Consider the following 55,165-nt stretch of genomic DNA (forward strand, 5'->3'; position numbering starts at 1 on the left):
CCAAGCAAAGCTCGGGCGAACGCGCCGCGAGGACGCGAAGCCGTGTCTGCGGCTACACACTCCCTGTCATCGCCCGGCTTGACCGGGCGATCCAGTATTCCGAGACAGTTATGATTGAACCGAGAAGCCGCGGCGTACTGGATTCCCCGCTCTCGCGGGGAATGACAGTGGTGCTGGGAGGACGAAGCCGTCACCTCATACTCCGTCATTGCGAGCGCAGCGAAGCAATCCAGTCTGCCGCCGCGGAGAGATTCTGGATTGCTTCCGCCTTCGCTAAAGCTTCGGCGGACAAGTCGCTTCGCTCGCAATGACGATGGGGAGAGAGTGGGGGCGGCACGCCGTTCTAGCCGCCGAGTATCCGCCTGCAAGCGTCGACGAACACCTGGGCTCCGGTGATGATGTCGACCTCGGCGGTGTTCTCGGTCCAGTGATGGCTGATGCCGCCGATCGACGGCACGAACAGCATGCCCGCGGGCATGACGGCCGCAAGCATCTGCGCATCGTGGCCGGCGCCGCTGGGCATACGGACGGACCGTCCGCCGGCGACGGCCTTGGCCGCGGCTTCGATCGCGTCCTGAAAGCCCGAATTCATCATCGCGGGCGCGCCAGTGCGAATCTTCTCCACCGTGACAGTGCAGGGACCCTTCGCGCTGGCCTCGTCCGCCATGCTCCGCAGCAGTTGCTCCAGCCGCGCGATGACGGAAGGATCGTCGTCGCGGATCTGGAACAGCATTTCGGCACCACCTGGAATGATGCTCGGCGCGCCCGGATCGAGCGTGATGCGGCCGGTGGTCCAGACCGTGCGCGGCCCGCAGCTATCGGGGAAACGTTCGTCGATCGCGACGCAGAACTTTGCCAGCGCCAGCCCGGCATCCTTCCGTGCAGCCATGCGGGTGGTGCCGGCGTGATTCTGCTCACCGGTGAAATTGATCTGGTATTGCCAGATGCCGACGATGGAGGTGACGACGCCGATCGCAAGGCGGCCGCTCTCGAGCGTGTCGCCCTGCTCGATATGGGCTTCCAGATATCCGACGTGCCGGCCCGGCTCGGCGGTAGTGCGCGGTCGTCCTGCGAGCCCCATGTCGGCGAGTGCGTCCCGCATGGTGCGGCCGCTGGTACGGTCGCGTGCGACATCAATGTCGGCCTCGGTCACTTGCCCGACATAGGAGCGCGAACCGAGGAAATGTCCAAAATGTCCCTCCTCGTCGCACCAGGCGGCAAGTTCGACCGCACCTTCGAGCGAGGGATCGGCATTGAGCACGCGGGCCGCTTCGAGCGCGTAGACGACACCGAGCGGCCCGTCGAGCCAGCCGGCGTAGTTCTGGCTTTCGAGATGCGATCCCGCCAGCAGCTTGGGTCCCGACTTTGCGCTGGTGCCGAAGACATTGCCGATGCCGTCGATCGCGGCGGTGAGGCCCGCGTCGGGTAGCTTCTGCACCAGCCAGTCCAGCGAAAGCTTGTGCGGCTCGGAGAAAGTCGGCTTGTGCACGCCGGTCTTGTAGGCGCCGATGGCACGGAGCGCATTGAGATCGGCGAGAACCCGCTCGCCGTTTGCGCGTGAAAAGGTCTCAGGCATGCTCGGCAACCTTCAACGCCTCGGTGCGGATCTCCTCGACCAGCCGTTCCTTCAACTGGACGAATTCGGGCGTGGTCTTGATCTTGTAGGAGCGCGGATGCGGCAGGTCCACGTTGATCTCGGCCTTGATGCGGCCGGGACGCGCGCTCATGACGATGACGCGGCTGCCGAGGAAGATCGCTTCCTCGATGTCGTGGGTCACGAACAGCACGGTCTTCTGGTCGCGCTCCCAGATGCCGAGCAGCATTTCCTGCATCAGGGCGCGTGTCTGGTTGTCGAGCGCGCCGAAGGGCTCGTCGAGCAGCAGGATCTTGGGATCATTGGCGAGCGCGCGCGCGATCGCGGTGCGCTGCTGCATGCCGCCGGAGAGCTGCTTTGGCCAATGGTTCTCGAAGCCGGACAGGCCGACCTGACGGATGAAGGCGTCGGCGATCTTGTTTCGCTCCGCCTCGGGCACGCCACGCTCGCGCAGGCCGAAGGCGATGTTCTCGCGCACCGTCAGCCAGGGAAACAACGTGTAGGACTGGAACACCATGCCGCGATCGGCGCCTGGGCCGGTGACCTCGCGTCCGTCGAGGACCACGCGTCCGCCGGTCGGGCGATCGAGGCCGGCGACGATGCGAAGCAGCGTGGACTTGCCGCAGCCGGAAGGGCCAAGGATAGTAACGAAGTCGTTGTTGCCGATCACAAGATCGGTCGGCTCCAGCGCCCTCGTCGGGGCGTTGCCGTGGCGCGCGGGAAAGGTTCGCGAGACCTGTTCGATCTTGAGGATCGTCATGCGAGCCTCCAGGGAAACAGCCACGCGTTGAATGCCTTGAACAGGAAGTCCGACATCAGGCCGATCAGCCCGATCACGATGATGCCGAAGATGATCTGGCCGGTGTTGAGCAGCGCCTGGCTGTCGGTGATCATGTGGCCGATGCCGGAGGAGGAGCCGATCAGTTCGGCGACGATGACATAGGTCCAGGCCCAGCCCAGCACCAGCCGCAGGATCTCGGCGATCTCCGGCGCGGAGGAGGGCAACAGCACGCGGCGGATGATGCCGCGGTCGCTGGCCCCCAGCGTATAGGCCGCCTCGACCAGGTCGCGCCGCGTGGTGCCGACGGTGACCGCGATCATCAGGATGATCTGGAACACCGAGCCGATGAAGATGACGAGCAGCTTCTGCAACTCGCCGATGCCGGCCCACAGGATCAGGAGGGGAATGAAAGCGGAGGCCGGCAGATAGCGCGCAAAGGAGACGAACGGTTCAAGGAATGCCTCGACCGGCTTGTAGGCCCCCATCAGCACGCCGAACGGCACGGCGATGATGGCGGCCAGTACGAAGCCGCCGACGACGCGCCAGATCGTCATGCCGATGTCGAACAGGAAGCCCTGTTTGACGATCAGATCGACGCCTTCCTGCACCATGGTCAGCGGGTTGGCGAGGAACACTTTCGACACGTGGCCGCCGAAGGTTGCCCAGGACCAGAGGGCAACGAACACCACGAAGAACGCAAGGCCGTAAGCCACGCGCTGCCTTGACGTCACGGGATCGAGGGGACGCATCAAACTGTGTATCCGGGTGGTGAACAAGTCAACCGGCCCCGCCGCGAGACGGGGCCGGCGGCTCCTGGGAGATTTACTTGATGTAGCTCGCGTCGAAGAGATCCTCGACCTTCGGCGCGGCCTTGATGATGCCGATCTCCAGCAGGAGGTCGGCAGCCTCCTTGTTGAAGGTCAGGAAGTCGCCGGCGAAGAATTTCTGGTTCGCGGCCTTGTCCTGCCAGCGCAGATACTTCGCCGAGTTGCCGAATGCCTCGCCGCTCTGCTTCACGTCGGCGCCCATGATCTCGTAGGCCTTGGCCTGGTCCTTGGCGATCATATCGAGGGCCTCGAAATAGCTGTCGGCGAGCGCCTTGGCGGCCTTCGGGTTCTCGGTGAGGAATTTCGGCGTGCAGCCGAACGTGTCCATGACCATCGGATAGTCGAGCGTGGTCGCGATGATCTTGCCCTTGTCGGGGGCGGCACGAACCGTCGACAGATACGGCTCGTAGGTCATGGCGGCATCGTTCTGGCCGGAGACGAAGGCCTGCGCGGCCGCGGCCGGCTCGAGGTTCACGACGGTGACGTCCTTCACCGACAGGCCGTTCTTCTTGAGCATCCAGGCCAGCGCGAAATAGGGCGAGGTGCCGGGCGCGGAAGCCGCAACCGTCTTGCCCTTCAGATCCTTGATCGCGGCGAGCTCGTTCCGCACGGCCATGCCGTCGGCGCCGTAGCTCTTGTCGAGCTGGAAGATCTGCTTGGTCGCGACGCCGTTGGCGTTCCAGGAGATCCAGGTCTCCACGGTCGTTGCCGCGCACTGGACGTCGCCGGACGCGATCGCGAGATGGCGATCCTTCTGCGGAATCTTCTTGATGGTGACGTCGAGGCCGTTCTTCTTGAAGATGCCGGCCTCCTTCGCCAGCGTCAGCGGCGCGAAGCCGGTCCATCCGGAGATGCCGACGCCGACCTTGACGTCGTCGGCGAGCACGGGGGTGGAGACCGTAAGCGCAATGACTGCCGCAAATACTTTCGAACTACGCATGATTGTCGTCCTCTTGCCGATCGATGGATTGACGTCCTGTTGATCATTGTCAGTCCCAATGGACCGTTGCCCGAAACGTTGCACGATTTGTGCCGACATCGTCCTCTCAGCCTCCCTTGAATCGGGCGACAAGGCGGTGAGAGTCACCGGGATAGAGCAGCCGCACGGCGGTGATCGTGCGCGCGCTGCGCCAGGTATAGCGGTCGATCACGAGGCAGGGTGCGCCGACGGCGATGTCGAGCGCTTCGGCCGTGCGATCGTCCGCAACGATAGCGCTGATCGTATGCTCTGCCTCTGTCCATGGAACATGGTGAAGCAGCCATGAGCCGGGTGGCTCACGCGAAAAATCCGCGGTCGCCGCATCCGGCACCGACGCGAGATCGATCAGTCTGTCCTCGACGGCGAAAGGCACGTTGTCGGCGCTGTGGCGGCAGGTGATCGCGACCACCTTGCCCGCCTTCTTGACGCCGAGGCGGTCGCGGTCGGCAGCGGTTGCGGCGCGGAGCTTGCGACCGATCAGCTCGTAGCCGTAAGCGCGCCCAAGCCCGGTGATCTCTGCGCGCATGTCGGCGATCTTGAGCACGGCCGACTGGTGTTGCGGCCGGCGGACGAAGGAGCCGGCACGTCGCCGCCGCTCGATCAGGTCGGCTTGGGCGAGCTCCGACAGCGCCTTGTTCACGGTCATGCGCGAGCAGCCGTAGCGCGCGACCAGTTCGTGCTCGAACGGGATGCGATGGCCCGGCGGCCATTCCCCGGTCAGGATGCGCTTCTCGATGTCGGCGCGGATCCGTTTGTAGAGCGTCGGCTTGTCGGCGGCATCTGTGGCGAGGCTCATGCGACGAGCCTCCGGACCGACGCGTTGAAGCGTTCGCGTGCGGTCTGGCGCAGCCGGTGCCGTCCGCCCTCGACGACCTTGTCGCCGCCGGCCCAGACGCAATCGACCGCACCGCTGCCTGCGGCAAAGATCCAGCCGTCGATGACGGCGTCGCGTGCGCGCCCCGCCAGCGAGGAATGCGTGGTGTCGAGCGTGACGATGTCGGCGCGCGCACCTGGCGTGAGACCGACTGACATCTGTGCTAGTGCCCGCGCGCCGCCTGAAAGCGCATGATCGAACAGGGCGCGTCCCGTCGAGCGGCCTGCGCCGGCGGAGAGCACGTTGCGCTCGCGGTGCTTGAGCCGTTGGCCGTATTCGAGCTGGCGCAGCTCGTCGGCGACGCCGACCAGCACATTGGAATCCGTGCCAATGCCAAAGGCACCGCCGGCACCGACGAATTCGCGAGCCGAGAAAATGCCGTCGCCAAGGCTTGCCTCGGTGATAGGGCAGAGTCCCGCGACCGCGCCAGTCTTGGCGAATGCAGTGACTTCTTCATCCGTCGTGTGGGTCGCGTGGATGAGGCACCAGCGTCGGTCGACTGGCGCGTGCTCAAGCAGCCATTGCACTGGACGCTGTCCAGACCAGGCCAGGCAATCCTCGACCTCCTTCACCTGCTCGGCGGCATGAATGTGCACCGGGCCGCCGTCCGCGAGCGGAATGATCGCTGCAAGCTCGGCCGGCGTCACAGCGCGCAAACTGTGCGGCGCGATACCGATATTTGCGCCCGGCAATTGTTCAATCGCCTTGCGCGAGGCGCTCACCAGCGCGGCGAACTGATCAACCGTACAGATGAAGCGGCGCTGGTCGGCATGCGGTGCTGCGCCACCAAATGAGCCGTGCGCATAAAAACTCGGCAGCAATGTCAGTGCAATACCCGAGGCTTCGGCGGCCTGCGCGATGCGTGCGGCCATTTCGCCGATGTCGGCGTAGGGCGAGCCATCGCGGTCATGATGCAGATAATGGAATTCGCCGACGCGGGTAAAACCCTGCTCCAGCATCTCGACATAAAGCAGTGTCGCGACCGCTGCGACGTCGTCAGGCGTCATCGCCAGCGCGAAGCGGTACATCGCCTCGCGCCAGGTCCAGAAGGTGTCGGTGCTGTCGCCGCGCAGTTCTGCGAGACCCGCCATGCCGCGCTGGAAGGCGTGGCTGTGCAGGCTCGCAAGTCCCGGAAGCGCGATGTCGTGGTGTTCGTCCCCGGAGGCCGGGGCCACGCCCGGCGTCACCTCGGCGATCGCGCCGGCGGTGATCACCACCTGCACGTCATTGGCCCAGCCCGAGGGCAGGAGCGCGGAGGCGAAATGCAGTCGTGTCATGTTTCCATGCCGGCTGGACAGAACCGCGACACGATTATATGTCTAGACATATAAGTCAAGCATCCCAGGGCGCAGGGGCATCCGCGAAGGGACAGTTGCATGGCAGAGCGCTTCGACCGGATCTGGTATAACGCCCGGCTCGCCACGATGCGGGCCGACCGCCCCGATCTTGGTGAGATCGAGCATGGCGTGATCGCCGCGCGCGCCGGCCGTATCGTCTATGCAGGTGCGCAGACTGATTTTCCGGCGGATGCCGATGCAGCCGAACGGATCGATTGCGGAGGGCGCTGGATCACGCCCGGTCTCGTCGATTGTCACACCCATCTGGTCTATGGCGGCAACCGCGCCCATGAATTCGAGCTGCGCCTGAAGGGCGCGAGCTACGAGGAGATCGCGCGCGCCGGCGGCGGTATCGTCTCGACAGTGGCCGCGACGCGCAAGGCAAGCGAGGCCGAGCTCGTAGCACACGCGCTGCCGCGGCTCGATGCGCTGATTGCCGAGGGTGCCACCACGGTCGAGATCAAGTCCGGCTACGGCTTGGATACCGAGACCGAGATGCGGCAGCTGGCCGCCGCGCGAAGCCTCGGCTGTCAGCGGTCGGTCGCGATCCGCACATCCTTCCTCGGCGCGCATGCGCTGCCGATCGAGGCGGAGGGCGACAAGGATCGTTACATCGATCTCGTCTGCAGGGAGATGTTGCCTGCGATTGCAAAGGCCGGCCTGGCCGATGCCGTCGATGCCTTCATGGAGGGGATTGCATTTTCCGGCGAGCAGACGGCGCAGGTGTTCGAGACAGCGGGGCGGCTTGGACTGCCGGTCAAGCTGCATGCCGACCAGCTCTCGAACCTCGGCGGCGCTGCGCTTGCCGCGAAATTCTCGGCGCTATCGGCTGATCACCTCGAGCACACCGACGAAGCCGGTGCAGCGGCGATGGCAAAAGCTAAAACGGTGGCCGTGCTGCTGCCCGGCGCCTTCTACTTCATCCGCGAGACGCAAAAACCGCCGGTCGAGGCGTTCCGCAAGCACGGCGTTGCCATGGCGCTTGCGACCGACTGCAATCCGGGCAGCTCGCCGCTGACTTCGCTCCTGCTTGCCATGAACATGGGCGCGACGCTGTTCCGGATGAATGTGGCCGAATGCCTTGCCGGCGTCACCCGGGAAGGCGCCCGAGCGCTCGGCGTGCTCCATGATACCGGCACGTTAGAGGCAGGCAAATGGTGTGATCTTGCGATCTGGGACATCGAGTGCCTCGCCGAGCTGGTCTACCGTATCGGCTTCAATCCGCTGCACCGCCGGGTGTGGAGGGGACAATGACGGAGAAGCGCGCGCCGATCGTCGTCAAGCCGGGAACCGTCGGCCTCGATGACCTCGCGCGCGTGCTCGAAGGCGCGTCTGTTGTTCTAGATCCCTCGTTCTGGCCGCGCGTCGACGCGGCCGCGGAGATCGTTGCAAGGGCCGCGCGCGCCGACGCTCCCGTGTACGGGATCAACACCGGCTTCGGCAAACTTGCCTCGAAGCGCATTCCGCCGGACCAGACCGCGCTGCTCCAGCGCAACCTCATCGTCTCGCATTGCTGCGGCGTGGGTGCGGCGACGCCCGAGCCCATCGTCCGCCTGATGATGGCACTGAAGATCATCTCGCTCGGGCGCGGCGCCTCCGGCGTGCGCCGCGAGGTGATCGAGCAGCTGCAGGCCATGCTGGCGCGGCGCGTCTCACCGCTGGTGCCGCAGCAGGGTTCGGTCGGCGCTTCCGGTGACCTCGCGCCGCTCGCGCATATGACCGCCGTGATGATCGGCGAAGGGCAGGCGATCGTCGATGGCAAGATCGTATCGGGCCGCGAGGCGCTCGCCGCGGCCGGCCTGCCGCCACTGACGCTCGGTCCCAAGGAAGGGCTCGCGCTGATCAACGGCACGCAATTCTCCACTGCCTACGCCGTCTCCGGCGTGCTGCGCGCATTTCGCCTGGCCCGCGCCGCGCTCGTCACCGGCGCGCTGTCGGTCGATGCGGCGATGGCCTCGACGGCGCCGTTCCGCCCCGAAATCCAGGCGCTGCGCGGCCATTCGGGACAGATCGCGGCCGCGGCAGCCTTGATGGCGCTGCTCGAGGGCAGCGACATCCGCCTGTCGCATCTCGAAGGCGACGAGCGCGTGCAGGATCCCTATTGCCTGCGCTGCCAGCCGCAGGTCGCGGGCGCGGCGCTCGACCTGATCGTGCAGGCGGCGCGGACGCTGATCGTCGAGGCCAATGCCGTCACCGACAATCCGCTCGTGCTGGTCGAGACCGGCGAGATCGTCTCCGGCGGAAACTTCCATGCCGAACCGGTGGCCTTTGCCGCGGATACCATCGCGCTTGCGCTGTCGGAAATCGGTGCGATCAGCGAGCGGCGCATCGCGACGCTGGTCGATCCCGCGCTCAATTTCGGCCTGCCGCCGTTCCTCACTCCCGATCCCGGTATCAATTCCGGCTTCATGATCGCCGAGGTGACGGCGGCCGCGCTCTATGCCGAGAACAAGCAGCGCGCGGCCGCCTGCTCGATCGACTCGACGCCGACCAGTGCCAACCAGGAAGACCACGTCTCGATGGCCGCGCATGCCGCACGGCGGCTGTCCGATATGGCCGACAATCTCGCTGCCATCCTCGGCATCGAGTTCCTGGTCGCCGCCCAGGGCATCACGCTACGCGCGCCGCATGCGACGAGTGCGCCGCTCGTTGCCGTCATTGCGGCACTGCGCGAGCAGGTAGCGCCGCTCGGCGCAGACCGCTACATGGCCGGCGATCTCGCCAAGGCTGCAGCGATGATCGAGGCCGACGCGCTGCCGGCTGCGGCGCTCGCCGTACTTTCAACCGACCCGTTTCCGACGCTTGCCTGACGAGGTGTTCCGCATGAACCGCCGACTGGACAATGACCGCACCATCCGCGCGCCCCGCGGCAGCGAAATCAGCGCCAAGAGCTGGCTGACGGAAGCGCCCTTGCGCATGCTCATGAACAATCTCGATCCCGACGTTGCAGAACGTCCGAGCGAGCTCGTGGTCTATGGCGGCATCGGCCGCGCCGCGCGCGACTGGGAGAGCTTTGACCGGATCGTTGCTTCGCTGCGCGAGCTCGAGGACGACCAGACGCTGCTGGTCCAGTCCGGCAAGCCGGTCGGTGTGTTCCGCACCCATGCTGACGCGCCGCGCGTTCTGATTGCGAACTCCAACATCGTGCCGCACTGGGCGACGCTCGATCATTTCAACGAGCTCGATCGCAAGGGCCTGATGATGTACGGCCAGATGACGGCGGGTTCCTGGATCTATATCGGCAGCCAGGGCATCGTGCAGGGCACCTACGAGACTTTTGTTGAGGTCGGGCGTCGCCATTACGGCGGCAGCCTCGCCGGCAAATGGATTCTGACGGCCGGTCTCGGCGGCATGGGCGGCGCGCAGCCGCTGGCTGCGACCATGGCGGGAGCCTCGATGCTGGCAGTCGAATGCCAGCCGAGCCGCATCGAGATGCGTCTGCGCACCGGTTATCTCGATCGCCAGGCCGCCACGCTCGACGAGGCACTTGCGATCACGGCGGAGGCGGCCAAGACGAAGAAGGCGGTCTCGGTCGGTCTGCTCGGCAATGCCGCGGAGATTTTTCCCGAGCTGGTCCGCCGCGGCGTCAGGCCCGATATCGTCACCGACCAGACCAGCGCGCACGATCCGATCAACGGCTATTTGCCGAAGGGCTGGACGCTCGCGGAGTGGGAAGCCACGCGCGCCGCCGACCCCAAGGCCGTGGAGCGCGCCTCGAAAACCTCGATGGTCGAGCACGTCCAGGCCATGCTGGATTTCCATGCGCAAGGCATCCCGACCCTCGACTACGGCAACAACATCCGCCAGATGGCCCAGGACATGGGCCTGAAGAATGCCTTCGATTTTCCGGGCTTTGTCCCCGCCTATATCCGTCCGTTGTTCTGCCGCGGCGTCGGGCCGTTCCGCTGGGCGGCGCTGTCGGGAGATCCCGAGGACATCTTCAAGACCGACGCCAAGGTCAAGGAGCTGATGCCTGACGACAAGCACCTGCACAATTGGCTCGACATGGCCAGGGAGCGCATCAAGTTTCAGGGCCTGCCGGCACGGATCTGCTGGGTCGGGCTTGGCGATCGCGATCGCCTGGGCCTTGCCTTCAACGAGATGGTGGCGCGCGGCGAATTGAAGGCACCCATCGTGATCGGCCGCGACCATCTCGACAGCGGCTCGGTGGCGAGCCCCAACCGCGAAACCGAAGCGATGAAGGACGGGTCGGATGCTGTGTCCGACTGGCCCTTGCTCAACGCTCTGCTCAATTGCGCCAGCGGCGCGACCTGGGTGTCGCTGCATCATGGCGGTGGCGTCGGTATCGGCTATTCCCAGCATGCCGGCATGGTGATCGTCGCCGACGGCACGCCGGAAGCGGCGAAGCGGATCGCGCGCGTGCTCTGGAACGACCCTGGCAGCGGAGTCATGCGCCACGCCGACGCGGGCTACGACACCGCGATCGAATGCGCCCGCGACAAAGGGCTCGATCTGCCGAGCTTGCGCTAGTCCAGGCGCGACTCAGGCCACGACCCTGGCTCCGGCGCCGCCGAGGCGCTGGCGTTCCTTTGCGAGATACTCGTCGATCGCGTCGCCGTGCATGGGCTTTGCGAAGTAGTAGCCCTGGATGAAGTCGCATCCCAGCCGGCGCAGGGTGTCGAGCTGAGCGCGGGTCTCTACGCCCTCGGCGACGCAGGCGATCTCCATGTCGTCACAGAGGCCCGTGAGAGACTTGATGATCTTGTGGCTCACTGGGTTGTCGTTGACGTCGGCGATGAAGCTGCGGTCGATCTTGATCTTGTCGAGCGGCAGCCAGTGCACGTGGCTCAGCGAGGAATAGCCGGTGCCGAAATCGTCCAGCGAAATGCCGCAGCCCATCGCCTTCAATGCCGCGATCGACTGTTGTGCGCGTACGAAATCGAAGGTGACGGCGGTCTCGGTGATCTCGAAATCGATCCGGCGCGGCGACAGCCCGCTCTTCTCGACGATGGTGATCAGAGGCAGGACGCCCTCGGGTGAGCAGATGTCGTGGGCGGACAGGTTGAACGACAGGCGGATGTGGTCGGGCCAGGTCCTGGCCGTCGCGAGCGCGCGCGCCAGCAGCGCTTGCGTCAGCGGCCGGATCAGGCCGATGCGCTCGGCGGCGGGAATGAAGTCGGCCGGCGAAACCAGGCCGAGGCGGGAGCTGCGCCAGCGCGCCAGGACCTCGAAGCCGGCGGTGTGCTCGCTCATGGCGTCCACGATCGGCTGGAACACCAAGTCCATCTCGGTGCTGAAATCGGCGGTGCGCAGCAAATTCTCGATGACGCCGCGGCTGCGGATCTCGGCCTCGAGCTCGCTCGAGAAGATCACGGTGCGGCCGCGCAGATGCCGCTTGGCGTGATAGAGCGAATAGTCGGCGCATTCATAGAGCGCTTCCGCCGTCGTTGCCGATTGCGGGAATAGCGCGAAGCCGATCGAGCAGGACAGCCCGGTATGGGCGGTGTCGAGCTGGTAGGGCAGCTTGACCTGGTCACCAACGCGTTCGCCGAGCCGCATCAGATCCGCATCGTCAGGGTCGCCGCACACGACGAGGCCGAACTCGTCGCCGCCGAGCCTGGCGAATTCCACCCGCTGCGGGCCGAAGCCCTCGCAGACTTCGCGGATGCGCCGGCCCGCCTCGATCAGAACGCGGTCGCCGACCGAATGGCCGTAATTGTCGTTGATCGGCTTGAAGCCATCGAGGTCGATGATCCCGACCGCGACGCGAACGTTCCTGCGCTCGGCATCGGTGAACGCGCTCGACAGCTCGGCGAAGAAGCGGCGGCGGTTCGGCAGTTCGGTCAGGGAATCGAGGTTGGCGAGGCGGAAGTTCTCGTCCGAGAGGGCTTGGGTCGCCGCCTGCTGCGCCAGCAGCGATTTGCGGCTCGCGACGAGATCGGCGAAGTCGCGATAGTAGATGAACAGCACCGTCACCATCGCCCCCGACACGAGCAGATTGTTGACGGCGATCGCCTTCAGCGTCGGCTCGCCGGTGGCCCAGAAGAACAGCACATAGGGCACGTCGACGACCAGCGTCACGATCAGTGCCGCCGAGCGCAGATGCATCAGCGAGAAGATGCAGCCGATCACGGTCACCGCCATGTAAAAGGCAACCTGGCTCTTGGCGAAGGGGTCGCCGTAAGGGTAGAGCGCGAAGGACCAGACTGTGAAGCCCGCGCCGATCGGCAATGTCATCCAGTTGGTGGCGCGCAGATTGCGTAGGATGTCGGCATCGGTGCGCACGAGGTGCCGTTGGCGCAGCCACCAGAAGGTGCGAAGCGCCGCGAGCGCGGTCAGCACGGATGGCACGATGAGCGTCAACCAGTCCGGCGCCACGCTCACATAGGTATAGGCGACAGCGATCGTGTTGCTCATGAGGATGAAATAGAGCAACGGGATCTGCTTGGAGAAGGCGTCGAATTGCGCGCGCGTGAGGTCGGGGTCAGCGGGCACGCGAAACAGCTGCAACGCGGCGGCGAGATGAGACTTCAAATTGGTGACAGGCATTGCAATACGAGCCCCGGATCCCCTTCAAAACGCTGGGGATGTTGCACGGCGAGGGTAAAGGTCGCGTTAGGCGGGTCTCGCAGGAAAAGCCGACGAAGGTTGTACGCTACCGGGAGTTTTCCGGCCGCCTGCATTGGTGAGGCCGGGTTAACGATATGTGGCGGCGAAAACGAGCGTATCGATTGCAAAAGACCGCAAAAACGTTGGTGACGCTCTGCTAACCATCGGTGTCGGCGCAGCATTCTGTCGCATCGCCAATGGTGCGAGGCGATCTGCTCGCACACCTCTCTTTGTCGAGGAAAGGTGTGCGGATGCCCGGATGACCGCTATTTCTTCTCGAGCGCGGCGGTCTGCTTGGCGAGCTGCTTGTCGAAATCCTCCGACAGGGTTGTGGCGTAGGCTGCGAGCTCACCCGGCTTGACGAACGGGTTCGGTGCGCCGTCCTTCATTTCGGCGCGCTTGGCCTGCATGCCATAGACCTCCGGATGCGGCCCGAGCAGCACGTCGATCTTCATCGCCTTCACCTTGGCGTAGGTCGCACGGTAGTCGTCGACGATTCCGGCATGGGTCGGCTGGCCGACCAGCCGGTTCAATGCCACCGTGCCGCTACAGAAGAACAGCACCTTGCGGTCCTGATTGCCGTCCTTGACGGTCATTTCCCAGCTCGTGCAGCCCGGCGAGTGGCCAGGAGTCGCATGCGCCGTCAACGTGGTGTCGCCGAGCGTGACCTTGTCGCCTTCCTTCACGGCGCGATCGACCTTCACTGCGGGGAAGGCAAGGTCCTCGTTCTTCTCGTCGCCAGGATAATAGCCGCCTTCCAGCAGCTGCTTGTCGCGTTCGCCGGCGATCAGCTGCGAGCCGGTCTCCTTCTTGATTTCGGCGAAACCGCCGGTGTGGTCGAAATGCGCGTGCGTATTGAGGATGATCTTGATGTCGGAGACCTTGAGACCGAGCTTGGCAACGTTGTCCTTGATCATGCCGGTGGATTCCGGAAGCGCCGTATCCATCAGGATCAGGCCCTGTGAAATCTTGATGATGTAGACGGCGATGCCGTCAGTGCCGACATAGTAGATGTTGCCGATGAGCTGGAACGGCTCGAACGGCGGGGTCCATTTCTTGGTGACCGCCGCAATGAAATCCTTGACGGTCTGCGCCTGCGCGCCGGTTGCGAGGAACGCCAATGCACAGAGCGCGGCCGTGAGCTTTCATAGTTTGTCTCCCAGATTGTTCTTGCAGATTGTTCTTGTCGTCTTGATCGGGCGCGGCCTTCGCGCGGCCGGCCGGCAAGCTACGTCGTGCGAGGTGCGGCAGCAACGGCCACATGTCTGAAAAATGTCGTGGCATGCGCGGAATACCCGTGCCTGCCCGTTTTGAGCATGGCGGCCATATCTGCAACGCGGCCGGCTGGAGTTTGACCGCGCGCAGGCGGCTCGTCATACTTTGCGACAAGGCGAGCCAGAAAGACTCGTCGGCATCGGGAGCTGAAATGACCAAATCATTCTCCGTCCTTGCGGGGACGCTGATTTTCCTCGTCTCCTTCACTTCGATTGCCTTCTCGCAGCCGGCCTGCGTCACCCAGAACATGGTGATGCCGCCTGGGGCCAACAGCACCGACAAGGCGGCCCCGTTCTTTATCGATACGACGGGTCTCGATTTCAAGACGGCGCCTCCGACGCGCGATCCATCCAATCCCAATTACCCGCGCGCGACCGAGCTTCCTGACGGAACGCTGCCGCCACCGGGTGCCGAGGGCAATTTTATCATCGGCCCCACCCACAATCCTGCGCCGGAGACGATCGCGAGGGAGGGTGTGCCGCGCGGGACGACAAAATCCTTCACGCTGCCGTCGAAGGAGAGCACCATCTACAATCCCGGCTTGATCCGCGACGACGTCGCCGGCTGCACCAACTCCTCGATCATGACGACCGTCACGGCGCCGGAGGACAAGTCGCACATGATCGTCACCACCAGCCATCCCGGCGTCTGGTCGCGCACCATCGACGTCTATGTGCCGGCGCAATATGTGCGCGGCACCGAGGCGCCGTTCATCGTGGTCGGCGACGGCGGCTCCAACGCCTACAAGGATCTCGCCGTCACGCTCGACAATCTGATCGCGCAGCGCCGCGTGCCGCCGATGATCGCGATCCAGATCGGCAATGGCGGGCAGGACGCGCAGGGCAGTCAGCGCGGCCGCGAATATGACGCGGTGTCAGGGGCCTACGCGCAGTTCGTCGAGCGTGAAGTGCTGCCGCTGGTCGAAAAGAATGCCGACGTCAAGCTGACCAGAAATCCCGATGGGCGTGCGACCATGGGGCTGAGTTCGAGCGGTGTGGCAGCCTTCACCATAGCGTGGTTCTATCCCGATCTCTATCACCGCGTGCTGGCGTTCTCGCCGACCATGGTCAACCAGCAATGGCCGCACGACCCGTCGCTGCGCGGCGGCGCCTGGGAATATCACAGCGCATGGACGGGGCCGGCCACACCCAATCTCATTTCCAAGGCTGGCGTGCTCACGCCGGCCGAGCCGCCCGGCGTGCCGCTGATCGTCGCTGCGCCGGCCAAGCCGATCCGCTTCTGGTTCTTCGGCGGCGACCAGGACCTGTTCTATCCGAACCCCACCATTCCCGACGGCATGCACGACTGGACCCTGTCCAACGCGCTGATGGCCAAGGTGCTGGCGGAGAAGGGCTACCACTATCAGTTTCTGTTCGTGCGCAACGCCAAGCACGTCGACCGTCCCACGATCGCGCAGACGCTGCCGTCGGCGCTGGAGTGGGTCTGGAAGGGCTATCCGATCCCCTGAGCGCAGGGAATAAAGGGTCAGGCGAGAGCGGCCTGGCGTTCCCGCATTGGTTCGCGGACCCGATCGGGTTTCCCCGGCTCGGCGAGCCGCGTAAAACTGCGCTGGCTTGCATGCGCGGGTGCTTCGACAATCACGCCTTCGCAAACGATCTGTCCACCGAGCATCCGGAATTCCAGCTTGTCGTAGCGCGGCATCGTCTCGCCGGGCGCGGGCGGCAGCAGCCCGACACTGCCCTGGATGTTCAGTGTGGCATCACCGGCGCCGTGAAGGCGCGGATTCCACATCCTGATCCCGGTCTCCGCCCAACGCTGCCGGATCAGCGTGGCGCGGTCGGCTGGTTCTGCGATCTTTGCACGGATCTTCGGCGCGCCAGTGATCTCCGGAGCGGGGGCCTCGAGGGCCGGCTCCGGCGCAACATCCGTGACGACGCTGGGCGTGTCGTCGGCGACTTTCGCGGCGCTGGGGGAGGAATCGCTGTCGATGCTATCCTCAGCGACATGCTCCGCCGAGATTTCGCGATCGGCAAGCGCCACACACGCATCGTCGAGAGTTGAGCGAGTATCCACGTCGACGGTAGCGGAATGCTCGTCGTTGACGGCGAGAGCGGGGGCATCAACCGGGACGACCTCGACCGCGGCATCGGCGGACGAGGCCTCCTCCGCGACAACGGGCTCAACGGCCGCAAGCTCGGGAGATGCATCGCTGTTGGTGATGAGTTCGGGGACGTCGACCGGCTCGCGCACGACCTCGATGGTCGCGACCGACGCTTCCTCCACGACGACCGGCTCGACGTCCGCCGCCGTCTCCCGGGAGGATTCGTCGCTGCCGCTGATATCGGCTGGCGCTTCCGACGGGCTCTCCGCGATGACAGGGCTGGCGCTGTCGTCTTCGGCCGAAGCCGCGACCGCGGCGTCGCAGTGCGACGTATCCACGCCGATGCTGGTGTCGAGAACCTCCGCGGCTACTGCAATGTCAGCAACAATGGCGGATGAGGCGTCTGCGGTATCAGGCGCGACCGCGATGCTGCCGCCGTGCGGCGCAGGCCGAAGCCGGGTCAACGCCCATTTCACCGCGGGGATGCGGCGCAGCAACGATATCAGTCTCGAAAGCACTGGGAGTTGTCCAAGAGGTACTCGGCTTGAGGCCATCGCTGATTCGCCAGCAATGTAAAAATCCCCGGCTGTCACACTGATGTCAATGTAGGTGGGACCAATTGCAGAACATCCAAGCCTTTAGAGCGCGCGGCTGCGAGTTAGCCGGCGTGACTGTAGTCAAGCTGCAGCCCCGCCAACACGTTTCGTTCGACACCAAGACCTTCGCGTATGACATCGGCGAGCTTTGGCGGCACGAAGACTCTTGGAGAGGGGACGATCGCCCCTCTCCGGACTTCCGATCGATGCAAGCCTACTTTCCGGAGCCCGCGCCGCCGCCGGCCTGGCTGCCCATGTTGTTCGTGTTGCTGCCGCCGGCCGACGGAGTCTGCTTGCCCTTGCTGTCGGCGGCCTCGTTCTGCATGTTCGACGACGCGCCGGTCGTCATGCCCTTGGTCGCGGGGCCCCGCGACGAAGGGCCGACGTCGCCATGGCCGGATGCGCCTGGGGCGGGTTGTGTCTGCGCAAAGGCGCCGCCGGTCGCCAGCGCCATGATGCATGCGGATGCCAAAATGATCTTCTTCATCTGGTTTCCTCCTGGGTTGACTTGAGGACAACTTGCGCGCGGAGCGGACGTTCCTCACAGGGAAGCGTCGCGAGGATCATGACCAAGCACGTTGCGGTGCTTGTCGAGGTTCCCTGTACGGCTCTATCGACGGTAGAGTTTGGAACATCGGGCATCTGGTGTAAGGACGAGGCATGAAAAAGATAATGACTCTCGGAGCGATTCTGCTCTGGTCCACGATCGCAGTCGCGCAGGAGCGCGCCATCACCGTGGCCTCGACGACGTCGACGGAACAGTCGGGGCTGTTCGGTTACTTGCTGCCGCTGTTCTCGAAGGCCGCGGGCATCGACGTGAAGGTCGTTGCCGTCGGTACGGGCCAGGCGCTCGACATCGGGCGGCGCGGCGATGCAGACGTCGTGTTCGTCCATGACAGGCCCGCCGAGGACAAGTTCATGTCCGAAGGGGAGGGCGTGAAGCGCTTTGATGTCATGTACAACGACTTCGTCATTGTCGGGCCGAAGAGCGATCCCGCGAAGATCGCCGGCGGCAAGGACGTGGCCGATGCGCTGCGCAAGATCGCCGCCGCGAAGGCGCCGTTCATCTCGCGCGGCGACAAGTCCGGCACGCACGCGGCCGAGCTACGGCTGTGGAAGGAGGCAGGCATCGACCTCGGTGCCGCCAAGGACGGCTGGTATCGCGAGATCGGTCAGGGCATGGGCCCGGCACTGAACATGGCGTCGTCGTCCAATGCCTATCTGCTGTCTGACCGCGGCACCTGGTTGTCATTCAAGAACCGCGGCGAGCTTACCGTCCTGACGGAAGGCGACAAGCGGCTGTTCAACCAGTACGGCGTCATGCTGGTCAATCCGGCCAAGCATGCGAACGTGAAGGCGCAGGACGGGCAGGCCTTCATCGACTGGCTGATCTCTCCTGGGGGGCAGGAGGCCATCGCCGGCTACAAGGTCGGGGGCGAGCAGCTATTTTTCCCCAACGCGTCCCACTAGCAGGAAGGCGACGGTGGACACTGCGACGCTGAGTGCGAGCAGGATCAGCCCGAGCCCGAGCGCCAGCGGCAGGTCGCCCTTGCTGGTCTCCAGCGCGATCGCCGTCGTCATCGTGCGCGTGAAACCGCGGATGTTGCCGCCGACGACGAGGATGGCGCCAACCTCCGCGATCGCGCGCCCGAAGGCTGCTAGAAAGGCCGTCAGCAGCGAGGTCCGGCCCAGCGCGAACAGCAAGCCGATGCTGCGCAACGTCGACAGCCCGTCGATCCGCGCCAAGTCGCCATACTCCGCCCACAGCAGGCTCGCCGGCCGGTGGACGAGTGCAACCACGATCGGTGTTGCGAGCAGCGATTGCGCAATCACCATGGCCGTTGGCGTAAACAACAGGCCGGCGGCCCCGAACGGGCCGGATCGTGACAGCAAAAGATAGAGTGCGAGCCCGACCACGACCGGCGGAAGACCAAGCAAGGCATTGGTGAGGACGATGATGACCTGCCGCCCGCGGAACCGGGTGATCGCAAGCAGCGCCCCGAACGGCGCCCCGATCAGAAGCGCGAGGATGCTGGCGGTGAGGCTGACGCGCACCGACAGCCCGACGATGGCCAGAAGCTCCGCATCGGCCTCGCCGATCAGCGTGAACGCGGCGCCGACGGATCGCGCGAAGTCGTTCATCCGTGCCTGAGCTTCGGCGCCCGCCGCGATGTCTCGCGTGCGCCGATTTCGGGACTGCGGAGGTGATTCACGTTTATTTCCCTGAGGGGATCGTCCTGCAAAGCAGGCGGCGGAGCGGTTTGGTAACCCGAATTGGACCGGAAATCAAAGCCTTGCGCAGCATGGCACGAGGTGGCGTTCGGCCTCATCGTTTTGACTTTGCCCGATGCGGGGACCGTCGGGGTTCAGATCAAGCCGCGCAGCACTTCAATAAGCCGGGCACACTCGGCCTCCGTTCCGACCGTGATGCGCAGGAAGTTCTCGATGCGTGGCTTGCCGAAATGCCGGACCAGAACGCCACGCTGACGAAGCGCGGCCGCGAGATCTGCTCCGCTCCGGCTTCGATGGCGCGCGAAGACGAAGTTGGCGAGCGACGGCAACACCTCGAAGCCGAGTTGGCTGAGATCGCGGGCCAAGGTTTCGCGGCTTGCGATGATACGGGCACGGGTGTCTCTGAACCAGCCGTCGTCCTCGATCGCGGCGACGGCGCCGGCGATTGCGAGGCAGTCGACGGGATAGGAGTTGAAGCTGTCCTTCACCCGTTCCAGCGCTTCGATCAGCGGTCGTTGGCCGATGGCAAAACCAACCCGCAGGCCAGCGAGCGAGCGCGACTTCGAGAAGGTCTGGATGACCAGCAGATTGTCGTGGCGTGCAACCAGTGGCACGGCGCTCTCGGCGCCGAAATCGACATAGGCCTCGTCCACCACCACCAGCCGGTCCGGCTGTTCGGTGAGCAGCGATGCGATTGCGTCGCGCTCAAGGGCGATGCCGGTAGGAGCGTTCGGATTGCACAGGAGGATGGCACTCGATGGTCGCCTGTAGTCGGAGATATCGATCCTCATCGCAGCATCGAGCGGCACCTCGTCATGCGTTATTCCATAGAGGCCGCAATAGACGGGGTAGAAGCTGTAGGTGACGTCGGGAAACAGAAGCGGTGGTTCGTGCTTCAGAAGCGCCTGGAAGGTGTGGGCCAGAACCTCGTCGGAGCCGTTGCCGACAAACACTTGCTCGGGCGCCACATCGCAATGGGCCGCGATCGCCTCGCGCAGGCGCGTCGCGCGGGGATCAGGATAAAGGCGCAGCCGCTCCGCGGCCGATGCGATCGCCGCCAGCACGCGCAGCGAGGGCGGGTAGGGATTCTCGTTGGTATTGAGCTTAACGATGCCGTCCTGCTTGGGCTGCTCGCCGGGGACGTAGGGCGAAAGCGTGTGGACGACCGGACTCCAGAAACGGCTCATGATCTCCAATCCGAATGTGATCGGGCACAGTAGGGTATACGGGAGCTCCGCGGAAGTGCGCCTGCATTCAGCAATCCCAGGCAAATCTGCACGAGGCTTACTGCCGGAGACGTTCCCAAGCGCGCCCCCTATGCTAGGGTCATCGCACCACCGCCCAGAATGAAAACAAGAACGAAGGCTGACGCGCCCCAGGCGCGGAACGGCCGAAAAGAGAGGAACATATGCCGGGTGCAGCCCTTCCCACCGCTCCCTCGATTCCGACCGCGCCAGTGACCTCAGCCGTTCTCGACCGCTTGCGGGCCATCGTCGGCGACAAAGGCCTGATCCTGGACGAGCAGGACAAGCTGCCCTTCGTGACCGACTGGCGCGGCGAGTTGGCGGGGCAGGCGGCGGCGGTCGTGCGTCCGGCCAGCACCACGGAAGTCTCCGCTGTCGTCAAGCTCTGTTACGACAACGGCATTGCCATCGTTCCGCAAGGTGGCAACACCGGCCTGATGGGCGGCGCTACGCCGTGGCCCATGCACCGCGGCATCGTGCTGTCGCTCGGTCGCATGAACCAGGTGTTGAATATCGATCCCGTCGGCTATGCCATGACCGTGGAGGCAGGCTGCATCCTCGAGACGCTTCAGGACACAGCCGCGCGCCACGACCGCCTCTTTCCGCTCAGCCTCGGTGCTCAGGGCTCGTGCATGATCGGAGGTAATCTGTCCACCAATGCCGGCGGCGTGCAGGTGCTGCGTTATGGCAATGCGCGAAATCTGGTGTTGGGTCTCGAGGTCGTGCTGGCTAACGGCGATGTCTGGGACGGCCTGCGTGCGCTCAAGAAGGACAACACCGGCTATGACCTCAAGCATCTGTTCATGGGCGCCGAAGGGACGCTCGGCATCATCACCAAGGCGGTGCTGAAACTCTGGCCGGCGCCGAAAGACGTGTGCACGGCATGGCTCGCGATTCGCGATCCCAAGTCTGCTATCGACCTTCTGTCGGAGGCGCATGCTGCTTCCGATGACAATGTCGGCTCCTGTGAGCTCATCAGCCGTGCGTGCACCGACATGGTGCTGCGGCACATTCCCGGCACCCAGGATCCTCTCAAGGCTGAGACCGAATGGTATCTCCTTCTCGAATGGTCGTCGGCCCGGCCACGGCAGGACGGTGGCACGGGCATGTCGGACAGGATGGAGCAGTTCCTGGCCGACCAGCTCGAGGCGGGCCGGGTGCTGGATGCGGTGATCGCGCAAACCGAAACGCAGTCGCGCAACATGTGGCGAATTCGCGAGAGCGTGGCCGAGGCATCGCGCACCGAAGGTCCGGGCTTGAGCTACGACGTCTCGGTCGCGGTCTCAAGGATTCCCGAGTTTATCGACAGCGGTCTCGAGGCCGTGCTCGCAATCCTGCCGCCGATCCGCCCCTATCCGCTCGGCCATATCGGAGACGGCAATGTGCACTTCTCCTTCATGGGTCCGAAGGGCATGGACCGCGATACGCTGTCCCAGTATTCCGCAGCAATCACACGGGCCGTCAACGACCTCGTTACCTCCATGGGCGGCTCGATCTCGGCGGAACATGGCATCGGCATCGAGAAGCTCGACGAGCTCCAGCACTATCGCTCCCGGATCGAGCTCGACATCATGCGCACGATCAAGCGGGCGCTCGATCCCAAGAACATCATGAATCCGGGCAAGGTGCTTCGTCTCGGTTGAGGCGCGTCCACCTCGAGCCCGGTGCTCCCCGCACCCTCGCGCCCTCCGGGGACGGGATGCCGCAGATCGGCCGGGCCAAACGGGCCGGGGCACCAAATCACGCCGTTTCGCGACCGAAAGGCGGCTTTATTCCCGCCTTGGATGCTTTAATGAAGGGACAAGATCAGGTCGCACCCGCCCGGGGGCGGTGCTAGACCCTGATGCAGGAACAATGGGGCGGGGCCGGTAGGGCACGTCCGTAAGGATAAAGGATTGAGGCAATGATCCAAACCGTTGGCATCATCGGGGCAGGGACCATGGGGAACGGCATCGCGCAGATTTGTGCCGCGGCCGGGCTTTCGGTCGTGATGGTCGATATTTCCGATGCGGCGGTGAACCGCGGTATTTCGACGGTCGGCGGCAGCCTCGAGCGCCTGGTCAAGAAGGAGAAGATGTCGGCGGGCGATCGCGACGCCACGCTCAAGCGCATCACCGGCACCACCGATCGCGCCAAGCTCGTCGATTGCGATCTCGTCATCGAGGCCGCGACCGAGAACGAGGAACTCAAGGTCAAGATCCTGAAGGATCTCTGTGCGACGCTGTCGCCGCGCACGCTGCTCGCCACGAACACCTCGTCGATCTCGATCACGAAGCTCGCCGCCGCGACCGACCGCCCGGACCGCTTCATCGGCATGCACTTCTTCAATCCGGTTCCGGTCATGGCGCTGCTGGAGCTCATCCGCGGCTTGCAGACTTCCGACGACACCCACGCCAAGGCGCTCGATTTCGCCAAGCGCGTCGGCAAGGTGGCGATCACGGCCAAGAACAGCCCGGGCTTTGCCGTCAACCGCATCCTGTGCCCGATGATCAACGAGGCGATCTTCGCGCTGCAGGAGGGGATTGCGACGGCGGAAGAGATCGATGCCGGCATGAAGCTCGGCTGCAACCATCCGATCGGGCCGCTGGCGCTCGCCGATCTCGTCGGGCTCGACACCATGTTGTCGGTGATGGAGGTCTTTTATAAAGGCTTCAACGACCCCAAATACCGTCCAGCTCCCCTGCTCAAGGAAATGGTCGACGCCGGCCATCTCGGCCGCAAGACGGGGCAGGGCTTTTACACCTACGGCGCCTGACAATGGCGCAGGCGGCGGGCGTTGAGTGCTCGCCGCCGGCCCCCGCGATTTGCGCTGCGACAAAGACGCCGCGCGCAATCGGCCTGACAATGTCGAACGGGCGTCCTGCGGGAACAACGGAACGGATAACAAGGGACATGTCGGATCGACTGAAGGCCGAGCGCGAGGCTGCGGCCGCGCGGCGGAATTTGCTGACCCAGGACGCGATCGAGCGCACGGGGATCACCGAAGAGATGATCGGGGAACTCGTGACCCGTTTCTATGGCCGCGTCCGCGAGGATGCGCTGCTGGGGCCGGTGTTCGCGATCGTGCAGAATTGGGACGAGCATCTGGCCAAGCTCCGGGATTTCTGGTCGTCGGTCGTGCTGATGAGCGGCCGCTACCATGGTTCGCCGATGCGGGCGCATATGCCACTGAACCTGGTCGGGGATCATTTCGACCGCTGGCTCGATTTGTTTGAACAGACCGCGCGCGAGGTCTGCCCGCCGCAGGCAGCCGCGCTGTTCATCGACAGGGCGCGCCGCATCGCCGACAGTTTCGAGATGGCGTCGGCGACCTTGGCCGGACGCATCGCTGCGCCGCGTCACGTGCTCCGCTCCTAGAATACAGAATGCCTGCCTGAGAAATGCGCGGCCGCATTGATGGCGCTACGATCGCGCCGAGCGTCGGCGCATTGCACCAATACCGGCAGCATTGATCTGATCTGCAAAATCATCATGCCGGTCGCGTAGCGTGACGTTGCAATTAGAAAAATGCGCGCAAATGCGCGTGTTCGCGTTCAATCAGTGCGAGCATAACCGTGTGATGCACTGCGGGAAAAAATCTTTGCCTTTTTTTCGGCAGAGTTCCAGCGCCTGCTTGTGAACATGTCGAGTGCATCGTTCAACCCATCCTCTTCATCCTCCGACAACACAGCGGAATCCGAAGCTGACGCTTGCACGGAGCAAACCCGGCGGGCACTCTTGAAGAGTGCGCTGGCCACCACGGCGTGCTTCGCCTGTTCCACGCAGGTCCACGCGGGCGAGGATGCGCCCGGCTCCGACGAGCGGCCTCAGAAGGGCGATCTGCTCGTGTTCGCCGAAGGCGATCAGGAGGGAAAGCCCGTCACCGCGGCCGCTCTGTCGGCCGGCGGACCGCCGGTGCATGCCTGGCCGAAAGATCCAAAGACATCGGTCGTGCGCAGCGCCTCGCGCCTCAACGAGATCTTGATCATCCGCCTCGACCCCGCCGAGCTCGACGAGCAGACAAAAGCGCGCGCCGTCGACGGCATCCTCGCCTATTCGGCAATCTGCTCGCATGCCGGCTGTCCTGTCACGGCGTGGGTGAAGAGCGATGTCGGCGACAAGGAAGTGCTCAAATGCATGTGCCACAACTCCGAATACGATCCTCGCGCGGGCGCGCAGGTCGTGTTCGGGCCGGCGCCGCGACGGCTCGCTGCGCTGCCGCTGGCGCTGGCTGACGGCTCGCTCAGCGTCGCCGGAAACTTCGTCGGAAAGGTAGGTGGCGCGCAGCCGGGATGATGGGCGTGCGGGTTGTGCCCGCGTCATGAGAGACCGCATCCGCCGATGGGTGGACGACGGGACGAACGACAAGAATTCAAAACAAGAATTCAAAACGGATGAAAAAGGGGAACGCCATGACCAGGAAGCAGTGGTTACTGTCCGGCTTCGTCACCTTCACGTGTCTTGCATCGACTCTTGCCTCGACCGCCGCCGTATCAGGCCCGATCGAGAACTACGCGCCGGTCACCGCGCAGCGGTTGGAAAACCCGGAGCCCGCCAATTGGATGCTCTACCGGCGGACCTATGACGGGCAGGGCTACAGCCCGCTCGACCAGATCAACACCTCGAATGTAAAGAACCTCACCCCGGTCTGGACCTTCGCGACCGGCGTGGTCGAAGGTCACGAGGCGCCGCCGATCGTCAACAACGGCGTGATGTTCGTTGCGACCCCGATGGGGCAGGTGATCGCGCTGAACGCCAAAACGGGCGACGAATATTGGCGCTACAAGCGGCAGCTTCCCGACGACCTATTCCAGTTGCATCCGACCAGCCGCGGCGTCGGCCTATGGGAGGACAAGCTCTATCTCGCCACCACAGACGACCATGTCGTCGCGCTCGATGCCAAGACCGGCAAGGTGGTGTGGGACACCAAGGTGCAGGACTACAAGAAGGGCCAGTACATGACCCTGATGCCGCTGATCGTCGACGGCAAGGTCATCGTGGGCGGCTCCGGCGGCGAGTTCGGCGTGCGCGGCTATGTCGCCGCCTACGATGCCAAGGACGGCAAGGAGCTGTGGCGGACCTATACCATCCCGGGCGAAGGCGAACCCGGCCACGACACCTGGCAGGGCGAGGACTGGAAGAACGGCGGCGGCTCGGCCTGGATGACCGGTAATTACGACAAGGACACCAAGACGATCTATTGGGGCGTCGGCAACGCCGCGCCGTGGCCCGGCGAGATGCATCCCGGCGACAATCTCTATACCTCCTCGGTGCTCGCGCTCGATCCGAACACCGGCAAGATCAAGACCCATCACCAGTATCACCAGAACGATTCCTGGGACTGGGACGAAGTCGAAGCGCCGATGTTGATCGACCTGCAACGCGACGGCCGCAACATCAAGAGCCTGGTCCATCCGGGACGCGATGCGATCTTCTGGATACTCGAGCGCACGCCGACCAAAATCAACTACGTCGCCGGCTGGCCGTTCGTCTCCACTGACGTCTGGAAGGGCATCGACGCCGAGAGCGGCAGGCCGATCGTCGATCCCGCGCACAAGCCCGTGGTCGGCAAGCGCGTGGAGTTCTGTCCATCGCTGTGGGGCGGCAAGGATTGGCCGTCGGCGGCCTACAGCCAGAAGACCGGCCTCGTCTACGTGCCCGCCAACGAGAATTTCTGCGGTGGGTTCACCGGCGAGAAGGTTCCGCTCAAGCCCGGCGAGCTCTGGCTCGGCACCAAGCCGGAGGACATCGGCCTGAAGACGAAGCCGGGTGCCGATCATTTCGGCGAGCTCCAGGCTTGGGATCCCGCCACGGGCAAGAAGGTGTGGCAGCACAACTTCCCCAAGTCGCAGCTGTTCGGATCGGTGACGGCGACCGCAGGCGATCTCGTCTTCGTGGGCGGTACCAACGACCGCAACTTCCGCGCCTTCAACGCCAAGAGTGGCGAGCTGCTCTGGGAGCAGAAGACCAACTCCGGCATCATGGGCATGCCGGTGTCCTATGAGATCGACGGCACGCAATACATCGCGATCCAGTCGGGATGGGGCGTGGATGCGCAGCGCATCCAGGATGCACTCGTGACCAACAACATCGGCATCGAAGCCAACGTGCCGCAGGGCGGCGTGATCTGGGTGTTCGCGCTGAAGAAGTAAGCTCCGCTGGCGGATCGAAAGAAGCGGAGTGTCAGGGGGCAAATGCGGCGGACGGCAACGTCCGCCGCATTTTGCGTCGGCGTTGTCCCTTCTCCCCTTGCGGGAGAAGGTGGCGCGAAGCGCCGGATGAGGGGTTCTATCCGCGCATCACAATGTGCGAGACTCACGCAGGCATACCCCTCACCCAAGCGGGGTCGTGGCAACCGGCGTCGCTGCCCTCTCCCGCAAGGGGAGAAGGCATATCGCTGCGCTTCGGCGAAGAAGTAGATCCGACAATCACGGCGTCAAAACGCCGATGCGCGAGATCGCTACTTCCCCTCGCGCTCGACCTTGTCCTTTGCCTTCTGGTTCATCTCGCGAACCTTGGGATCGGGATTGTGCTGCCCGGTGGTCTGGCTGGTCGAGGGCGGCGTGGCATTGGCGTTGGGCAGAGAGTTCTGGTCCGGCGTGCTGGGGCGCGTCGCCGTTGTCGGCGGCGTGGCGTTGCTCTGGGCGTATGCGCCTGCGGCAGTCAAAAGCAAGGCGCTCGACAGCAACGAGACTGCGAGCGCCTTTGAGATATGGGTCATCGATCTGCTCCTGTCAGATCGATGCAAACGGCGCGAGGCCGCCTTGTGTTCCCGCCTTTATGCTTCCAATTGCTTGCCGAGCGGAAGGCTGCGGATGCGCTTTCCGGTCGCGGCGAAGATGGCGTTCATCAGCGCCGGCGCGAATGGCGGGACGCCGGGCTCGCCCACGCCGCTCGGCGGCGTGTCGGGTCCGGGCGGCACGATGTAGACGTTGGTCACCGCAGGGGATTCATCGATCCTGAGGACCTGGAAGTCGTCGAAGTTCTTCTGCTGCACCTTGCCGTCCTTGAAGGTGATCTCGCCGTATTTTGCGAGACTGAGCCCCATGATCGCCGCGCCCTCGATTTGTGAGGCGATGCGCTCCGGGTTGACATAGGTGCCGCAGTCAATGGCGGTGTCCACCCGCGGCACCGTCAGCTTGCCCTTGTCGTCGACGGCCACCTCGACGATGGTCGCGATATAGCTGACGAAGCTGCGGTGCACGGCGATACCGAGGCCATGGCCCTTCGGCACCTGACGGCCCCATTCGCCTTTCTCGGCGACCAGCTCGACCACCTTGCGCAGGCGCGCGGTGTCGATTGGATAGCTGTCCAAGGGCTCGCCGTAGTTCCACATGTCCTTCACTGCGGGCTTGACGATGCGCGGGCTGCCGATCAGCGCGAGCAGCGTCTCCTTCTGGTCGCGGCCGGTCGCATGGGCGATCTCACCCACCATCGACTGGACCGCGAAGGCGCGCGGGATGTTCGAGACCGAGCGGAACCAGCCGATGCGGGTGAACGCCGCGGCCTCCGGGTTCTCGCAGGAGATGTTGGCGATCTCGAACGGCATGTCGACGAGGCCCATGCCGAGCTCGAAAGGCGCCTGGTGCTTTGCATCTGCCGCAAACGTCGAGCCGATGCTCGGGGCCACGCTGCGATGGCGCCACGCGATCACCTTGCCGCTCTTGTCGAGCCCCGCCTCGATCCGTTCCACGGAGACCGTGTGCAGGAAATCGTGGCGGACGTCGTCCTCGCGCGTCCACTGCACCTTGACCGGGACGCCGAGCTCCTTCGACAGCAGCGCGGCCTCGAGCGCAAAGTCGCATTTCGACTTGCGGCCGAAACCGCCGCCGAGCAGCGTGACGTTGACCGTGACGTTGCCCTCGGGAATGTCGAGCGTTTTCGCGACGTCCTCGCGCGTACCGCCCGGGCTCTGCACCGGCGCCCAGATCTCCGCCTTGTCGCCCTTGACGTCGGCGACTGCCACCGGCGGCTCCATGCTGACATGGGCAAGATGCGGCAGATAATATTCGCCGACGACGACCTTGTCGGCGCCCTTCAGAGCAGCCTCGGCGTCGCCTTCCTGGCGCACCACAAGACCCGGCTTGCGCGAGGCCTCCTCGAGCTCCTTGCGGTAGGCGACGGAATCGTATTTGCCGTTGGCGCCGTCGTCCCAGGTCAGCTTCAGCGCGTCGCGGCCCTTGATCGCCGCACCGGTGTTGCGCGCGATCACGGCAACGCCGCCGAGCGGCTGGAATTTCGACGGCCACGGCCAGCCGCGCACCTGCATCACCTTCTCGACACCGGGGACCTTCAACGCCGCGTCCGGATCGAACGAGACCAGCTTGCCGCCGGTCACTGGCGGGCGCGCGATCACGGCATACTTCATGCCAGGCAGCCGCACGTCGGCGCCGTAACGCGCCTTGCCGGTGGTAATGTCGTGGAGATCGACGATGCCGATCTGGCCCTTGCCGAGATAGCGGAAGTCCTTGGGGTCCTTCAGCTTGAGCCCTTCGATGCTCGGCACCGGTTCCTTGGCGGCATCGGCTGCGAGCTCGCCGAAGCCAAGCTTGCGGCTCGTTGCGCTGTGGACGACCTCGTGATTGACGGCCTTGACCTCGGTTGCCGGCACACCCCAGCGTTTCGCGGCGGCTTGCTCCAGCATGGTGCGGGCGGAGGCACCGATCTGGCGCATCGGCATCAAATAATGCCGCGTGCTGCGCGAGCCATCGGTGTCCTGGTTGCCGAACTTGACCTCGTCGCCATGGGCCTGCTCCACCTTGACCCTGGCCCAGTCGGCTTCCATCTCCTCGGCCACGATCAGCGGCAGGCTGGTGCGCACGCCTGTGCCCATCTCGGCGCGGTGAGCAAGGATGGTGACGGTGCCGTCGGGTGCGACCGCGACGAATACGCGCGGATCGACCACGACGCCGTGCGGCATCTTGCCGGCGCCGGTCTCGTAGGCGAACGCCTGGCGCGACATCACGGGCGCCGCGAGCACGAAGCCGCCTGTGATGCCGAGCCCCTTCAGGATGCTGCGGCGCGAAACCTTCTCGACCTTGATGTTCTTCTCGAAGCCACGAAGCTTCTTCGGGTTGTCGATGAAATTCATGTCACACTCCCGTCGATGCGAGATGGACCGCATTCTCGATGCGCTGGTAGCAGCCGCAGCGGCAGATGTTGCCGGACATCGCTTCGCGGATCTGGTCGTGCGACGGCTTTGGGTTGTCCATCAGCAGCGCAGCCGCCTGCATGATCTGGCCCGCCTGGCAGAAGCCGCATTGGGGAACGTTGACTTGGCGCCAGGCCTTCTGCACCGGGTGATCACCGTTCGGATGCAGTCCCTCGATCGTCGTGATCTCGCGGCCGGCGACGTCGTTGATCGACGTGATGCAGGCGCGCACGGCTTCCTTGTCGACGATGACAGTGCAGGCGCCGCACAGGGCCTGGCCACAGCCGAACTTGGTGCCGGTCAGACCGGCCTCGTCGCGCAGGAACCAGAGTAGCGGGAGATCCGGGTCGCCGTCCCAGCTCTGTTCCTGGCCGTTGATCTTCACCTTGATCATGATCGTCCCTCGCTCTTCATAAGCTTGTTGATTTCAGATTTTCCAGATGCCGGTCGGTGCAATGTCCGCTGCGCGGCGTCGCATTCCAGCGGTCATCCCGCGCGGGCAGATCCCGGCAGGACTCAGGAATGCCAATGTCATGTCCGGATGTGTTCGATACCTCCCGTCGTGTTCTTGATTATTGAATTCGCGCGGCATCGTCACGTCGCGATCTTAGCAAGGATCGCTTCGGTCTAGCATTCACAGCCGAGTGTTCTCTAGTCAGCTGTTCTCGATGGGAAAAGATTGCAACGAAGGTTTGTCAAAAGCAGGGCGCCGCATCTCGCCGCGCGCATCTCGATATGGGGACAACAAAAAAAAGCTTCGTCCGCCAGAACACCTGTGCGGACGAAGCAGGATGCCTCAGTCGAGGGAGGGAGAAACGCAAGCGCCGCGCACTTCAAGCGGGAAGTGGTGGCCCTGCGCAGTCATTCAGAGACCAGGACTGAGGGAGCTGACGGCCCCCACACAGGTGCAGTCGAGAAGCGGCGGCATCGCCGCGATCGTCCCGGCCGGCTCCGTCCGCTCGCTGGGTGTGGTGGAACCAGCGAGCGAATGGGGCGCGGCAAACGTCAGGCGGCCTTTGCTCAGGCGGCCTTGGCCTTCGCGACGTGGGTCGCGATCGCGTCCATCAGCGCCGGCGACAGGCAGTCATAGGGCTCAAGTCCAAGCTCCTTGAACCGAGCCCGTATTCCGCCCATCTGCTCCGGCTTCACGCCCGATTCGATCACCGACGAGACGAAGGCGGCGAATTGCGGCGCCTGCGAACCCTGCTCCTGGAACAGTTCGGGGTGGATGAAGTCGAGGCCGTAGAACGGGTGACTCTTGTTCTCGATGCGGCCGTACATATGCGTGCCGCAGGCCTTGCAGGCGTAGCGCTGGATCGCCGCCGATGGATCGACGATCTGGAGCTTGTCGCCGTTCTCGAGCACGGTGACGTTCTGGCGGGGTACCACGGCGACGACGGAGAAATTCGCGCCCTGCGGTTTCCAGCACTTGGTGCAGCCACAGGCATGGTTATGCGCGACGTCGCCCTTGACGGCGACCTTGACCTGATGGTCGCTGCATTTGCATACGAGCGTGCCGCCGGCGAAGCTGCCGCTGCCCTGTTTGATGCCGTTATCGATCGAGGGATGGAGTGCAACAGTCATGGGTCGATCCTCCTTGGGGTGACGCTTTTCGAGCTAGAACACGACGACTGAACGGATCGATTTACCCTCATGCATCAGGTCGAAGCCTTTGTTGATGTCTTCGAGCTTGAGCGTGTGGGTAATCATCGGGTCGATCTGGATCTTTCCGTTCATGTACCAGTCGACGATCTTCGGCACGTCGGTGCGGCCCCGCGCGCCGCCGAAGGCGGTGCCGCGCCAGTTTCGCCCGGTGACGAGCTGGAACGGGCGGGTAGCGATCTCCTTGCCGGATTCGGCAACGCCGATGATGATCGAGGTGCCCCAGCCACGATGGCAGGCCTCCAGCGCCTGGCGCATCACCGTGGTGTTGCCGGTGCAGTCGAAGGTGTAGTCGGCGCCGCCGTCGGTCAGGGTCACGAGATGTGGGACGATGTCGCCGGTGATCTTCTTGGGATTGACGAAATCGGTCATGCCGAACCGGCGTCCCCATTCCTCCTTGGAGTCGTTGATGTCGACGCCGATGATCTTGTCCGCGCCAGCCATCTTGGCGCCCTGGATCACGTTCAGGCCGATGCCGCCGAGCCCGAACACGACAACGTTGGAGCCCGGCTCGACCTTGGCGGTGTTGACGACGGCGCCGACGCCGGTGGTGACGCCGCAGCCGATGTAGCAGCTCTTGTCGAACGGCGCGTCCTCGCGGATCTTGGCGACCGCGATCTCCGGCAGCACGGTGAAGTTCGAGAAGGTCGAGCAGCCCATATAGTGGTAGATCGGCTTGCCCTTGTAGGAGAAGCGGCTGGTACCGTCGGGCATCACGCCTTTGCCCTGCGTCGCGCGGATCGCGGTGCAGAGATTGGTCTTCTGGCTAAGGCAGCTTTTGCATTGCCGGCATTCCGGCGTGTAGAGCGGGATGACATGGTCGCCCGGCTTCACCGAGGTCACGCCAGGACCGATCTCGCGGATGATGCCCGCGCCCTCATGCCCCAGGATCGACGGGAAAATTCCCTCGCTGTCGAAGCCGTCGAGCGTGTAGGCGTCGGTATGGCAGATGCCCGTCGCCTTGACCTCGACCAGGACTTCGCCGACCTTCGGTCCTTCCAGATCGACTTCGACGATCTCGAGCGGCTTCTTGGCTTCGAAAGCGACGGCGGCACGTGTCTTCATCTTAAGCTCCTCAAATTCCAGCAGGGCGCCAAGAACCAGGTCCTGGTCGGGCTCCGCTCGTTCACTTCTTGCCCATGCACGAATCTTCGTTCTTGGTATAGGCGTCGTTCTTGTCCTCGTGCTTGCCGGGTCTTGTGCGGCCCCAGGCCTCGTTGGATCGGGCGCGCAGATAGACGTAGAGATCGTCCATGTAGCAGGCGACGTTCGGGTTATCGCCGAAAGCCGGCATCACGTTCTCTGCGGCAGTCGAGATGTTCTTGCGGCCGGAGGCGACGACGCCGAGAAAGTCGGCATAGCTCATCGTCTTCAGCGAATCCTTCAGCGCCGGGGCGTAGGTCGAGCCCATGCCATCCGGGCCGTGACACACATGGCAGTCCGAGTGATAGCGGCGGTATCCGGAATAGGTGTACCAGTCGACGGATCCGTCGGTGATCTTATAGGTTGGATTGCCTTCCTTGTCGGACCATTCGCCGGTTTCGTTCTGCTTGACGGCAGTCGGATCGCCTGAGCCGTCCGCGACGGCAATTCCCCCGGACGCGACCAAGAACATCGCAGCAATGGCAGAGCAGATTTTACGCAAGAGATTTTCCTCGGAAGGCATTCGGTGAGACGAGCCGGCGCGTGGAGTTGATCCACGCGCCGGAGCGATGCTGAGAGGCCTAGTTGGGCAGCGAGAACACGGTCAGCGTTCCGCCGAGTGCCGTGTAGTTGCTGAGCGCCGCGTAGCCACCGACTGCGCCGAGACCGGCGGTCGGATCGGTCAGGCCTGCCGCCAGACCGATACCGGCCCAGCCGCCCACGCCCGAGAGCACTGCGACATACTGCTTGCCGCCGTTCTCATAGGTGGTGACGTTGCCGATGATGCCGGAGGGAGTCTTGAACTTGTAGAGCTCCTTGCCGGTCTTGGCGTCGACTGCCTTCAGGTAGCCTTCGAGCGTTCCGTAGAACACCACGTTGCCTGCGGTTGCGAGCGCGCCCGACCAGACCGAGAACTGCTCCTTGTTCGACCAGACGATCTTGCCGGTCTTGCCGTCCCAGGCGATGAAGTTACCCATGTGGGTTTCACCCTGCGGCGGATACATCGAGAGCGTCGCACCCACATAGGGCTGGCCCGCAGTGTAGCTCACCTTGAACGGTTCGTAGTCCATGCAGACGTGGTTGGTCGGAACGTAGAACAGCTGCGTGTCCGGCGAGTAGGCTGCCGGCTGCTCGTCCTTGGTGCCGAGCGCGGCCGGGCAGATGCCCTTCACGTTGTGGTCCTCGCCCGCCTTGTCGGTCGAAGCGGTGTCGAGCACCTTCGGGCGGCCGTAGGTGGCCGAGTTCTTGTCCATATCGACGCCGGAGGTCCAGTTCACCTTCGGATCGTACTTTTCGGCGACCAGGAGCTCACCGGTGGCACGATCGAGCGTGTAGCCGAGGCCGTTACGATCGAAGTGCGTCAGCAGCTTGCGCGGCTGGCCGTTGATGGCCTGGTCCGAGAGGATCATCTCATTGACGCCGTCATAATCCCACTCGTCGTGGGGCGTCATCTGATAAACCCACTTGGCTTGGCCGGTGTCAGGGTTGCGAGCCCAGATCGTCATCGACCATTTGTTGTCGCCGGGACGCTGCTTCGGATTCCAGGTCGAGGGATTGCCCGATCCGTAGTAGACGAGGTTCAGCTCGGGATCGTAGGAGATCCAGCCCCAGGTGGCGCCGCCGCCGATCTTCCACTGATCGCCTTGCCAGGTCTTGAGGCTGGAATCCTTGCCAATCGGCTTGCCGAGCGCGGTGGTCTTCTCTGCATCGACCAGGATTTGATCATCCGGTCCTTCGGAGTAGCCGCGCCAAGCCAGCTTGCCCGTCTTGATGTCGTAGGCGGTCATATGGGCTTGAACACCGAACTCGCCGCCGGAGATGCCGATCAGCACCTTGTCCTTGACGACCATGGGGGCCGAAGTACCGGTCTCGCCCTTGCTGGCGTCGCCGTTCTTCGCGGTCCATGCCACCTGACCGCTCTTGGCATCGAGCGCGACGAGCGTGGTGTCGGCCTGATGCAGGAAGATCTTGCCGTCGCCATAGGCCAAGCCGCGGTTGACCGTGTCGCAGCACATCACCGGGATCACATTCGGATCCTGCTTCGGCTCGTACTTCCAGACGATCTTGTTCTCGTTGGAAAGGTCAATAGCGTAGACCTTGTTCGGGAACGGCGTGTGGACGTACATCATGTTGCCGATGATCAGCGGGCCGCCTTCGTGGCCGCGCAGCACGCCGGTCGAGAAGGTCCAGGCGACCTGGAGCTTGCCTACGTTTTGTGCGTTGATCTGGTTCAGCTTGGAATAGCGGGTGTTGGCGTAGTCGCCCGTCGGCATCACCCAGTCTTTCGGGTTCTGCGACATCTTGAGCACTTCGTCGTTGGCCGACGCGCTGCCGACGGCGAGGGCCGCCGCGGAGCCAAGATAGGCCGCGAGTAGTACCTTGCGCATAGTCATTCCTCCATTGGTCTCGTTTATTGTTTCCGAAGCATTGCTTAATCGCCGGGCTTTTCGTCCGGCGTCTGCTCGTGCAGGGCGGTCACGATTGGGACCAGAAACGATGCTGTGGTGTTTCCTCCTCCTGATGAGAGCCACGGGTCCACGTGCGGAGCGGCCCGTTCTTGTTGTTCCTGATGCAATCCCTAACGACTTCGTTATCGGGAAACTTGCCCAAGAGAGAAGCTGGTTTGCTTGACAGCGCACGGCCGCGAAGATTTTGATTTTGCAGTAGCGAATTCAGCGGCTTCCGCAGCGCTTTGGGACCGTCTCCCACGCTTAGGTTCCCCTTGACGGCGCTGCAACTAAGGCGGAGGATTAACTTACAAGGGTGGCATTGGAACGACGGCGCTCGTTCTGGAAGATCGCTCAAAATCGAGGTAAACGTCACGCAATCACGGTTCAGGGCTCCGGCAGCGCGGCTCGCGATTCGCGTAAAATCTCCGGATCAAACCAGTGGCTGGATTAATGTCCGACACGATTCACACGCTCTCGACGACGGGCATGACGCCGAAACGTCAGATCCAAAGCTGGATCGACGGGCTGACGAGCCTGTGCGGGCATTTCGACGTCGATCCGCTCGAAGCGTCTTCGCTCGAAGGCCGCATCGACTACACCAGCGTCTCGCGCCTGAAGCTCTGCCAGATCGAGGTCAGCCAGCATCGGATTGCGCACACGCTGGCGCGCGCCAAGGCCAATGAACACCCGTATATCAAGATCCACTTCCAGACTTACGGTGTGTCCTATTTCGAGCAGGAAGGCCGCCACATCGAGCTGAACCCGGGGGACATCATCGCCTATGACGTCTCCTGTCCGCATTCGATCATCAGCCCCGCTTTCACGCGCCATGACGTGGTGATCGTGCCAAAGGCGCTGCTGCGCGACCGCGGATTCCCGTCGCAGCGAATGCCCGCCTGCAAATTGACCTCACGCACCGGGACGGGGCGGATCGCCCATGATTTCGTCCATGCGACCTTCGACGAGGCGGCGAAGCTGTCGGCGAACAGTGCGGTCGGCGTCGCCGATTCGCTGATCGACCTCTTGCTGCTGCCGCTGCGCGAGGCCGACACGATGCTCGATCGCGTCGGGCCCGAAGCGACCTATGTGCGCGCGCAGTTCTTCATCCGCGAGCATTTGCGCGATCCGGATCTGTGCATCGACCAGATTTCCGGCGAGCTCGGCTGCTCCAAGCGTTATCTGCACATGCTGTTCTCGGAGCGCGGCACCACGGTGAGCGACTACATCTGGCAGGCGCGTCTTCAGAATTGCCGCCAGGAGCTCGAGGCCCACGCCGGCAAGACCATCACCGACGTCGCATTCTCCTGGGGCTTCTCCAGCTCATCGCATTTCAGCCGGGTGTTCCGGAAATATTTCGGCGTGGTGCCGTCCTCGATCCACAAGGCGCAACAGGGCGCGGTTGCGGCGGACGAGCACTAGGCAAACGCCAGGTTCGGCGTCGACGACAGCGGTTGCCCGTCACGCGCCCGCGATGTCTCTCACGCCGATATGGCGATGTAGGGAATGCTTATTAGGAGAGCGGCGAGCAGCACCGCGTTGCCCAGCATCCCGCTCCAATGCAGCCGGCGCAGCCGACGCGGGGCCTCGGCATCGCCGGCGTCCGTGGCGCTGAGCTGTTCGTCCATCCGCTGCATGAACCCGCGGCGTCCGTAGATCGCCAAGGCTGCAAGGAGGCCGACGCCCATCGCTGCGACCAGACGACCGTCGAGCAGGAAAGCTACTGCTCCGATAATTCCGGCAACGCGCATCACCAGAAAATGGGCATTGAACATTCCGCGCAAAAGCTGGGCCACGGGCTGGATATCCAGTTTCACCAGCAGGAAGGCCGGAGACGCCAGCGTGAAATAGCCCATCGGAAACAGCAGGATGATCATGACGGCTACGGCAACGCCATCCGGTGTCATGGGATCGGCCTTTCTCGTCCGCGCCGGTGAGACCTTCCCAGCAGCGTCGCACAATCATAGCGGGAAAATACGTTTCCGGCACTAGGCTTTGGTCGGATGTTGCGCCGCGAAGGGCGTCTTGTCTCCCGGTTCAGGAGGGCTCGAGGCCGAGCGACCGCGCGCTCTCGATCCAGATCGGCAGCTCGCGCTGATATAGGGCGTTGGTGTCCTTGAAGCCGATCGCGGGTTCGAGCACGAACGTGTTGAGAACCTCCTTCACCTTCGGATCGTTGTTGGCAGCGACGCAAAGCTCCGCCAAGCGGTCGACGACCGGTTGCGGTGTAGCCTTCGGCACGGCCCAGCCGGAGAAGCCGCTAACGGTGAAGAATTTCGACGTCGCGCCCTGCTCGGGGAGAGTCTTGATATCGGGGATGGCGTCGACCTTCTTCGAATGCACCGCGAACACGGTGCCACGGTCGCTCTGCAAAACCGACTGCGCTGCCGTGTAGCTGCCCATGGCCACATCGAGCGTACCTTCCAGCATGCCCGTCCACATCGGGGCTTCGCCGCGATAGTGGATCGGCTCGATGGCAAGGCCATACTGTTTGTTGAGCTCGTGGACCGTCATATGCGGAGCCGAGCCCGCACTATAGGTGCCGAAGTTGACCTTGCCGCTCTTGCGCGCGAAGGCGACGAAATCCTCCAACGTCTTGACGCCGGTTTTCGGGTTCGCCACCAGCAGGAGGCCGGCGCCCGGAATGACGCTGACGAGCGTCAAATCCTTGTCCATGTCGTAGCCGGGAGTCTTCATCACCACCCGGTTCATGATGTAGGTGGTCGAGATCGAGCACAGGATGGTGTGGCCGTCGGGCTCCGCGCGGGCGACCTCCGCCGTCCCGATCGCGCCGGCGGCTCCGGGCTTGTTCTCGACGACGACGGTCTTTCCGACCTGCTTGGCAATGAATTCACCATAGGCGCGCGCGAGCAGATCGGTCTGTCCGCCGGCGGGATAGCTGCAAATCATGCGGATCTGCCGCGATGGCCACGCAGCCTGCGCCGAGGCGCCGCGCGAGACGAAAGGCATCGCGAGTGTGGTGGTGCCGGCGGCGATGAAGTGGCGGCGATCGAGTTCTGCGGACATGATTCTCTCCCGGGTTGTCGCCGACGGTACTGCATCGGGTCGCCTCCGCCATGGGTGGCAGGCGAGACAGATTGGCGCATTCGAACGGCCGCGCCGTGCCTATTCGGGCGTCATCCGGACAATCGCACTTTTCGCATGACACGCAGCCAGACGATTTAAGTCAGGGCTACCGCAAGCAAGCCGAAGGTGCCGCCGATCAGCACGTTGACGATGCGCTCCTCCGCGATGCCGCTGGCGCTGCCGGCGAAGGAAGCGGCCAGCGCGATGAAGAAGCAGCGCAGGCCGAAGCCGACGATGTAGCGGGAGAACGCGATCAGCGTGAGGGTGGCCGCGAGAACCGCGAGCGCATAGCCGACGCGGCTTTGCGGCAGCACCATGCCGGCGAGGAAACCGAGCGGCGCGCCGGCGACGGCGCCGATCGCCCGCTGTTTCAGCTTGCCGGTCGAAGCGGCGAGATCGCCGACCACGACGCTTGCGGCCGACCACATCACCCATTGGCCCTGCGCGAGATCGAGGATCTCGACCAGCGCCGCCGCAGCGAACACTGCAAGGGCGGTTGCCGCCGCGGGCACAAACCACTCGGCCGCGGGCGCTCCGAACGAGGTCGCGGCATCGCCGCACCGTCGCTGGTCGTAAATCCGGATGGCGCAGACCAGAGCCAGCGCGATCGGAGAGGACACGATGATCATGCCGGCATGGCGCAGGGCTTCCGAGGCGCTCACGCCCTCCCGCACCTCGCAGGCGAGATACACGGCGGGGATGAACACCCAATTTCCGAGCGTGCGGAAATGTTCGCCATGGCGTGTCACCGCGACCGCAAGGAATCCGGCGAGCGCCGTCAGCACTGCGAATAGCGGCTTGATCGGGGCGGCAAGGAAGAGCGCGGCAAAAGTGAGGAGGATGGCAATGTAGTGCCATACGATAACCTTCGGCGGCAGGTGCAGCCGTAGCGCCGGAATGAGCAGCGAGACCGCGACCAACCCGAGATTCAGCAGCGCCGTCTCGCGCGCGACGAAATAGGCGGCGACCATCGGGCCGACGACGATCAGCGCCCGCACCAGCTCGCCGGTCTTGATTTCGCGCGAGAGCAGATCGCGCAGGCCTGCTGCGGAAGGATTCACGATGCCACCAGATGGCCGAATGAAAACGGCGGTATCATAGGGTGCAGAATGTCGCCGAGCCAGCGATGGTTGTAGTGGGCCCATCGCCGACCACTTTATCCGTCATTCCGGGAGCCGGACGCTCCGGTCACCGCTGAATGATCTTCATCCAGACGTCGCCGAGGATTGCAGGCTCCTGCGGCGGCAGATAGCTCAGCCCCGCCTGCCTGCCGAATTCGGCGATCTTGCCCTCGGCGGCAAGCCCGCTCAGCGCCTTGTTGACGGCGTCGATCAGCGCCGGATCGCTGACCAGCCCGACATAGCCGCGATTGGCCCCGATCGGATAGTAGTAGCCGGACGCGGTGAGCGCCGTATCGGGGTGCGCGGCGCGATGGGCGTCGAGGCGGCCGAGGTCGATCAGCGTCGCGTCATAGTCGCCACGGGCAAGTGCGCCGAGAAGATCATCGCGGCCGGGGACGAGATGCGTGATGTCGTCGATCAGGCGCCCCTTGTCGAAGGTCATGAGGATCGCATCGCCGAGCGAGCCGCTCTCGATGACCAGGCGCAGGCCGGCGAGGTCGCCGATGTCGCCGATCTTGCGACCCCGCGCCTTGGGTCCGAGCACGACTGTCATCAGCGAGTAGACATAGGGCTGGCTCGGCGCGAGCACGCCGAGCGCGACGCGGCGGCGTCGGTCGTCGCGGGTGGCGCCGGCAAAATCCGGCAAGCGCGCCGTTTTCATGCCGGGCTTGACGAGGGAGTCCGTCGTCAGCGCATAGCCGCCGACGAGCGAGCAGCGCCCGTCGGACAGCAGCGCATTGGCCTCGAGCTGCGGGCTCGAATCCTCGTCCAGCTTGCTCTCGAACCACTGGATCGTCAGCGGTCGTCCGAGCCGGTCGGCGATCGCCTCCGCCAGCAGCACGTCGAAACCCGAGTCCGGCTTGCCCTTGTGGTGCACCGACAGCGGTGGCCGGTCCTCGTCGAGGCAAATCTTGAGCGGATCGTCGGCCGCGCGTGCAGCCGCGGCCGCCGCCGCGAGGATTGCGGCAATGCTCCAAGCGGCCAGCCAGCGCCTCATGGTTTTCTCCGGCTCGAGATGAAGGCCCAGAGATTCCCGATCTCCTCGTCGCTGAGAATGTCGGCCCAGGGCGGCATCTTGTTGTTCTTGCCGTTCTTCACCGTGGTGACGAAGCGCGTCTTGTCGTCGGGGAAGGCGCGCAGGTCCGGCGTGATGGTGCCGGGGTTCATCATGTTGGGGCCGTGGCAGTGCGAGCATTTCTCGGCATAAGTCGACTTGCCGTGGTCGATCTGTGCCTGCACGGGATTGCCGGTTGAATCATCCGCGGCACGAACGGCCGCCGCAAGCGCGACCGTCAGCACCGCGACGGTGGCGAGGGTCGCCACCGTCTTGTGAGATAGCTTTCTCAGCATCGTGCCGTGGTTATTGCTTGACCGCAAAAACCCAAAGCGAGCCGCCGGGCGGCACTTTGGCCAGCCGTTCGTCGCCGGAAAACAGCGAGTAGACGCCGCCATAGCCGCTCGTCACGGCGACATACTGCACGCCGTCCTGCTGCCAGGTCACCGGTTGCCCCTCGATGCCCGAGCCGGTCTGGAACTGCCAGAGCTTCTTGCCGGTGTCGGCATCGAAGGCCTCGAACTCGCCGGTCAGCGCGCCCGAGAACACGACGCCGCCCGCGGTCGACAGCACGCCGGAGAAGCGCGGGATGTCGCTTGGTGCTTCCCACTTCGCCTTGCCGGTCATGGGATCGATCGCCTTCAGATGACCGCGCGGGCCATCACCCCATTCCCAGAGATCGGTGAGGTCCATGCCGAGATACCATTCACCCTGCTTGAAGGTGGCGGGTTCGGTCTTGTACCTGCCGCCGAAGGCGAGCGTGTTGGCGTAGGCGAGGCCGGTCTGCGGATTGAACGACATCGGCTCCCAGTTCTTGCCGCCGAGGATCGACGGATAGACTGTCACCTTCTTGCCCTCACGCGCATCCTTCGAGACGTCGGTCTCGATGGGACGTCCGGTCTTCATGTCGATTCCCGTCGCCCAGTTGACCTTCACGTAAGGATTGGCCGCAAGCAGCTTTCCGTTGGTGCGGTCGAGCACGTAGAAGAAGCCGTTGCGGTTGGCGTCCATCAACACCTTGGTCGGCTTGCCCTCGACGTTCATGTCGGCGAGGACCATCTCGGCCACGCTGTCATAGTCGAACGGATTGTTCGGCGAGAACTGGTAGTGCCACTTGATCTTGCCGGTTTTGGGATCCATCGCCAGCACGGAGCAGGTGTAGAGGTTATCGCCCGGGCGTACCGCAGAGTTGAACGGTCCGGGATTGCCGATACCCCAATAGACCGTGTTGAGCTCGGGATCATAGGAGCCCGTGATCCAGGTCGAGCCGCCGCCGAGCTTCCAGGTATCGCCCTTCCAGGTGTCGCCGCCGGGCTCGTCCGGGGAGGGGATCGAATGGGTGCGCCACAGGTGCTTGCCCGTTGCCGGATCCCAGCCGTCGATGAAGCCGCGGGTGCCGAACTCGGCGCCGGAGATGCCGGTGATCACGACGCCGTCGGCGACCAGCGGCGCCACCGTCATCGAATAGCCTTCCTTGATATCGGCAGCCTTCTGCCGCCACAGCTCCTTGCCGTCCTTGGCGTCGAGCGCGATCACGTTGGCGTCGAGCGTGGTGCGGAACACCTTGCCGTCATAGAGCGCGGCGCCGCGATTGATGATGCCGCAGCAGACGATGCGCGGCGTTTCGGCAGGATACTCGACCTTGGATTTCCAGATCTGCTTGCCGGTCTTGGCGTCGACCGCCATCGTCGCGTTGTGCGACGTCACGTAGATCACGCCCTGGTACACCAGCGGCTGCGATTCCTCGCTGCGATCGTCGTTGAAAGAGTAGTTCCAGACCGGGACAAGGTTCTCGACGCTGTCCTTGTTGATCTGGTTCAGCGTCGAGAAACGCTGGAGATTGTAGCCCATTCCGTAATTGAGAACGTTCGATGTATCGGTCGCACCCTTGACCAGCTGCTCGCTGGTTTGTGCATTTGCACAAGTCGATGCAAGCATGACGAGGCTCGCGGCCATCGCAAAGCGTTTCATCCGTTCCTCCCAATGTGCGCGCCTATTGACGCTGCGGCAGCAACACTCCGCCTGAATGCAAAACGCGTCAATACGAAAGTCGTAGTTGCGACGCCGATCTGGTGGGCGGCCGGAAGCCGGTCACCTGACGGAGAGCTGACAAGCAACTCTCACTTGTGCGCAGGCGCTGAAGAAATTCCGCGGCATGGAGCAGGGCGCGTGCGCCACGGCAATGGTCGGGCTGACGGGTTCCGCAAGTTGTACGGGCGTAGCCTGCAATTCGGGGCTTGAACCGAGGCTCGCTTGTGGACTTATGTCGTTTCGATCCGGCTCGAATCGGAGCTCTTGGTCTGGGAGGTTTTCATGATATCGCGTCGCTCTGTTGCACTTGCGCTCACGATTGCACTGATGTCCGGTCCGGCATGGTCGGCCTCCGGCAACGCGGTCAAGACGTTCGATACCGACAATGACGGCACGCTCGACCTTGCCGAGGTGAAGAAGGCGGCGACCGCGTTGTTCGCCAAGCTCGATCCCGATCATGACGGCACGCTTGACGCCCGCGAGTTGCGCGGACGGTTAACGGCGAAAGAACTCGCCGCCGCCGATCCCGATCGCGACGGGACTCTCACGCTCGACGAATATCTCTCCGTGGTGGAGCAGCGCTTCAACGCGGCGAATCCCGACAAGGATGGAACGCTGGATGCCAAGGAGCTGAACTCGCGCGCCGGCCGCGCGCTGCTGCGCTTGTTGCAGTGAGCGCCGCGCCGCTTGACTGGGAGCGAAGGCGAGTTGCCCGAGAGAGAAGTTTGCAAGCGCGATGCGACAGTTCGCTGTGTCGACGGCGCGATTCCCGACTTGCGCTGTGCCTGACGCAGCCCTAGGTTTTGGCCGGCGCGATGTCGCGCTCAATCCCTTGGGAGTCCCCGAATGGCCTGGAAAGCTCCGAAGATCGTGGAAGTGTCGGTCGGCATGGAAATCAACATGTACGCCTGCGCTTTGCGCAAGTAGGACCACAAGTAAGACTGCAAGTAAGACTTGCGACCTGCCGCGGCTTCGATGGCAACTACCATCGAAGCCGTGGTAGTGTCGGGGATGCGCGCGAGAGCCCTTACATTCTGGACCATAGCCGCCTGCACCGTCGCGCTCGCGCCGGCATGCGTCAGCGCCGAAGAGGGCTTTGATACCGAGCACATCTTCGGCTTCATGATCGGCACCGATGTCGGCAATCCCGGCGAGCGCGAATTCCAGACCCAGACGACAGGACGATTCGGCAAAGGCGGCGGGACCTATCGCGCCCTGTCGCAGGAGGTCGAGATAGAGATCGTGCCGCTGCCGAACTTCCGCATCGAGGTCGGCGGCACCGCCACGCTGCACGACATCACCGGCGTCCCCGATATCGGCGACCGCCGCCAGTTCAATTTCCAGGGCGCTTCGCTTGACCTGCGCTATCGCCTGCTCGATCGCGAGCGCGCGCCATTCGGGTTGACTGTCGCCGCCGAACTCCATGGCGATCGCATCGACGAGACTTCCGGCGCAAAAGGGCGGATGTACGGTACCGATTTCACGCTCGCCTTCGATCGCGAGCTGATCCCGAACTTCGCCATCGGCGCGCTCAACCTGATCTATCAACCCGAATGGGCGCGTTTCGAAATGGCGGGACTGTCCGAAAAGAGTTCGACCATCGGCGCGGCCTTCGCCGGCCTCGTCCGCGTGCGGCCCGATGTGCTGCTCGGCGGCGAGGTGCGCTACTTCCGGCAGTACGAAGGCATCGGCCTCGGCGAGTTCGCAGGCCAAGCCCTCTTCGTCGGTCCGACTGCTTATTTCCAGCTTTCCGATCGCTCGCGCCTGACCATGAGCTGGAGCATGCAGGCCTGGGGCCGTGCGGCCGGATCAGGCGGCAATCTCGACCTCGTCAATTTCGAGCGCCACCAGGCAAGGCTGGTCTTTGGAGTTAATTTCTAGCGCTCGCGCCCCGGTTGCGGGGAGAGGCGATGGGGCAATTCCCGCTCGATTTCGCGTGGCCGGATTGAAACTTCCGGCTCCTCGGAGCGTAGCCTTTTGTGCTATTCTTCATCGGCTCTGCGAGGATCCCGGCATGAACCCGATCGACCTGGTGGTGACTGTGTGTGCGTTGCTCTCGCCTGCGACCTGCGAGGAGCAGCATCTGGTGTTCAACTATGCGGGGTCGCCGACGCAATGCGCGATGGCTGCGCCGCCCTATATCGCGCAATGGGTTGGCGACCATCCGAAGTGGCAAGCGGTGCGGTGGCGCTGCGAATATCCGCACCCGAACGATAAGGCGTGAAGAGCTGCGCCGCCTTCCCGGTCGCGACTGGCCTAGGTCCTCATCCTGAGGAGCTTGCGAAGCAAGCGTCTCGAAGGATGGCCGCAGGTGACAGACGGGCCTGCATGGTTCGAGACGCGCGTTCCGCGCTCCTCACCATGAGGCGAAACGCTCGTAACGCAGCCCGCGTTATTTGCTGCAGTCCTTCAGATCCTTGTCGGCGATCGAGAACACCGCATCCGCCTTGATCTCGATGTCGCGCACGATGCACTGCCGTGCATTGGGATAGCTGACCCTGGCATCGTAGCGGCCGGGCTCGACGCCGGTGATGCGCAGCCGCTCGTCGTGATCGACCTCCTTGTCCTTGTCGTTCAAGCACTGGTTCGGCCCCCACTCGGTCTTCCCGGCCGGCGAGAGCTGGAAACCGGAGATCGTCTCCGTCGTCAGATTCCAGAGCCGGATACCCTTGCCTTTGGCCTGCGCGAGCGCCGCGCCGGGCATCGCAACCAACAGGATGCCGATCGCAATCAGCGTACGCCGCATGATGACCCTCCCGCGAAGATGTCGTTGATCCAATTGACCATGAGTTCTCATTTCGATTCAAGCTGCAACGCGGCGAGCTCGGCCCTGATCTTGCCGAGCTCGGCCTCGCTGCGCTCCGCGCGCGGGATGGCAATCGGCACCTCGCGCACGATGCGCGCCGGTCGCGGCGACAGCAAGAACAGGCGGTCGCCGAGCCGGATCGCATCATCCAGGCTGTGGGTGACGAGCAACGTCATCACCGGACGGCGCGCCACCAGCGTCGCGATCTCGTCGCGCAAACGGCCGGCGAGTGCGTCGTCGAGCGAGGCGAGGGGCTCGTCGAGCACGAGCAGGTCAGGCTCCACCGCAAAGGCGCGGGCGAGCGCGACGCGCCGGGCGAGGCCCAGTGACAATTCGCCTGGAAAATGACTGCGATGCGCGTCCAGCTCCAGGATCCTGAACAGCTCGGCGAGCTTGGCGTCGGTCACATCGGGTGCCGCAAGCCGTACATTCTGCTCGACCGAGCGCCATGGCAGCAGCCGCGGCTCCTGGAAAACCATGCCGATCCGCGCTTCCGGCGGGCGCGAGACGTGCCCCTCGAAATCGCGGTCGAGCCCGAGGATGATGCGCAGCATCGTGCTCTTGCCGCAGCCGGAGGGACCGATCAGCACGCCGACCTCGCCGGATTGAAGCGCGAATCTGACCGGCGCGAGCACCTCCTGCGTCCCGCCGGCGGCACTCTTGAAGCTCTTGCCTGTGATATCGACCTCAAGCCGCACGGGGTCGCCATCGTGTTGCGCGGGCTTCGAACGGTTGCACCAGCGCGGTCTCGATCACGAGCACGACGGCGGCGAAGGTCAGCGAATAGGCCAGCAGCCGCGGCGTGTCGAACAGCTGGAAAGCGACGCCGATCTCGAAGCCGACGCCGTTCGGCCGGCCCAGGAGTTCGGCGACCAGCACGATCTTCCACACCAGCGACAATCCGGAGCGGGCTGAGGCTGCGATATAGGGTGCCAGTTGCGGCAGCACGACGTGGCGGAACGCGCGCCAGCGCGGCATCGCGAACACGCTCGCCATCTCGTCGAGCGAGCGGTCGAGCGCGCGTGCGCCCTCGCGCAGGGTGACGATGGCGGTCGGCAGCTTGTTGATCGCGATCGCCGCGATCGCTGCGGCCTCGGTGAGGCCGGCCCAGATATAGGCCAGCACGATCACGACCAGCGCGGGCAGGTTCAGGAGCAGGATCAGCCAGGGGTCGCCGAGCCGGTCGGCGAGCTTCACCCGTCCCATCAGATAGCCGATGGCGCTGCCGAGCGACATCGCCAGCACGAAGGCGAGGCTCACGCGGGCGAGCGTGGCGCCGAGATGCAGGAACAGCGCGCCGCTCGATGCTTCCGCGATGACGACGTCGAGCACGGCGGACGGAGAGGGCAGCTTTGCGGCGCCGACGAACAGGGCGGCTGTCCACCAGATCGCGAGCAACAGGGCAAACGACAGAAGACGCAGCACCTCAGTCTCCGGCAACTGCGTGATAGAACGTGCCGGGATCGAGCTCGGCAGCGGGGCCCACGAGGTCGCGTCCGCCGGTCTCGGCCAGCACGCGATAGAGCACGCGCGCGTCCTGTTCTTCGTCATCGATGCTCCGGCGCGGAATGCCGTCGCGATATCGCTCGCGATAGGTCTTCAGCAGGGTGGCATCGCTCGTGCCGGTGAGCGGTGCGATCTTGTCCCAGGCGGCATCCGAGGTCACCAGCAGCTGCTTGGCCTTGCGGGTCATCGCGATGAAGCGCGCCACCGCATCGCGATGACTCGCCGCCCAGTTTTCGTCGAAGACATAGCCGACTGCGGAGACCGCGCCCTTGGCGCCGAGTTTCGGCAATATGTCCTCGATGCCGGCAAGACGTCTAAAACCCTTGGCTTCCAGCTGTGCGCAGAAATTCCAGAAATTAAGGCTCGCATCCATCTCGCCGTCGAGCGCCTTGGCGGCGATCAGAGGCGGAGCACCATAGACGATGGTCGCCTCCGATTTCAGGTCGATGCCGTCCTGCTTCATGCGCGCCTGGAGCAGCTGCCAGCTCTTGTCGATGGGACCGCCGCCGACCGCCAGCTTGCGGCCCTTCAAATCAGCCAGCGACTTGATCGGCGAGGCGGCCGGCACCATCACCGCGCCGAGCGCGCTGGAATAGGGATAGAAGGTGAGCTTGGCGCCGAGCGTGCGCTCGCGCGACACCCACAGCCAGTCGGACAGGATGATGTCGGCATTGCCAGCGCGCAGGGCGATCTTGCCGGCCTCGGGGCTCGCAAGCTCGGTGACGTCGAGCGACAGGTCGGCCTCCTTGTCGAGGCCGCCGGCCCGGATCGCGGCCAGCTCCCAGGAGAATGTTCCGGTCTTCTGCACCGCAAGGCGAATCGTATCCGCGGCGCGGCCGGGCCCGGCTAGTGTCAGCGCCAGCGTCGTCGCGAGCGCCAATGATCGACCAAATGCTCTCATCACCTTGTGAGCCGTTTCCTCTGATAGGGTGCTTTTCAGGACAATACGCATAGCATAGCTTCCGTCGCAACCAGCGGGAGGACGCTCATGAATCTGGCCGGACAGCTACGACCGATTGTCGCCGCATTGGCGGTGTGGGCTGCGACCGCGCTCGCTGCGCAGGCTGAAGAGGCCAATGATTATCCGACATCGGCGCGTGCCGAGTATGTCTATGGCTGCATGAAGGCCAATGGCGAGAGCCGGCAGGCGATCGAGCAATGTTCCTGCTCGATCGACGTGGTGGCCTCGATCGTGCCCTATGAGCGCTACGTCACCGCAGAAACCGCGCTCAGCATGTCCCAGGTCCGCGGCAATCTCGGCGTCCAGTTCCGCACCTCGGAGCAGGCGAACTCGGCCGTGAATGATTTGCGGCGAGCACAGGCGGAAGCCGAGGTGAGGTGTTTCTAACACTTTCTTCCTTCTCCCCTTGCGGGAGAAGGTGGCGCGAAGCGCCGGATGAGGGGTATGTCTCCGCGAATACTATCGCAAGAGAGTAGCTCGCGGAGGCAAACCCCTCACCCAAGCGAAGTTTTGTCTACCAGCGGTGCTGCCCTCTCCCACAAGGGGCGAGGGCACAGCCATCCGCAATGCGTTTGACTTTGAAGGGGAAGGTGGCGCGCTACGTCCCCGGCTTCTCCACATCCCACTCGTTGCGGAACACGTGACCATCCGTGTCCTTGGCTTCCGCGCGAAAACGCTTGGCGCCGTTGGACACATAGGTGAAGCGCAGGTTGGGATCTTCCGAGATCGAGATGCCGCCTTCCATCGAGAGCACGGGGCTGTCGTCCTGCGTCAGCCTGAGCTGGTTGATGAAAAAGGCGGGAATGTAGAGCTGCGTGACCTGGTCCATCTGCAGGCCGGAATTGTTGGGATGGCCGATCATGATCTGCGCCTCCCGCATGCGGCTCGCGGGCGCCTCTTCGCGCGCGAATTGCCGGTAGCGCATCTGGCCGAGCCGGTTCTGGGCTTCCTCGGCATCCTTTCCCGCTGGTGCCGAGCAGCCGCCGGAGGCCTTCACATAGACTTTCGAGACGTAGAGCTGTCCGTCGCTGAGCTCGGCCACCGCATGAACGTCGGTGTAATTGTTGACGCGCACGCGCGTCGAGATTTCAGTGACGTTGGCATCCGGCCCGAGCTCGAACTTCGCTGCCATCGGTGCGGGGTTACGATCGATCACCAGCGTGATCGAACGGATGCGGCGGGCATCGCCAGGCGAGAGCTTGCTGCGCAGGGTCACCGGAACGATGGCCGCGTCCTCGGCGCGATACGGCATCTCGATGCCAATGACATTGCCGCCGTCATTCATCGGACGGTTGCTGAAGATGTCCTGCACCAGGCCCGGCCAGGGATCGTAAGCTTCTTCCGCCTGCGCCGGCACGGCGAATGCAATGCCGAGGAGCAGGGCGATCAGAGGCAGTCGGCGCGTGCATCCCGTCATGGTCATGGTCCCGCGGACGAAGCAACGTTACGCACATCGTAGCGCGTCCGCTACTCCCATTCAATTTCCGAAAATGCTGCGGTTGCGTTGCGGGCGTTGTAGTCGTCGAACAGCTCCCAGTGCGGCCGTTCCGAGGCGGCGGCCTTGTCAGCGGCGGTTCGGATCGGTTCGCCCTTCTTGTTCGCTGCCCGGACGTCCGTCAGCAGTGCCATCAGATAGCGCCGCTCATCGATCAGCGCCGCAGGCCATTCGCTCACGGGCCCGTGACCGGGAACGACGCGCTGCGCCGGAATGCTCTCGAGTTCCCCGAGGGTGCCGAGCCAGCCGCGAATGCTGCCGTCCATCACCGGAATATGGCGGAGGAAGACGAGGTCGCCAGCGAACAGCGTCTTCGTCGTCTCATCGAATACGGTCAAATCATTGTCGCTGTGCCCGGCCGGCCAGGCCCGCAAGCTCAGGCGGCGCGCGCCGAGATCGAGCGTCATTGTATCCGTGACAAGCATTGTGGGCGGCACGATCTTCACGGGAGATATCAATTCGTCGCCCATGATGCGCCTAAAATTGTCGAGATAGTACGGGCCGCGCGCAGCCAGCGCCCGCGGCAGCCTGCTGTGACCGACGAAAATGGTGTCTCCGACGGCGAAGGCCGCATTGCCGAAAACATGGTCGGGATGGCCGTGGGTATTGATGACGTAGCGGATCGGCTTGCTGGTGCGGGCTCGCACCGCCGCCAATAGCGCCTCGCCCTCGCGAAAGCTACCGCCGGTATCGATCACGGCCACCGCATCCTTGCCCACGATGAAGCCGACGTTGGCGATGTCGCCCTCGTTCTCGCGGGTCATCAGCGCGATGGTCCCGGAGTGTACGAATATTCCCGGCGCGACTTCGCTCACAGGCAATTCGGCCGCTGCGGCGCATGCTAGCGTCGCTGTCACCAGCAGGGACAAGGCTGCGATCACGAGAGGGATGCGAGACACTTTTCCGCCTCAGTTCAAAGGGTTGCGCGCATTGCACTGCAACAAAGAAAGCCAGCACAAACTCTGGCAAGACATGGCGCGTCATGCGTTGCATGGCTAGCATTCAAACAAGCCTAGGAGGAAGCGCGATGACGGAGGCCGGACGACATCGTCGCTGGTTGTTTTCACTGAGTATCCTGGTTGCGTCTTGCGCGTTCGGCGACGTCGCCATCGCGCAGACCAACGAGACGGGTGACCTCTCGTTCGAGCTGGTCGACCCCAAGGTGCTGCGCGTCTGTTCCGACCCGCGCAATCTGCCGTTCTCGAACGAGAAGGGCGAGGGGTTCGAGAACAAGCTTGCCGAGCTGTTTGCGGACAAGCTCCAGAAGAAGCTCGACTATGTCTTTTTTCCGCAAGCCACCGGCTTCGTGCGCATGACGCTCGGCTCGCATCGCTGCGACGTCATCATGGGCTTCCCCCAAGGCGACGACCTTGTGCAAGGCACCAATCCTTATTACCGCACGAGCTATGCGCTGGTCGCGAAAGCGGGCAGCGGGCTGGAGGAGGTCGACACGCTCGAGGATGCCAGGCTGAAGGGCAAGCATGTCGGCATCGTCGCCGGCACGCCGCCTGCCACCAACATGGCCATCGCGGGACTGATGGGTGATGCAAAGCCCTATCCGCTGATGATCGACACGCGCTACGACAATTCGGCGCAGGCCATGATCGATGATCTCACGGCGGGCAAGATTGACGCCGGCGTGCTGTGGGGACCGATGGCAGGGTTCTACGCGAAGAAGGCGGGGTCGCTTCATGTCACGCCGCTGGTGAAGGAAACCACCGGGCCAAAGCTGGTCTATCGCATCGGCATGGGCGTGCGTGGCGCCGACCAGAACTGGAAGCGGCAGCTCAACAAGCTGATCCAGGAGAACCAGGGCGAGATCAACAAGATCCTGCTCGATTTCGGCGTGCCGCTGCTGGACGAGAGCGATCGGCCGCTCGGCGCGGAGACGGCCAAGAAGGCACCATGAGATGAGGCGGCGCGTTGTCGCTGCGCTGGTCGCCGCCGTGCTGATGGCGCCGGTCGTCGCGCAGCAGCAGGAGCCGTTCGAGCCCGAGGGTTATCGCACCGACAACTACCGCGCGCCCGTGCCGGCGACGCTCGGCGGCGCGCGCGTGCTGTCGACGTCAGAAGCCGAGGCGATCTGGCACGCGAAGAGCGGCGTCTTCATCGACGTGCTGCCGCGGGCGCCGAAGCCGAAGAACCTTCCAGCGGGGACCGTCTGGCGCGAGGCGCCGCGCAAAAACATTCCGGGCAGCATCTGGCTGCCGGATACCGGCTACGGCACGCTGCCGCCCGCCATGGACGACTATTTCCAGCGCGGCCTCGCGCGTGCGTCGCGCGGTAATAAGGCCGCGCTGCTCGTGATCTACTGCCTGGCCGATTGCTGGATGTCCTGGAACGCCGCCAAGCGCGCGCTCGCGTATGGCTACTCCAGCGTCGCCTGGTATCCCGATGGCACCGACGGCTGGGAGCGTGCAAAGCTTCCGACTGAGGAGGCGCAGCCCGAGCCGCGGCCGGAGCAGTGAAGAATTGAGCCGAGCTGTGTCGTCGATGGCCTCGTGGTTCGAGACGACCGCTTCGCGGTCTCCTCACCATGAGGGTCTGACATCTCGCCACGGAACCAGACCTCATCCTGAGGAGCCCGCCGTAGGCGGGCGTCTCGAAGGATGGCCGCAAAGATCCCGGCCTACTGCTTCTGCAGCTTGGTCAGCGTGCCCGTGCCGTTATTGTCGGTCGCAGAGTAGCTCACCCGGTCGCCGGCGTGGACGGCATCGAGCATCGCGGCGTCCTTGGCCTTGTACTCCTGCAGCGCGCCGGCCCCGCCTGCGCTGCCGCCGACTGTGCCCTTCTGCGTCTGCTGGATCGAGATCGTGCTGTTGAGCCGATCAATCCGAGTGACCATGCCGGTCAGATCGTCAGCGAATGCGCTGCTTGCGAGCATGCTGATGGCCGCAGCGCCTGCGAGGATGAATTTTGTGGTTCCCATCGAGGCCTCCCGATGCCTTGGATTACCCGTCGACAAGACATCCTAGACCGATTTGGTTCCGGCATATAGCACAGGTTAATGATCGCAATGGAGGCGCGGGAACCTGCCGCAAGCGGTCAATGAGGCTGACGCTATTCCATTTCCTGCTGGATCACGCGTCCGAGCGCAAACAGCCGCTGGTCGATGGTGGTGGGAACCTCGCAAACGAACCGCACGACCTTGTGGCGGTCCTCGAAAATGCGGGTCTTCCAGATCAGCTCGTTGCTGAGCGCCTCGACCTTAGCCTCGTCGCGCGGCGTGGCGCCCTGGAGCGCCTGGAGCTGGACACTCTCCTCGCGGATCTTGTCGGCGGCTTCGCGCTGCTTGCGGCTGACGCGTTCCAACCCGCTCATGACCTGCGAGCGCTGAGCGTTGAGCGTGTCGAACAGGCCTGCGAACAGCAGTTTCGCATTCGCGGTCTTGTCGGCCGCGGAGCCCGCCAAAAACTCCTTCACCAACTTCTCGGCCTCTTCCAGCGGTGTCTTGCGTGCCGACAGTTTGGCGACCAGCGCGCTGACCTTGGCGTCGTCCTTCCACTTGTTCTGCACGTCGTCGAGCGAGGGGCCAGCCCAAACGGCCGCGAGCGAAATTTCCGGCACTTTTGCCTGCGTGCAGGGCCAATCCGGATAGCGCGGATCGGCCGCGCGTGCCGCCGTGCCCGCGGCTGCGAGCATCAGAGCGGCCATGGCCAGAACCCGAACCGTCATCCTTCGCCTCCCGCAGGGCCCCGTCGCGCCAGCCCGCGCGAGGGATCATAGGCCAGAATCGCGCCGATCATGAAGACGATTGTGCAGGTCGCGACCACCGCCAGCGAGATCCAGTTGATCTGTCCGTACAGCGCGAAGCGGATCAGCTCGACCGCATGGGTGAACGGATTGGCCTCGCAGACATAGTAGAGATAGGGGCTGCCCTCCTGCACCCGCCAGAGCGGGTAGAGCGCCGATGAAGCGAAGAACATCGGGAAAATGACAAAATTCATCACGCCGGCAAAGTTCTCCAGCTGCTTGATGCCAGAGGAGATCAGCATGCCGAGCGAACCCAGCATCAGTCCGGACAGGATCAGTGCCGGCAGTACCGTGAGATAGCCTGACAGAGGAGGGGTGATGTCCCAGAACCAGGCGATCAGCAGGAACGCATAGACCTGGAGCAGCGACACCGCGGTGCCCGCGAGCAGCTTGCAGAACAACAGGTAGCCGCGCGGCAGTGGGCTGACCAGCAGCGTGCGCATGTTGCCCATCTCGCGGTCATAGACCATCGAGAGCGAGGATTGCATGCCGTTGAACAGCTGGATCATGGCCATCAGCCCGGGCGCGATGAAGACCTCGTAGAGGATGTAGGTCTCGTAGGGCGGGATGATGGAGATGCCGAGCACCTGGCGGAAACCGGCGGCGAAGATGAACAGCCACACCAGCGGCCGCACCAGCGCCGAGACGAACCGCTCGCGCTGGTGCAGGAAGCGCAGTCCTTCGCGCCAGACGATGCCCGTGAGGCAGATCATGTATTCGGCGGCCGAGAAGCCGCGTGGCGCCTCGCGCATGCTGATGCTGCTCATGCGCCGTCGCCCGGCAGGGTCTGCGCACCGGTCAGGCGCATGAAGGCGGAGTTGACGTCCTGCGCGCCGGCTTCCGCGACGACGCGGCTCATCGGTCCCCGCGCCAGCACCTTGCCCTGGTGCAGCACCACGAGATCGTCACCGGCCATGATCTCGTCGAACAGATGCGTGGCCCAGAGCACGCCGATGCCTTGCTCGCTCACGAGCTGGCGCACATGGCTGATGATGTCGGCGCGCGCTTTGACGTCGAGGCCGACGGTGGGCTCGTCCAGCAAGAGCAGGCGTGGCCGATGCAGCAGCGCACGGGCGATCTCCAGCCGCCGCATCTGCCCGCCCGAGAGATCGCGCACCTTGCTGCCGGCGCGCTCGGTAAGCCCGATGCGACCGAGCAGCTCGGCGGCTCGCGCGCGGGCCTCGCGGCGGCTGATGCCGTGGAGTGCAGCGTGATAGAGCAGGTTCTGCGTCAGCGACAGATCGAGATCGAGCGTGCGCGGCTGGAACACGACGCCGAGCAACCGCAGCGCTTCTCCGGGACTCTTGCTGATGTCATGGCCGAAAATGCCGACGCGGCCGGACTGGATGCCGAACAGCCGTGTGATCAGCGAGAACAGCGTGCTCTTGCCCGCACCGTTGAGGCCGAGCAGGGCCGTAAAGCTCGCGGGCTGCACGTTGAAGGACACGTCCATCAGCGCGCGGCGCGGGCCATAGGCGTGGCTGACGCTGTCGATCGATAGCGCAGGCACGGCCGCCGGATCGGGCCTTGGTGTTTCGCGTTGTTCGGCGATGGGAGCAGGGCTGGTCATGGCGCGATCGTGATACCCCAGGGCAGTTCGCCCACCTGAATGGTCTTGATCACCTTTTGCGCGGCGACGTCGATGACGGAGACGTCGTTTGACACACCATTGGTGGTGAGCAGAAATTTCTCGTCCGGCGTGAATGCCATGTGCCAGACCCGTTGTCCCACCAGCAGATATTTCGTCACCTTGCGCGAGGCGGTGTCGACCACGGCGATGCGGTTGGCTGGCCCGAGCGCGATGAAGGCGGTCTTGTCGTCCCGGGTCATGCCGATGCCGACGGGCTGGATCGCCTCTTTCCTCAACCCCGGAATCTCGAAATTGATCTTCCCGGTCACCTCGTGCTTTGCGGGGTCGATGATCGAGACGGTGCCGCCGATCTCCGAGGACACCCACAATTCGGAAGCGTCGTGCTTGAATTCGGCAAAGCGCGGCCGCGCGTCGACCAGCACGTTGGCGACGATCTGGCGCGACGACGTGTCGATGAAATGCGCCATGTTGGTGGTCTCGGACGTGTTGATCAGCGTCTTGCCGTCCGGGCTGATCGTCATGCCCTCGGGCTCGACGCCGACCTGGATGTCGCCAAGGCGGGCGCGCTTCTCGAGGTCGATCACGGTCACCGTGTTGTCGTTCTCGTTCGCGACATAGAGGACCTTGCCAGCGGCATCCTGGGCGAACAATTCCGGGTCGGGCCCGGAGGGCAGGCTGTCCACCACGGTTTGCGTCTTGGCGTCGATCATCTGGATGGTGTCGTCGTCGCCGACCGCGACCATCACGAACTTGCCGTCGCGCGTGAAGTCGATGCCGCGCGGGCGCTGGCCGACCTTGATGGTCTTGGTCACCGTCCAGCTGTCGGTGTCGATCACCGACACCGTGTTGCTCTTCTCGTTCGAGACATAAGCGATGAACGCATGCGCCGGCGCTGCCGCCAGCGCCAGTCCGAACAGCAACCCAACACGCCACGTGCGCAACATCTGCTTTCTCATTTCAGCTTGCATTTGCTCTCCGGGCGGTCATAGCCGAGCGTGTCGAGCTCG

At 64.1% G+C, this 55,165-nt stretch carries 54 protein-coding genes and 2 pseudogenes (1 of these 56 cut by a window edge); 19 read left to right on the top strand and 37 right to left on the bottom strand.

Going from position 1 to position 55,165, the window contains the following annotated elements; all coding sequences use genetic code 11:
* Nucleotides 1-311 (top strand): annotated as a pseudogene (locus tag FXB41_RS00680) (hypothetical protein); the annotation flags it as partial.
* A gap of 32 nt (nt 312-343) precedes the next feature.
* Here FXB41_RS00680 and FXB41_RS00685 read toward each other — a convergent pair.
* The 6 genes from FXB41_RS00685 to FXB41_RS00710 form a co-directional block, all read right to left on the bottom strand.
* A complete protein-coding gene (locus tag FXB41_RS00685) occupies nt 344-1,576 on the bottom strand; it encodes a Zn-dependent hydrolase (protein WP_219678700.1) in 1,233 nt (410 codons plus the stop codon).
* Nucleotides 1,569-2,354 carry an ABC transporter ATP-binding protein gene (locus FXB41_RS00690; protein WP_007601311.1) on the bottom strand — a complete coding sequence of 262 codons (786 nt, stop codon included), beginning with the start codon at nt 2,352-2,354 and terminating at the stop codon, nt 1,569-1,571. The genes FXB41_RS00685 and FXB41_RS00690 overlap by 8 nt, the downstream gene beginning before the upstream one ends.
* Nucleotides 2,351-3,124: an ABC transporter permease gene (locus tag FXB41_RS00695; RefSeq protein WP_219678780.1), complete on the bottom strand. Its 774-nt coding sequence runs from the start codon at nt 3,122-3,124 to the stop codon at nt 2,351-2,353. Before FXB41_RS00695 ends, FXB41_RS00690 begins: the two co-directional genes overlap by 4 nt.
* Before the next feature lie 73 nt (nt 3,125-3,197).
* Complete coding sequence (locus FXB41_RS00700) at nt 3,198-4,142, bottom strand: ABC transporter substrate-binding protein (protein ID WP_007601314.1); 945 nt, start codon at nt 4,140-4,142, stop codon at nt 3,198-3,200.
* Nucleotides 4,143-4,248: 106 nt separating this feature from the next.
* Nucleotides 4,249-4,977, bottom strand: a complete 729-nt coding sequence (gene hutC / locus FXB41_RS00705) for a histidine utilization transcriptional repressor HutC (RefSeq protein ID WP_219678701.1) — start codon at nt 4,975-4,977, stop codon at nt 4,249-4,251.
* Nucleotides 4,974-6,332: a formimidoylglutamate deiminase gene (locus tag FXB41_RS00710; RefSeq protein ID WP_219678703.1), complete on the bottom strand. Its 1,359-nt coding sequence runs from the start codon at nt 6,330-6,332 to the stop codon at nt 4,974-4,976. The genes hutC and FXB41_RS00710 overlap by 4 nt, the downstream gene beginning before the upstream one ends.
* Before the next feature lie 99 nt (nt 6,333-6,431).
* On the opposite strand from FXB41_RS00710, the gene hutI reads away from it, so the two are divergent.
* Genes hutI through hutU form a run of 3 tightly spaced genes read left to right on the top strand, consistent with a single transcriptional unit; the run spans nt 6,432 to nt 10,883 of the window.
* A complete protein-coding gene (gene hutI / locus FXB41_RS00715) occupies nt 6,432-7,646 on the top strand; it encodes an imidazolonepropionase (protein WP_219678705.1) in 1,215 nt (404 codons plus the stop codon).
* Nucleotides 7,643-9,202 (top strand): histidine ammonia-lyase, encoded by a 1,560-nt coding sequence (gene hutH, locus FXB41_RS00720; protein WP_007601333.1) that lies wholly within the window; start codon nt 7,643-7,645, stop codon nt 9,200-9,202. The genes hutI and hutH overlap by 4 nt, the downstream gene beginning before the upstream one ends.
* A 13-nt stretch (nt 9,203-9,215) precedes the next feature.
* Nucleotides 9,216-10,883: a urocanate hydratase gene (gene hutU, locus FXB41_RS00725; protein WP_219678707.1), complete on the top strand. Its 1,668-nt coding sequence runs from the start codon at nt 9,216-9,218 to the stop codon at nt 10,881-10,883.
* Between the two features lie 12 nt (nt 10,884-10,895).
* On the opposite strand, the gene FXB41_RS00730 is transcribed toward hutU, so the two are convergent.
* Together FXB41_RS00730 and blaBJP are read right to left on the bottom strand one after the other, a co-directional pair.
* A complete protein-coding gene (locus tag FXB41_RS00730) occupies nt 10,896-12,902 on the bottom strand; it encodes a putative bifunctional diguanylate cyclase/phosphodiesterase (RefSeq protein WP_219678709.1) in 2,007 nt (668 codons plus the stop codon).
* Nucleotides 12,903-13,228: 326 nt separating this feature from the next.
* Nucleotides 13,229-14,107: pseudogene (gene blaBJP, locus FXB41_RS00735) on the bottom strand (BJP family subclass B3 metallo-beta-lactamase); the annotation flags it as partial.
* Between the two features lie 281 nt (nt 14,108-14,388).
* Between blaBJP and FXB41_RS00740 the strand changes: the two are divergent.
* Complete coding sequence (locus FXB41_RS00740; protein WP_219678711.1) at nt 14,389-15,705, top strand: alpha/beta hydrolase; 1,317 nt, start codon at nt 14,389-14,391, stop codon at nt 15,703-15,705.
* A gap of 17 nt (nt 15,706-15,722) precedes the next feature.
* Here the strand turns inward: FXB41_RS00740 and FXB41_RS00745 are convergent, their stop codons facing one another.
* Nucleotides 15,723-16,817 carry a hypothetical protein gene (locus FXB41_RS00745; RefSeq protein ID WP_007601343.1) on the bottom strand — a complete coding sequence of 365 codons (1,095 nt, stop codon included), beginning with the start codon at nt 16,815-16,817 and terminating at the stop codon, nt 15,723-15,725.
* A gap of 292 nt (nt 16,818-17,109) precedes the next feature.
* Nucleotides 17,110-17,382, bottom strand: coding sequence for a hypothetical protein (locus tag FXB41_RS00750; RefSeq protein WP_007601345.1), 273 nt, complete (start codon nt 17,380-17,382; stop codon nt 17,110-17,112).
* Between the two features lie 173 nt (nt 17,383-17,555).
* On the opposite strand from FXB41_RS00750, the gene FXB41_RS00755 reads away from it, so the two are divergent.
* A complete protein-coding gene (locus tag FXB41_RS00755; RefSeq protein WP_007601348.1) occupies nt 17,556-18,365 on the top strand; it encodes an ABC transporter substrate-binding protein in 810 nt (269 codons plus the stop codon).
* Here FXB41_RS00755 and FXB41_RS00760 read toward each other — a convergent pair.
* Together FXB41_RS00760 and hisC are read right to left on the bottom strand one after the other, a co-directional pair.
* On the bottom strand, nt 18,339-19,037 hold the full coding sequence (locus tag FXB41_RS00760; RefSeq protein ID WP_219678714.1) for an ABC transporter permease: 699 nt from the start codon (nt 19,035-19,037) through the stop codon (nt 18,339-18,341). The genes FXB41_RS00755 and FXB41_RS00760 overlap by 27 nt on opposite strands.
* A gap of 224 nt (nt 19,038-19,261) precedes the next feature.
* The gene (gene hisC / locus FXB41_RS00765; protein WP_219678716.1) at nt 19,262-20,314 is read right to left on the bottom strand and encodes a histidinol-phosphate transaminase; all 1,053 of its coding nucleotides are present in this window, start codon (nt 20,312-20,314) and stop codon (nt 19,262-19,264) included.
* A gap of 221 nt (nt 20,315-20,535) precedes the next feature.
* Here hisC and FXB41_RS00770 point away from each other — a divergent pair, with 221 nt between their 5' ends.
* From FXB41_RS00770 to FXB41_RS00790, 5 genes are all read left to right on the top strand, one after another.
* Nucleotides 20,536-22,014 (top strand): FAD-binding oxidoreductase, encoded by a 1,479-nt coding sequence (locus FXB41_RS00770; RefSeq protein ID WP_219678718.1) that lies wholly within the window; start codon nt 20,536-20,538, stop codon nt 22,012-22,014.
* A 260-nt stretch (nt 22,015-22,274) separates the two neighbouring features.
* Nucleotides 22,275-23,126: a 3-hydroxybutyryl-CoA dehydrogenase gene (locus tag FXB41_RS00775; protein ID WP_007612992.1), complete on the top strand. Its 852-nt coding sequence runs from the start codon at nt 22,275-22,277 to the stop codon at nt 23,124-23,126.
* Between the two features lie 137 nt (nt 23,127-23,263).
* Nucleotides 23,264-23,728: a group III truncated hemoglobin gene (locus tag FXB41_RS00780; RefSeq protein WP_007601358.1), complete on the top strand. Its 465-nt coding sequence runs from the start codon at nt 23,264-23,266 to the stop codon at nt 23,726-23,728.
* Between the two features lie 264 nt (nt 23,729-23,992).
* Entirely contained in the window at nt 23,993-24,646 is a 654-nt protein-coding gene (locus tag FXB41_RS00785) for a QcrA and Rieske domain-containing protein (RefSeq protein WP_007601359.1), read from the top strand.
* Between the two features lie 116 nt (nt 24,647-24,762).
* On the top strand, nt 24,763-26,502 hold the full coding sequence (locus FXB41_RS00790) for a methanol/ethanol family PQQ-dependent dehydrogenase (protein ID WP_007601360.1): 1,740 nt from the start codon (nt 24,763-24,765) through the stop codon (nt 26,500-26,502).
* Between the two features lie 308 nt (nt 26,503-26,810).
* Here FXB41_RS00790 and FXB41_RS00795 read toward each other — a convergent pair whose 3' ends face one another.
* The 7 genes from FXB41_RS00795 to xoxF5 form a co-directional block, all read right to left on the bottom strand.
* Nucleotides 26,811-27,071: a hypothetical protein gene (locus FXB41_RS00795; RefSeq protein WP_219678721.1), complete on the bottom strand. Its 261-nt coding sequence runs from the start codon at nt 27,069-27,071 to the stop codon at nt 26,811-26,813.
* A 57-nt stretch (nt 27,072-27,128) separates the two neighbouring features.
* Entirely contained in the window at nt 27,129-29,441 is a 2,313-nt protein-coding gene (locus tag FXB41_RS00800) for a xanthine dehydrogenase family protein molybdopterin-binding subunit (protein ID WP_219678723.1), read from the bottom strand.
* A 1-nt stretch (nt 29,442) separates the two neighbouring features.
* Entirely contained in the window at nt 29,443-29,895 is a 453-nt protein-coding gene (locus FXB41_RS00805) for a (2Fe-2S)-binding protein (protein ID WP_007601363.1), read from the bottom strand.
* Between the two features lie 626 nt (nt 29,896-30,521).
* The gene (gene gfa / locus FXB41_RS00810; protein WP_007601364.1) at nt 30,522-31,085 is read right to left on the bottom strand and encodes an S-(hydroxymethyl)glutathione synthase; all 564 of its coding nucleotides are present in this window, start codon (nt 31,083-31,085) and stop codon (nt 30,522-30,524) included.
* A gap of 33 nt (nt 31,086-31,118) precedes the next feature.
* Nucleotides 31,119-32,228 carry an S-(hydroxymethyl)glutathione dehydrogenase/class III alcohol dehydrogenase gene (locus tag FXB41_RS00815; protein WP_007601365.1) on the bottom strand — a complete coding sequence of 370 codons (1,110 nt, stop codon included), beginning with the start codon at nt 32,226-32,228 and terminating at the stop codon, nt 31,119-31,121.
* 61 nt (nt 32,229-32,289) lie between these two features.
* Complete coding sequence (locus tag FXB41_RS00820; protein ID WP_007601366.1) at nt 32,290-32,778, bottom strand: c-type cytochrome, methanol metabolism-related; 489 nt, start codon at nt 32,776-32,778, stop codon at nt 32,290-32,292.
* A gap of 109 nt (nt 32,779-32,887) precedes the next feature.
* Entirely contained in the window at nt 32,888-34,693 is a 1,806-nt protein-coding gene (gene xoxF5, locus FXB41_RS00825; RefSeq protein WP_007601367.1) for a lanthanide-dependent methanol dehydrogenase XoxF5, read from the bottom strand.
* Nucleotides 34,694-35,206: 513 nt separating this feature from the next.
* Between xoxF5 and FXB41_RS00830 the strand changes: the two genes are divergently transcribed.
* Nucleotides 35,207-36,175 carry a helix-turn-helix domain-containing protein gene (locus tag FXB41_RS00830; protein WP_007601369.1) on the top strand — a complete coding sequence of 323 codons (969 nt, stop codon included), beginning with the start codon at nt 35,207-35,209 and terminating at the stop codon, nt 36,173-36,175.
* Between the two features lie 59 nt (nt 36,176-36,234).
* Here the strand turns inward: FXB41_RS00830 and FXB41_RS00835 are convergent, their stop codons facing one another.
* From FXB41_RS00835 to FXB41_RS00860, 6 genes are all read right to left on the bottom strand, one after another.
* Entirely contained in the window at nt 36,235-36,660 is a 426-nt protein-coding gene (locus tag FXB41_RS00835; protein ID WP_007601372.1) for a hypothetical protein, read from the bottom strand.
* Nucleotides 36,661-36,790: 130 nt separating this feature from the next.
* Complete coding sequence (locus tag FXB41_RS00840; protein WP_219678726.1) at nt 36,791-37,780, bottom strand: Bug family tripartite tricarboxylate transporter substrate binding protein; 990 nt, start codon at nt 37,778-37,780, stop codon at nt 36,791-36,793.
* A gap of 155 nt (nt 37,781-37,935) precedes the next feature.
* The gene (locus FXB41_RS00845; protein ID WP_311985780.1) at nt 37,936-38,901 is read right to left on the bottom strand and encodes an FUSC family protein; all 966 of its coding nucleotides are present in this window, start codon (nt 38,899-38,901) and stop codon (nt 37,936-37,938) included.
* Nucleotides 38,902-39,028: 127 nt separating this feature from the next.
* Entirely contained in the window at nt 39,029-39,958 is a 930-nt protein-coding gene (locus tag FXB41_RS00850; protein ID WP_219678731.1) for a substrate-binding periplasmic protein, read from the bottom strand.
* Entirely contained in the window at nt 39,955-40,311 is a 357-nt protein-coding gene (locus FXB41_RS00855) for a c-type cytochrome (RefSeq protein WP_219678734.1), read from the bottom strand. The genes FXB41_RS00850 and FXB41_RS00855 overlap by 4 nt, the downstream gene beginning before the upstream one ends.
* Nucleotides 40,312-40,321: 10 nt before the next feature.
* On the bottom strand, nt 40,322-41,986 hold the full coding sequence (locus tag FXB41_RS00860) for a methanol/ethanol family PQQ-dependent dehydrogenase (protein ID WP_219678736.1): 1,665 nt from the start codon (nt 41,984-41,986) through the stop codon (nt 40,322-40,324).
* 342 nt (nt 41,987-42,328) lie between these two features.
* Between FXB41_RS00860 and lanM the strand changes: the two genes are divergently transcribed.
* The 4 genes from lanM to FXB41_RS00880 all read left to right on the top strand — a co-directional run bounded on the left by lanM (nt 42,329) and on the right by FXB41_RS00880 (nt 44,270).
* The gene (gene lanM / locus FXB41_RS00865) at nt 42,329-42,721 is read left to right on the top strand and encodes a lanmodulin LanM (RefSeq protein ID WP_007601381.1); all 393 of its coding nucleotides are present in this window, start codon (nt 42,329-42,331) and stop codon (nt 42,719-42,721) included.
* Between the two features lie 171 nt (nt 42,722-42,892).
* Nucleotides 42,893-42,973: a pyrroloquinoline quinone precursor peptide PqqA gene (gene pqqA, locus FXB41_RS00870; RefSeq protein WP_035994375.1), complete on the top strand. Its 81-nt coding sequence runs from the start codon at nt 42,893-42,895 to the stop codon at nt 42,971-42,973.
* A 48-nt stretch (nt 42,974-43,021) separates the two neighbouring features.
* Nucleotides 43,022-43,927 carry a DUF6662 family protein gene (locus tag FXB41_RS00875; RefSeq protein ID WP_219678738.1) on the top strand — a complete coding sequence of 302 codons (906 nt, stop codon included), beginning with the start codon at nt 43,022-43,024 and terminating at the stop codon, nt 43,925-43,927.
* Nucleotides 43,928-44,060: 133 nt separating this feature from the next.
* A complete protein-coding gene (locus FXB41_RS00880; protein ID WP_007601386.1) occupies nt 44,061-44,270 on the top strand; it encodes a hypothetical protein in 210 nt (69 codons plus the stop codon).
* Between the two features lie 168 nt (nt 44,271-44,438).
* Here the strand turns inward: FXB41_RS00880 and FXB41_RS00885 are convergent, their stop codons facing one another.
* From FXB41_RS00885 to FXB41_RS00900, 4 genes are read right to left on the bottom strand one after another with little or no spacing between them, the layout of a single operon-like run.
* The gene (locus tag FXB41_RS00885; RefSeq protein WP_007601387.1) at nt 44,439-44,792 is read right to left on the bottom strand and encodes a hypothetical protein; all 354 of its coding nucleotides are present in this window, start codon (nt 44,790-44,792) and stop codon (nt 44,439-44,441) included.
* Between the two features lie 47 nt (nt 44,793-44,839).
* Nucleotides 44,840-45,550 carry an ABC transporter ATP-binding protein gene (locus FXB41_RS00890; protein WP_007601388.1) on the bottom strand — a complete coding sequence of 237 codons (711 nt, stop codon included), beginning with the start codon at nt 45,548-45,550 and terminating at the stop codon, nt 44,840-44,842.
* Entirely contained in the window at nt 45,540-46,277 is a 738-nt protein-coding gene (locus FXB41_RS00895; protein WP_007601389.1) for an ABC transporter permease, read from the bottom strand. The genes FXB41_RS00890 and FXB41_RS00895 overlap by 11 nt, the downstream gene beginning before the upstream one ends.
* A gap of 1 nt (nt 46,278) precedes the next feature.
* Complete coding sequence (locus FXB41_RS00900; RefSeq protein WP_219678783.1) at nt 46,279-47,259, bottom strand: ABC transporter substrate-binding protein; 981 nt, start codon at nt 47,257-47,259, stop codon at nt 46,279-46,281.
* Nucleotides 47,260-47,346: 87 nt separating this feature from the next.
* On the opposite strand from FXB41_RS00900, the gene FXB41_RS00905 reads away from it, so the two are divergent.
* Nucleotides 47,347-47,706, top strand: coding sequence for a hypothetical protein (locus FXB41_RS00905; protein WP_007601391.1), 360 nt, complete (start codon nt 47,347-47,349; stop codon nt 47,704-47,706).
* A gap of 211 nt (nt 47,707-47,917) precedes the next feature.
* Here FXB41_RS00905 and FXB41_RS00910 read toward each other — a convergent pair whose 3' ends face one another.
* Nucleotides 47,918-48,736, bottom strand: a complete 819-nt coding sequence (locus FXB41_RS00910) for a quinoprotein dehydrogenase-associated SoxYZ-like carrier (protein ID WP_219678742.1) — start codon at nt 48,734-48,736, stop codon at nt 47,918-47,920.
* Nucleotides 48,737-48,786: 50 nt separating this feature from the next.
* Complete coding sequence (locus FXB41_RS00915) at nt 48,787-49,713, bottom strand: quinoprotein relay system zinc metallohydrolase 2 (RefSeq protein WP_219678743.1); 927 nt, start codon at nt 49,711-49,713, stop codon at nt 48,787-48,789.
* A 128-nt stretch (nt 49,714-49,841) separates the two neighbouring features.
* Between FXB41_RS00915 and FXB41_RS00920 the strand changes: the two genes are divergently transcribed.
* Both FXB41_RS00920 and FXB41_RS00925 read left to right on the top strand, forming a co-directional pair.
* On the top strand, nt 49,842-50,723 hold the full coding sequence (locus FXB41_RS00920) for a substrate-binding domain-containing protein (protein WP_007601397.1): 882 nt from the start codon (nt 49,842-49,844) through the stop codon (nt 50,721-50,723).
* 1 nt (nt 50,724) lies between these two features.
* Entirely contained in the window at nt 50,725-51,282 is a 558-nt protein-coding gene (locus FXB41_RS00925) for a PQQ-dependent catabolism-associated CXXCW motif protein (protein ID WP_219678745.1), read from the top strand.
* 161 nt (nt 51,283-51,443) lie between these two features.
* On the opposite strand, the gene FXB41_RS00930 is transcribed toward FXB41_RS00925, so the two are convergent.
* The 6 genes from FXB41_RS00930 to pedA1 form a co-directional block, all read right to left on the bottom strand.
* Complete coding sequence (locus FXB41_RS00930) at nt 51,444-51,743, bottom strand: copper-binding protein (protein WP_007601401.1); 300 nt, start codon at nt 51,741-51,743, stop codon at nt 51,444-51,446.
* 131 nt (nt 51,744-51,874) lie between these two features.
* Nucleotides 51,875-52,489, bottom strand: a complete 615-nt coding sequence (locus tag FXB41_RS00935) for a hypothetical protein (RefSeq protein WP_007601402.1) — start codon at nt 52,487-52,489, stop codon at nt 51,875-51,877.
* Nucleotides 52,486-53,334: a lanthanide ABC transporter permease protein PedC gene (gene pedC, locus FXB41_RS00940; RefSeq protein WP_219678748.1), complete on the bottom strand. Its 849-nt coding sequence runs from the start codon at nt 53,332-53,334 to the stop codon at nt 52,486-52,488. The genes FXB41_RS00935 and pedC overlap by 4 nt, the downstream gene beginning before the upstream one ends.
* A complete protein-coding gene (gene pedB / locus FXB41_RS00945; protein WP_219678750.1) occupies nt 53,331-54,137 on the bottom strand; it encodes a lanthanide ABC transporter ATP-binding protein PedB/LutE in 807 nt (268 codons plus the stop codon). Before pedB ends, pedC begins: the two co-directional genes overlap by 4 nt.
* On the bottom strand, nt 54,134-55,102 hold the full coding sequence (locus FXB41_RS00950; protein WP_219678751.1) for a YVTN family beta-propeller repeat protein: 969 nt from the start codon (nt 55,100-55,102) through the stop codon (nt 54,134-54,136). The genes pedB and FXB41_RS00950 overlap by 4 nt, the downstream gene beginning before the upstream one ends.
* A gap of 8 nt (nt 55,103-55,110) precedes the next feature.
* Nucleotides 55,111-55,165, bottom strand: partial view of a lanthanide ABC transporter ABC transporter substrate-binding protein PedA1 gene (pedA1, locus tag FXB41_RS00955; protein WP_219678753.1) — the final stretch only. It continues 1,127 nt past the right edge of the window; 55 of the gene's 1,182 nt are visible here — the last part of the coding sequence; its start codon lies beyond the right edge, outside the window; it ends in the stop codon at nt 55,111-55,113.

Source organism: Bradyrhizobium canariense (assembly GCF_019402665.1).
Classification (GTDB): domain Bacteria; phylum Pseudomonadota; class Alphaproteobacteria; order Rhizobiales; family Xanthobacteraceae; genus Bradyrhizobium; species Bradyrhizobium canariense.

Excerpts from the sequence above, each read along its gene's own strand:
- FXB41_RS00685 (WP_219678700.1), bottom strand. The coding sequence starts at position 1,576 with ATGCCTGAGACCTTTTCACGCGCAAACGGCGAGCGGGTTCTCGCCGAT.
- FXB41_RS00690 (WP_007601311.1), bottom strand. The coding sequence starts at position 2,354 with ATGACGATCCTCAAGATCGAACAGGTCTCGCGAACCTTTCCCGCGCGC.
- FXB41_RS00695 (WP_219678780.1), bottom strand. The coding sequence starts at position 3,124 with ATGCGTCCCCTCGATCCCGTGACGTCAAGGCAGCGCGTGGCTTACGGC.
- FXB41_RS00700 (WP_007601314.1), bottom strand. The coding sequence starts at position 4,142 with ATGCGTAGTTCGAAAGTATTTGCGGCAGTCATTGCGCTTACGGTCTCC.
- hutC (WP_219678701.1), bottom strand. The coding sequence starts at position 4,977 with ATGAGCCTCGCCACAGATGCCGCCGACAAGCCGACGCTCTACAAACGG.
- FXB41_RS00710 (WP_219678703.1), bottom strand. The coding sequence starts at position 6,332 with ATGACACGACTGCATTTCGCCTCCGCGCTCCTGCCCTCGGGCTGGGCC.
- hutI (WP_219678705.1), top strand. The coding sequence starts at position 6,432 with ATGGCAGAGCGCTTCGACCGGATCTGGTATAACGCCCGGCTCGCCACG.
- hutH (WP_007601333.1), top strand. The coding sequence starts at position 7,643 with ATGACGGAGAAGCGCGCGCCGATCGTCGTCAAGCCGGGAACCGTCGGC.
- hutU (WP_219678707.1), top strand. The coding sequence starts at position 9,216 with ATGAACCGCCGACTGGACAATGACCGCACCATCCGCGCGCCCCGCGGC.
- FXB41_RS00730 (WP_219678709.1), bottom strand. The coding sequence starts at position 12,902 with ATGCCTGTCACCAATTTGAAGTCTCATCTCGCCGCCGCGTTGCAGCTG.
- FXB41_RS00740 (WP_219678711.1), top strand. The coding sequence starts at position 14,389 with ATGACCAAATCATTCTCCGTCCTTGCGGGGACGCTGATTTTCCTCGTC.
- FXB41_RS00750 (WP_007601345.1), bottom strand. The coding sequence starts at position 17,382 with ATGAAGAAGATCATTTTGGCATCCGCATGCATCATGGCGCTGGCGACC.
- FXB41_RS00755 (WP_007601348.1), top strand. The coding sequence starts at position 17,556 with ATGAAAAAGATAATGACTCTCGGAGCGATTCTGCTCTGGTCCACGATC.
- FXB41_RS00760 (WP_219678714.1), bottom strand. The coding sequence starts at position 19,037 with ATGAACGACTTCGCGCGATCCGTCGGCGCCGCGTTCACGCTGATCGGC.
- hisC (WP_219678716.1), bottom strand. The coding sequence starts at position 20,314 with ATGAGCCGTTTCTGGAGTCCGGTCGTCCACACGCTTTCGCCCTACGTC.
- FXB41_RS00770 (WP_219678718.1), top strand. The coding sequence starts at position 20,536 with ATGCCGGGTGCAGCCCTTCCCACCGCTCCCTCGATTCCGACCGCGCCA.
- FXB41_RS00775 (WP_007612992.1), top strand. The coding sequence starts at position 22,275 with ATGATCCAAACCGTTGGCATCATCGGGGCAGGGACCATGGGGAACGGC.
- FXB41_RS00780 (WP_007601358.1), top strand. The coding sequence starts at position 23,264 with ATGTCGGATCGACTGAAGGCCGAGCGCGAGGCTGCGGCCGCGCGGCGG.
- FXB41_RS00785 (WP_007601359.1), top strand. The coding sequence starts at position 23,993 with ATGTCGAGTGCATCGTTCAACCCATCCTCTTCATCCTCCGACAACACA.
- FXB41_RS00790 (WP_007601360.1), top strand. The coding sequence starts at position 24,763 with ATGACCAGGAAGCAGTGGTTACTGTCCGGCTTCGTCACCTTCACGTGT.
- FXB41_RS00795 (WP_219678721.1), bottom strand. The coding sequence starts at position 27,071 with ATGACCCATATCTCAAAGGCGCTCGCAGTCTCGTTGCTGTCGAGCGCC.
- FXB41_RS00800 (WP_219678723.1), bottom strand. The coding sequence starts at position 29,441 with ATGAATTTCATCGACAACCCGAAGAAGCTTCGTGGCTTCGAGAAGAAC.
- FXB41_RS00805 (WP_007601363.1), bottom strand. The coding sequence starts at position 29,895 with ATGATCAAGGTGAAGATCAACGGCCAGGAACAGAGCTGGGACGGCGAC.
- gfa (WP_007601364.1), bottom strand. The coding sequence starts at position 31,085 with ATGACTGTTGCACTCCATCCCTCGATCGATAACGGCATCAAACAGGGC.
- FXB41_RS00815 (WP_007601365.1), bottom strand. The coding sequence starts at position 32,228 with ATGAAGACACGTGCCGCCGTCGCTTTCGAAGCCAAGAAGCCGCTCGAG.
- FXB41_RS00820 (WP_007601366.1), bottom strand. The coding sequence starts at position 32,778 with ATGTTCTTGGTCGCGTCCGGGGGAATTGCCGTCGCGGACGGCTCAGGC.
- xoxF5 (WP_007601367.1), bottom strand. The coding sequence starts at position 34,693 with ATGCGCAAGGTACTACTCGCGGCCTATCTTGGCTCCGCGGCGGCCCTC.
- FXB41_RS00830 (WP_007601369.1), top strand. The coding sequence starts at position 35,207 with ATGTCCGACACGATTCACACGCTCTCGACGACGGGCATGACGCCGAAA.
- FXB41_RS00835 (WP_007601372.1), bottom strand. The coding sequence starts at position 36,660 with ATGACACCGGATGGCGTTGCCGTAGCCGTCATGATCATCCTGCTGTTT.
- FXB41_RS00840 (WP_219678726.1), bottom strand. The coding sequence starts at position 37,780 with ATGTCCGCAGAACTCGATCGCCGCCACTTCATCGCCGCCGGCACCACC.
- FXB41_RS00850 (WP_219678731.1), bottom strand. The coding sequence starts at position 39,958 with ATGAGGCGCTGGCTGGCCGCTTGGAGCATTGCCGCAATCCTCGCGGCG.
- FXB41_RS00855 (WP_219678734.1), bottom strand. The coding sequence starts at position 40,311 with ATGCTGAGAAAGCTATCTCACAAGACGGTGGCGACCCTCGCCACCGTC.
- FXB41_RS00860 (WP_219678736.1), bottom strand. The coding sequence starts at position 41,986 with ATGAAACGCTTTGCGATGGCCGCGAGCCTCGTCATGCTTGCATCGACT.
- lanM (WP_007601381.1), top strand. The coding sequence starts at position 42,329 with ATGATATCGCGTCGCTCTGTTGCACTTGCGCTCACGATTGCACTGATG.
- pqqA (WP_035994375.1), top strand. The coding sequence starts at position 42,893 with ATGGCCTGGAAAGCTCCGAAGATCGTGGAAGTGTCGGTCGGCATGGAA.
- FXB41_RS00875 (WP_219678738.1), top strand. The coding sequence starts at position 43,022 with ATGGCAACTACCATCGAAGCCGTGGTAGTGTCGGGGATGCGCGCGAGA.
- FXB41_RS00880 (WP_007601386.1), top strand. The coding sequence starts at position 44,061 with ATGAACCCGATCGACCTGGTGGTGACTGTGTGTGCGTTGCTCTCGCCT.
- FXB41_RS00885 (WP_007601387.1), bottom strand. The coding sequence starts at position 44,792 with ATGCGGCGTACGCTGATTGCGATCGGCATCCTGTTGGTTGCGATGCCC.
- FXB41_RS00900 (WP_219678783.1), bottom strand. The coding sequence starts at position 47,259 with ATGAGAGCATTTGGTCGATCATTGGCGCTCGCGACGACGCTGGCGCTG.
- FXB41_RS00905 (WP_007601391.1), top strand. The coding sequence starts at position 47,347 with ATGAATCTGGCCGGACAGCTACGACCGATTGTCGCCGCATTGGCGGTG.
- FXB41_RS00910 (WP_219678742.1), bottom strand. The coding sequence starts at position 48,736 with ATGACGGGATGCACGCGCCGACTGCCTCTGATCGCCCTGCTCCTCGGC.
- FXB41_RS00920 (WP_007601397.1), top strand. The coding sequence starts at position 49,842 with ATGACGGAGGCCGGACGACATCGTCGCTGGTTGTTTTCACTGAGTATC.
- FXB41_RS00925 (WP_219678745.1), top strand. The coding sequence starts at position 50,725 with ATGAGGCGGCGCGTTGTCGCTGCGCTGGTCGCCGCCGTGCTGATGGCG.
- FXB41_RS00930 (WP_007601401.1), bottom strand. The coding sequence starts at position 51,743 with ATGGGAACCACAAAATTCATCCTCGCAGGCGCTGCGGCCATCAGCATG.
- FXB41_RS00935 (WP_007601402.1), bottom strand. The coding sequence starts at position 52,489 with ATGACGGTTCGGGTTCTGGCCATGGCCGCTCTGATGCTCGCAGCCGCG.
- pedC (WP_219678748.1), bottom strand. The coding sequence starts at position 53,334 with ATGAGCAGCATCAGCATGCGCGAGGCGCCACGCGGCTTCTCGGCCGCC.
- pedB (WP_219678750.1), bottom strand. The coding sequence starts at position 54,137 with ATGACCAGCCCTGCTCCCATCGCCGAACAACGCGAAACACCAAGGCCC.
- FXB41_RS00950 (WP_219678751.1), bottom strand. The coding sequence starts at position 55,102 with ATGTTGCGCACGTGGCGTGTTGGGTTGCTGTTCGGACTGGCGCTGGCG.